Origin of the sequence: Streptomyces sp. NPDC005722 (assembly GCF_040630935.1) — a bacterium.
GTDB lineage: Bacteria > Actinomycetota > Actinomycetes > Streptomycetales > Streptomycetaceae > Actinacidiphila.
The window spans coordinates 220,669-276,621 of the sequence record NZ_JBEXYN010000006.1; the positions used below are offsets into that span (position 1 = coordinate 220,669).

53 protein-coding genes (2 of these 53 cut by a window edge) are annotated in these 55,953 nt (G+C 72.6%); 25 read left to right on the top strand and 28 right to left on the bottom strand.

The annotated features are described in order from the left end of the window. A protein-coding gene (dacB, locus tag ABZ479_RS10575; RefSeq protein ID WP_500461169.1) for a D-alanyl-D-alanine carboxypeptidase/D-alanyl-D-alanine endopeptidase crosses the window boundary here: on the bottom strand, positions 1–580 show its 5' portion. Its footprint begins 830 nt before the window's first position; 580 of the gene's 1,410 nt are visible here — the first part of the coding sequence; it begins with the start codon at positions 578–580; its stop codon lies beyond the left edge, outside the window. Between the two features lie 142 nt (positions 581–722). On the opposite strand from dacB, the gene ABZ479_RS10580 reads away from it, so the two are divergent. After that, positions 723–1,217: an inorganic diphosphatase gene (locus tag ABZ479_RS10580; protein WP_431959297.1), complete on the top strand. Its 495-nt coding sequence runs from the start codon at positions 723–725 to the stop codon at positions 1,215–1,217. Positions 1,218–1,292: 75 nt separating this feature from the next. On the opposite strand, the gene ABZ479_RS10585 is transcribed toward ABZ479_RS10580, so the two are convergent. From ABZ479_RS10585 to ABZ479_RS10595, 3 genes are all read right to left on the bottom strand, one after another. Next, positions 1,293–2,714, bottom strand: a complete 1,422-nt coding sequence (locus ABZ479_RS10585; protein WP_500461170.1) for a wax ester/triacylglycerol synthase family O-acyltransferase — start codon at positions 2,712–2,714, stop codon at positions 1,293–1,295. Between the two features lie 163 nt (positions 2,715–2,877). Next, entirely contained in the window at positions 2,878–4,485 is a 1,608-nt protein-coding gene (locus ABZ479_RS10590; RefSeq protein WP_500461171.1) for a threonine/serine exporter family protein, read from the bottom strand. Positions 4,486–4,604: 119 nt separating this feature from the next. Next, entirely contained in the window at positions 4,605–5,348 is a 744-nt protein-coding gene (locus tag ABZ479_RS10595) for a DedA family protein (RefSeq protein ID WP_500461173.1), read from the bottom strand. 139 nt (positions 5,349–5,487) lie between these two features. Here ABZ479_RS10595 and ABZ479_RS10600 point away from each other — a divergent pair, with 139 nt between their 5' ends. Both ABZ479_RS10600 and ABZ479_RS10605 read left to right on the top strand, forming a co-directional pair. Continuing rightward, a complete protein-coding gene (locus ABZ479_RS10600) occupies positions 5,488–6,834 on the top strand; it encodes an ABC transporter ATP-binding protein (protein ID WP_500461174.1) in 1,347 nt (448 codons plus the stop codon). A 38-nt stretch (positions 6,835–6,872) separates the two neighbouring features. Then, complete coding sequence (locus ABZ479_RS10605) at positions 6,873–7,244, top strand: YbjQ family protein (protein ID WP_499599758.1); 372 nt, start codon at positions 6,873–6,875, stop codon at positions 7,242–7,244. On the opposite strand, the gene ABZ479_RS10610 is transcribed toward ABZ479_RS10605, so the two are convergent. Continuing rightward, positions 7,225–7,998 (bottom strand): MerR family transcriptional regulator, encoded by a 774-nt coding sequence (locus ABZ479_RS10610; protein ID WP_500461175.1) that lies wholly within the window; start codon positions 7,996–7,998, stop codon positions 7,225–7,227. The genes ABZ479_RS10605 and ABZ479_RS10610 overlap by 20 nt on opposite strands. Positions 7,999–8,052: 54 nt before the next feature. On the opposite strand from ABZ479_RS10610, the gene leuE reads away from it, so the two are divergent. The 3 genes from leuE to ABZ479_RS10625 all read left to right on the top strand — a co-directional run bounded on the left by leuE (position 8,053) and on the right by ABZ479_RS10625 (position 11,289). Further along, positions 8,053–8,712, top strand: coding sequence for a leucine efflux protein LeuE (leuE, locus tag ABZ479_RS10615; protein ID WP_500461176.1), 660 nt, complete (start codon positions 8,053–8,055; stop codon positions 8,710–8,712). Positions 8,713–8,807: 95 nt separating this feature from the next. Continuing rightward, the gene (gene gad, locus ABZ479_RS10620) at positions 8,808–10,262 is read left to right on the top strand and encodes a glutamate decarboxylase (protein ID WP_500461178.1); all 1,455 of its coding nucleotides are present in this window, start codon (positions 8,808–8,810) and stop codon (positions 10,260–10,262) included. 28 nt (positions 10,263–10,290) lie between these two features. After that, positions 10,291–11,289 (top strand): cation diffusion facilitator family transporter, encoded by a 999-nt coding sequence (locus tag ABZ479_RS10625; protein WP_500461180.1) that lies wholly within the window; start codon positions 10,291–10,293, stop codon positions 11,287–11,289. A gap of 4 nt (positions 11,290–11,293) precedes the next feature. On the opposite strand, the gene ABZ479_RS10630 is transcribed toward ABZ479_RS10625, so the two are convergent. Then, a complete protein-coding gene (locus ABZ479_RS10630) occupies positions 11,294–12,352 on the bottom strand; it encodes a M23 family metallopeptidase (RefSeq protein ID WP_500461181.1) in 1,059 nt (352 codons plus the stop codon). A 118-nt stretch (positions 12,353–12,470) separates the two neighbouring features. Here ABZ479_RS10630 and ABZ479_RS10635 point away from each other — a divergent pair, with 118 nt between their 5' ends. Continuing rightward, the gene (locus ABZ479_RS10635) at positions 12,471–14,198 is read left to right on the top strand and encodes a SpoIIE family protein phosphatase (RefSeq protein WP_500461183.1); all 1,728 of its coding nucleotides are present in this window, start codon (positions 12,471–12,473) and stop codon (positions 14,196–14,198) included. Positions 14,199–14,314: 116 nt separating this feature from the next. Beyond that, a complete protein-coding gene (locus ABZ479_RS10640; RefSeq protein ID WP_499599746.1) occupies positions 14,315–15,343 on the top strand; it encodes a rod shape-determining protein in 1,029 nt (342 codons plus the stop codon). 103 nt (positions 15,344–15,446) lie between these two features. On the opposite strand, the gene ABZ479_RS10645 is transcribed toward ABZ479_RS10640, so the two are convergent. Beyond that, positions 15,447–16,346 (bottom strand): alpha/beta fold hydrolase, encoded by a 900-nt coding sequence (locus tag ABZ479_RS10645; RefSeq protein WP_500461185.1) that lies wholly within the window; start codon positions 16,344–16,346, stop codon positions 15,447–15,449. 154 nt (positions 16,347–16,500) lie between these two features. On the opposite strand from ABZ479_RS10645, the gene ABZ479_RS10650 reads away from it, so the two are divergent. The 4 genes from ABZ479_RS10650 (at position 16,501) to ABZ479_RS10665 (ending at position 20,510) form a co-directional block, all read left to right on the top strand. Beyond that, positions 16,501–17,721: an APC family permease gene (locus ABZ479_RS10650; RefSeq protein ID WP_500461187.1), complete on the top strand. Its 1,221-nt coding sequence runs from the start codon at positions 16,501–16,503 to the stop codon at positions 17,719–17,721. A gap of 30 nt (positions 17,722–17,751) precedes the next feature. Then, positions 17,752–18,354, top strand: a complete 603-nt coding sequence (locus tag ABZ479_RS10655) for a DinB family protein (RefSeq protein WP_500461189.1) — start codon at positions 17,752–17,754, stop codon at positions 18,352–18,354. 98 nt (positions 18,355–18,452) lie between these two features. Then, positions 18,453–19,979 (top strand): vWA domain-containing protein, encoded by a 1,527-nt coding sequence (locus tag ABZ479_RS10660; protein ID WP_500461191.1) that lies wholly within the window; start codon positions 18,453–18,455, stop codon positions 19,977–19,979. Between the two features lie 18 nt (positions 19,980–19,997). Further along, positions 19,998–20,510 (top strand): pyridoxamine 5'-phosphate oxidase family protein, encoded by a 513-nt coding sequence (locus tag ABZ479_RS10665; RefSeq protein WP_500461192.1) that lies wholly within the window; start codon positions 19,998–20,000, stop codon positions 20,508–20,510. A 625-nt stretch (positions 20,511–21,135) separates the two neighbouring features. Here the strand turns inward: ABZ479_RS10665 and ABZ479_RS10670 are convergent. Continuing rightward, positions 21,136–22,305, bottom strand: coding sequence for a DUF2786 domain-containing protein (locus ABZ479_RS10670; protein ID WP_500461193.1), 1,170 nt, complete (start codon positions 22,303–22,305; stop codon positions 21,136–21,138). An 81-nt stretch (positions 22,306–22,386) separates the two neighbouring features. On the opposite strand from ABZ479_RS10670, the gene ABZ479_RS10675 reads away from it, so the two are divergent. The 4 genes from ABZ479_RS10675 to ABZ479_RS10690 all read left to right on the top strand — a co-directional run bounded on the left by ABZ479_RS10675 (position 22,387) and on the right by ABZ479_RS10690 (position 27,105). Further along, positions 22,387–23,193 (top strand): alpha/beta fold hydrolase, encoded by an 807-nt coding sequence (locus ABZ479_RS10675; RefSeq protein ID WP_500461195.1) that lies wholly within the window; start codon positions 22,387–22,389, stop codon positions 23,191–23,193. A gap of 162 nt (positions 23,194–23,355) precedes the next feature. Beyond that, positions 23,356–24,669, top strand: a complete 1,314-nt coding sequence (mptB, locus tag ABZ479_RS10680) for a polyprenol phosphomannose-dependent alpha 1,6 mannosyltransferase MptB (protein WP_500461292.1) — start codon at positions 23,356–23,358, stop codon at positions 24,667–24,669. Then, positions 24,666–25,826, top strand: a complete 1,161-nt coding sequence (locus ABZ479_RS10685) for a glycosyltransferase 87 family protein (protein WP_500461197.1) — start codon at positions 24,666–24,668, stop codon at positions 25,824–25,826. Before mptB ends, ABZ479_RS10685 begins: the two co-directional genes overlap by 4 nt. A gap of 46 nt (positions 25,827–25,872) precedes the next feature. Beyond that, on the top strand, positions 25,873–27,105 hold the full coding sequence (locus tag ABZ479_RS10690; RefSeq protein WP_500461199.1) for a S8 family peptidase: 1,233 nt from the start codon (positions 25,873–25,875) through the stop codon (positions 27,103–27,105). Between the two features lie 27 nt (positions 27,106–27,132). Here ABZ479_RS10690 and ABZ479_RS10695 read toward each other — a convergent pair whose 3' ends face one another. Then, positions 27,133–27,567, bottom strand: coding sequence for a GNAT family N-acetyltransferase (locus ABZ479_RS10695; RefSeq protein WP_500461200.1), 435 nt, complete (start codon positions 27,565–27,567; stop codon positions 27,133–27,135). Positions 27,568–27,805: 238 nt separating this feature from the next. Between ABZ479_RS10695 and ABZ479_RS10700 the strand changes: the two genes are divergently transcribed. Continuing rightward, complete coding sequence (locus tag ABZ479_RS10700) at positions 27,806–27,979, top strand: hypothetical protein (RefSeq protein ID WP_500461201.1); 174 nt, start codon at positions 27,806–27,808, stop codon at positions 27,977–27,979. Between the two features lie 48 nt (positions 27,980–28,027). On the opposite strand, the gene ABZ479_RS10705 is transcribed toward ABZ479_RS10700, so the two are convergent. The 6 genes from ABZ479_RS10705 to ABZ479_RS10730 all read right to left on the bottom strand — a co-directional run bounded on the left by ABZ479_RS10705 (position 28,028) and on the right by ABZ479_RS10730 (position 34,035). Further along, complete coding sequence (locus ABZ479_RS10705; RefSeq protein ID WP_500461202.1) at positions 28,028–29,098, bottom strand: terpene synthase family protein; 1,071 nt, start codon at positions 29,096–29,098, stop codon at positions 28,028–28,030. Positions 29,099–29,596: 498 nt separating this feature from the next. Then, on the bottom strand, positions 29,597–31,060 hold the full coding sequence (locus ABZ479_RS10710) for a cytochrome P450 (protein ID WP_500461204.1): 1,464 nt from the start codon (positions 31,058–31,060) through the stop codon (positions 29,597–29,599). Between the two features lie 30 nt (positions 31,061–31,090). Continuing rightward, the gene (locus ABZ479_RS10715; protein WP_499599722.1) at positions 31,091–31,714 is read right to left on the bottom strand and encodes a GTP-binding protein; all 624 of its coding nucleotides are present in this window, start codon (positions 31,712–31,714) and stop codon (positions 31,091–31,093) included. Further along, a complete protein-coding gene (locus ABZ479_RS10720; protein WP_500461206.1) occupies positions 31,695–32,054 on the bottom strand; it encodes a DUF742 domain-containing protein in 360 nt (119 codons plus the stop codon). Before ABZ479_RS10720 ends, ABZ479_RS10715 begins: the two co-directional genes overlap by 20 nt. Then, entirely contained in the window at positions 32,051–32,437 is a 387-nt protein-coding gene (locus ABZ479_RS10725; protein ID WP_500461294.1) for a roadblock/LC7 domain-containing protein, read from the bottom strand. Before ABZ479_RS10725 ends, ABZ479_RS10720 begins: the two co-directional genes overlap by 4 nt. A gap of 23 nt (positions 32,438–32,460) precedes the next feature. Beyond that, positions 32,461–34,035, bottom strand: a complete 1,575-nt coding sequence (locus tag ABZ479_RS10730; protein WP_500461296.1) for an ATP-binding protein — start codon at positions 34,033–34,035, stop codon at positions 32,461–32,463. Positions 34,036–34,827: 792 nt separating this feature from the next. Here ABZ479_RS10730 and ABZ479_RS10735 point away from each other — a divergent pair. Together ABZ479_RS10735 and ABZ479_RS10740 are read left to right on the top strand one after the other, a co-directional pair. Continuing rightward, positions 34,828–35,607, top strand: a complete 780-nt coding sequence (locus ABZ479_RS10735; protein WP_500461208.1) for an SDR family NAD(P)-dependent oxidoreductase — start codon at positions 34,828–34,830, stop codon at positions 35,605–35,607. Between the two features lie 115 nt (positions 35,608–35,722). After that, positions 35,723–38,170: a SpoIIE family protein phosphatase gene (locus tag ABZ479_RS10740; protein WP_500461210.1), complete on the top strand. Its 2,448-nt coding sequence runs from the start codon at positions 35,723–35,725 to the stop codon at positions 38,168–38,170. 45 nt (positions 38,171–38,215) lie between these two features. On the opposite strand, the gene ABZ479_RS10745 is transcribed toward ABZ479_RS10740, so the two are convergent. Further along, positions 38,216–38,620, bottom strand: a complete 405-nt coding sequence (locus ABZ479_RS10745) for a VOC family protein (protein ID WP_500461212.1) — start codon at positions 38,618–38,620, stop codon at positions 38,216–38,218. 94 nt (positions 38,621–38,714) lie between these two features. On the opposite strand from ABZ479_RS10745, the gene ABZ479_RS10750 reads away from it, so the two are divergent. Beyond that, the gene (locus tag ABZ479_RS10750; protein ID WP_500461214.1) at positions 38,715–39,701 is read left to right on the top strand and encodes a sigma-70 family RNA polymerase sigma factor; all 987 of its coding nucleotides are present in this window, start codon (positions 38,715–38,717) and stop codon (positions 39,699–39,701) included. Here the strand turns inward: ABZ479_RS10750 and ABZ479_RS10755 are convergent. From ABZ479_RS10755 to ABZ479_RS10775, 5 genes are all read right to left on the bottom strand, one after another. Then, positions 39,603–39,956 (bottom strand): STAS domain-containing protein, encoded by a 354-nt coding sequence (locus tag ABZ479_RS10755; RefSeq protein WP_500461216.1) that lies wholly within the window; start codon positions 39,954–39,956, stop codon positions 39,603–39,605. The two genes, ABZ479_RS10750 and ABZ479_RS10755, sit on opposite strands and share 99 nt — an antisense overlap. A 158-nt stretch (positions 39,957–40,114) precedes the next feature. Beyond that, positions 40,115–40,780, bottom strand: coding sequence for a histone deacetylase (locus ABZ479_RS10760; protein WP_499599710.1), 666 nt, complete (start codon positions 40,778–40,780; stop codon positions 40,115–40,117). A 26-nt stretch (positions 40,781–40,806) separates the two neighbouring features. Next, entirely contained in the window at positions 40,807–41,946 is a 1,140-nt protein-coding gene (rho, locus tag ABZ479_RS10765) for a transcription termination factor Rho (protein ID WP_500461218.1), read from the bottom strand. Positions 41,947–43,198: 1,252 nt separating this feature from the next. Then, a complete protein-coding gene (locus ABZ479_RS10770; protein WP_500461220.1) occupies positions 43,199–44,029 on the bottom strand; it encodes a hypothetical protein in 831 nt (276 codons plus the stop codon). Between the two features lie 80 nt (positions 44,030–44,109). Further along, positions 44,110–44,628 (bottom strand): SigE family RNA polymerase sigma factor, encoded by a 519-nt coding sequence (locus ABZ479_RS10775; protein WP_500461221.1) that lies wholly within the window; start codon positions 44,626–44,628, stop codon positions 44,110–44,112. Between the two features lie 224 nt (positions 44,629–44,852). On the opposite strand from ABZ479_RS10775, the gene ABZ479_RS10780 reads away from it, so the two are divergent. Further along, the gene (locus ABZ479_RS10780; protein ID WP_500461222.1) at positions 44,853–45,383 is read left to right on the top strand and encodes a TerD family protein; all 531 of its coding nucleotides are present in this window, start codon (positions 44,853–44,855) and stop codon (positions 45,381–45,383) included. Between the two features lie 84 nt (positions 45,384–45,467). On the opposite strand, the gene gdhA is transcribed toward ABZ479_RS10780, so the two are convergent. From gdhA to ABZ479_RS10805, 5 genes are all read right to left on the bottom strand, one after another. After that, entirely contained in the window at positions 45,468–46,814 is a 1,347-nt protein-coding gene (gdhA, locus tag ABZ479_RS10785) for an NADP-specific glutamate dehydrogenase (protein WP_500461223.1), read from the bottom strand. 237 nt (positions 46,815–47,051) lie between these two features. Then, positions 47,052–47,564, bottom strand: coding sequence for a hypothetical protein (locus tag ABZ479_RS10790; protein ID WP_500461224.1), 513 nt, complete (start codon positions 47,562–47,564; stop codon positions 47,052–47,054). After that, positions 47,561–48,103: an RNA polymerase sigma factor gene (locus ABZ479_RS10795; RefSeq protein WP_500461225.1), complete on the bottom strand. Its 543-nt coding sequence runs from the start codon at positions 48,101–48,103 to the stop codon at positions 47,561–47,563. Before ABZ479_RS10795 ends, ABZ479_RS10790 begins: the two co-directional genes overlap by 4 nt. A gap of 127 nt (positions 48,104–48,230) precedes the next feature. Then, on the bottom strand, positions 48,231–49,073 hold the full coding sequence (locus ABZ479_RS10800; RefSeq protein ID WP_500461227.1) for a class I SAM-dependent methyltransferase: 843 nt from the start codon (positions 49,071–49,073) through the stop codon (positions 48,231–48,233). A 57-nt stretch (positions 49,074–49,130) separates the two neighbouring features. Beyond that, on the bottom strand, positions 49,131–49,868 hold the full coding sequence (locus tag ABZ479_RS10805; RefSeq protein ID WP_500461228.1) for an SDR family NAD(P)-dependent oxidoreductase: 738 nt from the start codon (positions 49,866–49,868) through the stop codon (positions 49,131–49,133). Between the two features lie 130 nt (positions 49,869–49,998). On the opposite strand from ABZ479_RS10805, the gene ABZ479_RS10810 reads away from it, so the two are divergent. Then, on the top strand, positions 49,999–50,469 hold the full coding sequence (locus ABZ479_RS10810; protein WP_500461230.1) for a GNAT family N-acetyltransferase: 471 nt from the start codon (positions 49,999–50,001) through the stop codon (positions 50,467–50,469). 218 nt (positions 50,470–50,687) lie between these two features. On the opposite strand, the gene ABZ479_RS10815 is transcribed toward ABZ479_RS10810, so the two are convergent. After that, positions 50,688–51,125, bottom strand: coding sequence for an HIT family protein (locus ABZ479_RS10815; RefSeq protein WP_500461232.1), 438 nt, complete (start codon positions 51,123–51,125; stop codon positions 50,688–50,690). Between the two features lie 541 nt (positions 51,126–51,666). Here ABZ479_RS10815 and ABZ479_RS10820 point away from each other — a divergent pair. The 3 genes from ABZ479_RS10820 (at position 51,667) to ABZ479_RS10830 (ending at position 54,225) form a co-directional block, all read left to right on the top strand. Next, entirely contained in the window at positions 51,667–52,137 is a 471-nt protein-coding gene (locus tag ABZ479_RS10820; RefSeq protein WP_500461233.1) for a hypothetical protein, read from the top strand. Positions 52,138–52,276: 139 nt separating this feature from the next. Further along, positions 52,277–52,534: a DUF6221 family protein gene (locus tag ABZ479_RS10825; protein ID WP_500461234.1), complete on the top strand. Its 258-nt coding sequence runs from the start codon at positions 52,277–52,279 to the stop codon at positions 52,532–52,534. Between the two features lie 1,349 nt (positions 52,535–53,883). After that, on the top strand, positions 53,884–54,225 hold the full coding sequence (locus tag ABZ479_RS10830) for a hypothetical protein (RefSeq protein ID WP_500461236.1): 342 nt from the start codon (positions 53,884–53,886) through the stop codon (positions 54,223–54,225). Positions 54,226–54,538: 313 nt separating this feature from the next. On the opposite strand, the gene ABZ479_RS10835 is transcribed toward ABZ479_RS10830, so the two are convergent. Further along, positions 54,539–55,953 carry the 3' portion of a caspase family protein gene (locus tag ABZ479_RS10835; protein WP_500461237.1) on the bottom strand. 94 nt of this gene lie beyond the right edge of the window, so only the last 1,415 of its 1,509 coding nucleotides appear in the window; its start codon lies beyond the right edge, outside the window; it ends in the stop codon at positions 54,539–54,541.

The following is a 55,953-nucleotide window of genomic DNA, read 5'->3' on the forward strand; positions in this document are numbered from 1 at the left end:
GGACGCCCTTGGCGCGCAGCGCGCGGGCGGTGTCGGAGGCGAGGGTGCGCAGGGAGGCCGCGGTCCAGCCGCCGCCGGGCTCGGCGCGGGCGGTGAGGGTGGGGTCGCCGCCGCCGACGAGCACGACGCGGTCCTTGCCGGCGGCGACCACGGAGGTGGTGAGCCGGTGGTCGGGCCCGAGGAGCGAGAGTGCCGCGACGGCCGTGGCGACCTTGGTGGTGGAGGCGGGGACGGCCGCCGTGCCGGGGCCCTGCCCCCAGACCTTCCGGCCCGAGACGGCGTCGACGACGGCACCCGTCGTCAGGGTGCCGAGCGCACGGTCGTGCAGCAACGGGCCGAGCCGCCCGGCCAGTCCGGAGGTGGTGGGCAGCGGCGCCCCCTGCGTCCCGGACACGGCGCTGAGCACCTCCGGGGCGGCGGGCGGCACCGGCGCGACCGCCCGCTTGTGGCCTCCCGCGCCCCCCTTCTTGTGGGGACGCGCCTGCTTCCCCTGGCCCTCCCGGGAGGCGGCGATCGCCCGTTCGGCCGTACGCTGACCTGACTCCCACGGTCCCGCTGCGGCCACGGCCGTCAGCGCCACGGCAAATCCTGCGGCAGCCGACCCTGCCACCACCTGCCAGTTCTTCGGAACGGGCACCCCGGACCAGCCCCTTTCGCGACCACACACAAGCGTGGGAGACACTTAATCACCAGAAGTATGTGCTGATCATGGAGGACAGGCTGTGCTCGAGTTCGACGTAACGATCGAGATCCCGAAGGGTTCCCGCAACAAGTACGAGGTGGACCACGAGACCGGTCGTATCCGCCTGGACCGGCACCTGTTCACCTCGACGGTCTACCCGGCCGACTACGGCTTCGTGGAGAACACCCTGGGCGAGGACGGCGACCCGCTGGACGCCCTGGTGCTGCTCGACGAGCCGACCTTCCCCGGCGTCATCGTGCGCTGCCGCGCGATCGGCATGTTCCGCATGACGGACGAGGCCGGCGGCGACGACAAGCTGCTGTGCGTGCCCGCCTCGGACCCGCGGGTCGAGCACCTGCGTGACATTCACCACGTCTCCGAGTTCGACCGCCTGGAGATCCAGCACTTCTTCGAGGTCTACAAGGACCTGGAGCCCGGCAAGTCCGTCGAGGGCGCCAACTGGGTGGGCCGCGCCGAGGCCGAGGCCGAGATCGAGGCGTCCTACAAGCGCCTGAAGGAGCACGGCGGTCACTGACCCGCCGGCTCCCGCCGCAGTGAGGGCGGCGCGCTCCCTGCCGGGGCGCGCCGCCCTCACGCGTCCGCGGCGGCCTCATCCGCAGGCGTCGAGGAGCTCGGCCAGCGCGCCGTGCAGGGCGGCGGCGAGCGTGTCGGCGTCCGGCAGCGACCGCGCGTCCGCGAGCAGCCCGATGTGGACCCGGCGGCGGTACGTGGAGCAGGCGACCGCGAGGGACTGGCCGCGGGCGAGCGGGGCGATCGGGTAGAGCTCCGTCATGCGGCAGCCGTCCAGGGTGAGCGGCACGTCGAGCATCGGCACGTTGGTGACCAGCACGTCGAACAGCAGTCGCGCCGAGGCGGCGAGCAGCGGGGCGGCGAAGCGGTGCGCGAGCGGCGGCACGCTGTCGGCCAGCAGGGCGACGGCACCCGGGCCGGTGTCGGGGCCGGCGTCCTTGTTGCGGTCCATGCCCGCGCGCACGTCGCGCAGCCGGGCGAGCGGGTCGGGCTCGCCGACCGGCAGCCGCAGCAGGTAGCCGGAGATGCGGTTGCCCCGGCCGCCGCGCACACCCCGGCGGCGGCGCCGCGCCACGGGGATCAGGGCGCGCGGCCCCGGGCCCGCCGGGTCGTCGCCGCGGGCCTCCATCCAGCGCCGCAGCGCGCCGGCCACGACGGCCATGACGACGTCGTTGACGGTGCCGCCGCTGGTCTTGCGGACCTGGTGCAGGTCGTCGACGTCGAGGGAGGCGGTGGCGAAGCGGCGTTCGGCGCCGCCGGGCGTCCAGACCGCGCCCAGCGCGGCGGGACCGCCGGGGTCGAGGGAGGCGCGCAGCACGGCCGAGCCGATGCCCAGGGCGCGCCCGGCCTCGCGCACCCGGTCCGGCAGGGAGGCGACGACCTGCCGGGGATCGGGCAGCGGCAGCGCGGGCAGGTGGATGCCGGGCCCCCGGACCTGGGCCGGTACGGCGGCCGCGGCGTCGGCCTCGACGGCGGAGCGCTGCGGCGCGGCCGCGGGAGCGGCGGCGCCGGCCCGGGCCGGCGCGGCCGCCGGGGTGCGGGCCCCCTGGTCGAGCAGCGCGGCGCCGAACTCCACGGCGCGCAGCCCGTCGGCGAGGGCGTGGTGCAGCTTGACCAGGACGGAGAAGGGCGCGTCGGGGGCGCCCTCGATGACGTAGACCTCCCACGGCGGCCGGTGGCGGTCCATGGGCCGGGACATCAGCTCGGCGACGGCGGCCGTGGCGTCGGCACGACGTACGGCGTGGACGTGGTGCCGCGCGTCGAAGTGCTCGTCGACCGCCCAGGCGGCGCCCCCGACCCCGTACCAGACGTCCTTCACGCGCTGCCGCATCCGCGGTACGGCCTCGGCACGGGCGGTGAGCAGCGCGGCGAGCCCGTCGGCGTCGACCGGGCGCTCCGGGTCGCGGTCGAAGACGGCCACCGCGCCCAGGTGCATGGGGTGGCCCGGCGAGTCCAGGTTCCAGAACGCGAGGTCCAGCGGGCTCAGGTGCTCGTCAGCCAAGGCTCCATGCCTCCGAAAGGTCGGGGTTTGCCCCGGAACGGACTCCAGTTGGTGAAGTGAAACCCCTAAAACCGATTACAGTCAACTACGACCACGATACGGACAGTTAACATCAGGTTGCCCGTACGACCGCCCGACGGCGAGGCGGCGGGGTCCGGAAGGCTCAGAAACCGCGGGTGCGCTTGGCCGCCGCGCGGCGTCGTGCCTGGTCGGCGCCACCGGGCAGCTTGATGAACAACCGCGCGATCTCGCCTCCCAGGTTCACCCCGATGGCCACGGCCAGCGCCAGCGCCGCCGCCTTCGTCAGCGAGGCGAATCCCTGGTCCAGGTGACCGCGGGTCAGCCCGAGGAGCCCGAAGTACGTCGCGGAGCCCGGCAGCAGCGGGCCGATGGCCGCCGTGACGTACGGCAGCGCGGAGGCGTGCCGGTAGCGGGCGAGCACCTGGCCGAAGAGGCCCACCAGGCCGGCGGCGACGGCGGTGGCCGCGACCGGCGACATGCCGACGCCGATGCCCTCCTGGTGCAGCGCCGCGTAGACCGTCCAGGCGACCCCGCCGTTGAGGGCGGCGACCACCAGCACGCCGCGCTCGCACTGCAGCAGCACGGCGAAGGCGAGGCTCAGCACCATCGCCGCGACCAGTTGCACCGGCGGGTTCTCGTACGCCCGGAAGGCCTGGTCGGGGTCGAGCACGGCACCCAGGCTGACCCCCGCGTAGAGGATCAGCGTCACGCCGACGACGATGCCGGTGAAGAGGTACATCACCTCCAGCAGGCGCGCGGAGGCGGTGATGTAGAAGCCCGTCAGGCCGTCCTGGACGGCCGCGACCAGGGCCCGTCCCGGGATCAGGGCGAAGAGGCCACCGGTGATGACCGCCGAGGCCTGCAGGGTGCTCGTACCGGGCAGGTGCTGGCCGAACCGGGCGACCAGCACCCCCATCACGGCGGCCGGCATCGCCGCGGCGACGAACTGGTAGAACTCCGGCAGCCCGCGCCCGGCGCAGAGCCAGGCCAGCCGGTCGCCCAGCATGGCGCCGAGCGCGGCGATCGCGAAGACCAGCGGACCGCCGCCGCCGACCAGCATGCTCGCCGCGCCCGCGAGGAGCCCGGCCGCCACGGTGAGCAGCCAGCCCGGGTACGGGTGCCGGTTGCGGCGGATCTCGGCGAGCCGCCGGTAGGCGTCCTCCAGGGTGAGGTCGGCCGCGGTGATGTCGTTGATCAGCCGGAAGACGGCCGCGAGGCGGGTGTAGTCGGTGGCCCGGCGGCGCACCGTGCGGTTGGCGGTGACCGGGGCGTCCACCAGCGAGGGCTGGTAGGAGATGCCCAGCAGCGTGAACGTCACGGTCGGCTCGACCCGGCCCAGACCGTAGGCGTGGGCCACGCCGAGCATCGCGGCCTCCACGTCCTCGGCGCCCTCGCCGCCGGCGAGCAGCAGCTCACCGATGCGCAGCGTCAGGTCCAGCACGCGCGGCACCGGCGGGCCGGCCTCCGCCTCCGGCCGCCGGGCGGGCTGCTCGGGGGCCGGGCGCTCCCCGACGGGCATGCGCAGCATCGTGCGCATCCGGTCGGGCCAGGGGGTCTCCTTGGAGAGGCTGACGACCGGGATGCCCTCGGGGGGCGTGAAGGCCGGGTGGGACAGCTGCGGGGAGGTCCGCGTCCCGGGGCGGGAGAAGGCGGAGCCCTGCGGTTCCGGCCTGGGCAGCTCGACGCCCAGCGGCGGCGTGAACTCCGAACCGCCGGGCTGCTGCTGCTCGGGCTCCTTGGGATGCGCCACGGGATCCTCCTTTCGGCGCGTGATCGCTACGGGTGCCGGGTGGTGGTGCGCCGAGGGGGGAGGGTGCGGACACCCTCCCCCCTCGGCACAGCGGGACGACTGCCCACTCCCTCCGTCGGCTAACGGCGGTTCGCGCGGTGGCGCCCGCCGTTGCCGCGCTGGAGCGGCGGCTGGCCGGCGTCGCCCTCGGCCTCCGCGGCCCCGGCGTCGTACACGTCCACCCCGGGCAGCGGCGCCGCCTTCCGGGAGGCCGAGCGGGCCCGCAGGAACTCGATGGCGATCGGGACGACCGAGAGCAGCACGATCGCGATGAGGATCAGCTCGATGTGCTCGTGGACGAAGGCGATCTGGCCCAGCCAGTAGCCGAGCAGCGTGACACCGACACCCCACAGCAGGCCGCCGATGACGTTGTACGTCACGAAGACGCGGTAGTTCATGCGGCTGACGCCGGCGATGACCGGCGTGAAGGTCCGCACGATCGGGACGAAGCGGGCGAGCACGATCGACTTGGCGCCGTGCCGCTCGAAGAAGTCGTGGGCCTTCTCGACGTTCTCCTGCTTGAAGAGCCGGGAGTCCGGGCGCCGGAAGAGCGAGGGACCGACCTTGCGGCCGAAGAGGTAGCCCACCTGGTCGCCGGCGACGGCCGCGATCCAGACCAGCACGCAGACCAGCCAGATCGGATAGTCGAGCTTGCCGCCCGCGACCAGCAGGCCGCCGGTGAAGAGCAGGGAGTCACCCGGCAGGAAGAAGCCGATGAGCAGACCCGACTCGGCGAAGACGATCGCCAGCAGGCCGATCAGGCCCGCTGACGAGATGAGGTAATCGGGGTCGAGCCATTGCGGGCCCAGGGCGATAGTCGTCACGCGCCAAAAGTATCAACGCGGTCGCGACCGAACCGTTCCCAGCCCGGGAACGCTCGGCTACGTTCCTCCCAAGCGTTTCACCGTGCAACACCGCAAGTCGCCCGTCACTCCTGAATCATCATGATCCGGCGGAACCCACATGACTCGCGCCATCTCACTGCACGACGTCTCGAAGACCTACGCCCGCGGCGTGCGCGCCGTGGACCGCTTCTCCCTGGACATCGCCCCCGGCGAGTTCCTGGTGCTGCTCGGCCCCTCGGGCTGCGGCAAGTCCACGGTGCTGCGCATGATCGCGGGGCTGGAGGACATCACCTCAGGTGAGCTGCTGCTGGACGGCGAGTACGCCAACGACCTGGGGCCGGGCGAACGGCGGATGGCCATGGTCTTCCAGAACTTCGCCCTGTACCCGAGCATGACCAGCCGGGAGAACATCGGCTTCCCGCTGCGCTTCGAGATGCCCGGGCAGGACACCGGGCCCCGGGTCGCCGAGACCGCGCGGACGCTCGGCATCGAGGACATCCTCGACCGCTACCCGGGGCAGCTGTCCGGCGGCGAGCGGCAGCGGGTCGCCATGGGCCGGGCCATCTCGCGGCACCCGTCCGTCTTCCTGATGGACGAGCCGCTGTCCAACCTCGACGCCAAGCTCCGCTCGCACCTGCGCGCCGAGATCGCCCGGCTGACCCGCGGCATGGGCGTGACGACGGTGTACGTCACGCACGACCAGGCCGAGGCGATGTCGCTGGGCGACCGCGTGGCGATCATGCGCAGCGGGGTGCTGCAGCAGGTGAGCACCCCGCGGGAGGCGTACCACCTGCCGCAGAACGTCTTCGTCGCCGCCTTCATCGGCACCCCGCGGATCAACCTCATGGAGGCGACCGTGGTCGCCGCGCTGGACGGCGGGATGTGGATCGACCTGGGGCGGCAGCGCCTCGTCCTCCCCCAGCCGCTGAGCCGGGACCACCAGATGCTCCGCATCCAGCAGGGCCGGCCGGTCATCGTCGGCCTGCGCTCGGAGGCCGTGCGCATCGACCGGCCGAGCGGCGCCCGGCCCGGGGAGGTGGTGCTCAGCGGCGTCGTTGAGCACGTGGAGTACCAGGGCCACGAGTCGCTGGTGCACCTGGACACCGGCGCACGGCCGGCCGTCGTGCCCGAGCTGGAGTCCGCACGGCCGGGCGGCGCGCGGCAGCGCTCCCGGGCGGCGTCCCGGCAGGGCGGCACGGCCGGCCTCGGCCGGCTGGTGCAGAAGGCCGCCGCGCGGGTCTCGGGCCAGGGACGGACGGCCGTGCTGGACCGTCCGGCACCGCGCCCGGAGACCGGGTCCGCCACCGGGGGCGGGGACCTGGTGGTGCGCACCGGGCCCGACCTGCGGCTGCGCGCCGGACAGCACGTGCCGCTGCTGGTCGACCTGGCGCACCTGTACGTCTTCGACCACGCGGGCCACCGGATCTGCCCCGCCCCCGAGCGGGCACCGCACCTGGAGTACTGAACCGCGCGGGACGGCGGCGGCGGGACGACGATGCCGGTATGGGTATCGACGAGTACGGCGGCGGACAGTCGCCCCGGTCCGCCGTCCTGGTGGTCACCACGAACGACGTGCCGGGCTACCGGATCGAGCGGGTGATCGGTGAGGTCTTCGGCCTCACCGTGCGCTCCCGCCACCTGGGCAGCCAGATCGGCGCGGGCCTGAAGTCCCTGATCGGCGGCGAGCTGAAGGGACTCACCAAGACCCTGGCCCAGACCCGCACCGAGGCGATGGAGCGGCTGGTGGAGCAGGCGCAGTCGCGCGGCGCCAACGCGGTGCTGATGATGCGCTTCGACGTCAGCGAGGCCGCCGACGTCGGCACCGAGGTGTGCGCCTACGGCACCGCTGCGGTGATCACGCCCCGGCACGCCTAGCGTTGGCCATGATCGCGTCGTGGACGTACCGGGCGGTGCCCGGCGCGATCGCCTCGTAGAAGGCGTTGAAGCGCGGGTCGTCCAGGTACATCCGGGCGAGCCCGGTGTGGATCTCGTAACCGCAGTCGTAGTAGTGGTCCACGATGAACTGCCGGTGCTCCTCGGCCAGGTCCATCGCGGCCTCGCCGTCGGCCGGGGCGCCGGACCCGCGGAGCGCGACCAGCCGGGCGCCCCAGTCCTCCTGCTCGGCCTTGATCCGCAGCCAGTCCTCCTTGCTGTAGGAGGCGGCCCGGCGCTGCGACTGCTCGTACGCCTCGGTGTTGCCCCAGCGCTGCCGGGTCTCCTCGGCGTGCTGCTCGGGGTCGTACTCCCCGAAGACCTCGAACTTCTCCTCGGGCGTGAGGTTGATGCCCATCGTGCGTGCCTCCATGGCTCGTTGGACGGCGTCGGCCATCTCCGTCAGCTTCCCGATCCGCGCCATCAGCAGTTCGTACTGGCGCCGCAGGTGCTCCCGCGGGTCCGCGTCCGGGTCGTCGAGGAGGGCCGCCACCTGCTCCAGGGGGAAGCCGAGCTCCCGGTAGAAGAGGATCTGCTGCAACCGGTCGAGGTCGGCGTCGCTGTAGCGCCGGTGGCCCGCGTGGCTGCGGGCGCTGGGCGAGAGCAGTCCGATCTCGTCGTAGTGGTGCAGCGTCCGGACGGTCACGCCGGCGAAGCCCGCCACCTGCCCGACCGGGTAGCCCGTGCTCGTGTTCATGACCACACCCTCCGGCCTCACGCCACGTGAGGTGCAAGTGCCATATTGGTGCGCATGCTGGGAATCACCGACCTGTCGACGTACGTGCTGGGCACCGTACTGATCGTGCTGCTGCCCGGGCCGAACTCGCTGTACACGCTCTCCGTCGCGGCGCGCCGCGGCGTCCGGACGGCGTACCGCGCGGCCCTGGGCGTCTTCCTCGGCGACACCGTGCTGATGACCGCCTCGGCGGCGGGCGTGGCCGGGCTGCTCAAGGCCAACGCCGTGCTCTTCGGCATCGTCAAGTACGCGGGCGCCGGCTACCTGGCGTGGATCGCCTTCGGCATGGCGCGGGCCGCCTGGGGCATGTGGCGGTCCCGGAGCGTGGAGCCGGCGGCGGTGGCCGCCGCGGCCGAGGAGGTGGCGGACGCCGAACAGCCCTTCCGGCGCGCGCTGGTGATAAGCCTGCTCAACCCCAAGGCGATCCTCTTCTTCATCTCCTTCTTCGTGCAGTTCGTGGACCCGGGCTACGCCCACCCCGCGCTGTCCTTCCTGGCGCTGGGCACCATCGCCCAGGTCTTCAGCTTCTGCTACCTGACGCTGCTGATCTTCGGCGGCACCTACCTGGCCGCCCAGTTCCGCCGCCGCAAGCGCCTGACGGCGGGGCTGACCTCGGGTGCCGCGGCGCTCTTCCTGGGCTTCGCGGCGAAGTTGTCGCTGTCCTCGGCCGGCTGACCGGCGCCCCGGCAGGAGCCGGCGGTCCGGGCTCCCCGGGCCGGGCCGCCCGTCGCCGACCTGCCGGTGACCGATTTCACCCTTATCGTTACGGTATGTCGCTCCACAAAGGCGCCGAGGGCCTGCCGAAGCTCGCCGTGAACCCCTTCTACGCGGGGGCCGACCCGGTCGCCGGGATGCGCGCGGCACCACCGAAGCACCGGCTGCCCGACGGCCCGATGGCGCCCGCCACGGCGTACCAGCTCGTCCACGACGAGCTGATGCTCGACGGCAACGCCCGGCTCAACCTGGCCACCTTCGTCACCACCTGGATGGAGCCCGAGGCCGGGGTGCTGATGGGCGAGTGCCTCGACAAGAACATGATCGACAAGGACGAGTACCCGCGCACCGCCGAACTGGAGCGGCGCTGCGTGGCGATGCTCGCCGACCTGTGGCACGCCCCCGACCCGGAGAGCGCCATCGGCTGCTCGACCACCGGCTCCTCCGAGGCCTGCATGCTCGCCGGGATGGCCTTCAAGCGCCGCTGGACCAAGCGCGCCGCCGACCGCTCCGGCGGCGCGTCCGGCAAGCGCCGCTGGCCGAGGCGGTCCGGCGACCGCCACCCGGACGGCGCCCGGCCCAACCTGGTCATGGGCGCCAACGTCCAGGTCTGCTGGGAGAAGTTCTGCAACTTCTGGGAGGTCGAGCCGCGCCTGGTGCCGATGGAGGGCGACCGGCTGCACCTGGAGCCGGACACCGCCGTCGCGATGTGCGACGAGAACACCATCGGGGTCGTGGCCGTCCTCGGCTCGACCTTCGACGGGTCCTACGAGCCGGTGGCCGAGATCTGCGCCGCCCTCGACGCCCTGCAGGAACGGACCGGGCTCGACATTCCCGTCCACGTCGACGGGGCCTCCGGGGGCATGATCGCCCCCTTCCTCGACGAGGACCTGGTCTGGGACTTCCGGCTGCCCCGGGTGGCCTCGATCAACACCTCCGGCCACAAGTACGGGCTGGTCTACCCCGGCGTCGGCTGGGCGCTGTGGCGGGACCTCGAGGCGCTGCCCGAGGAACTGGTCTTCCGGGTCAACTACCTCGGCGGCGACATGCCGACCTTCGCACTCAACTTCTCCCGGCCGGGCGCCCAGGTCGTCGCGCAGTACTACACGTTCCTGCGGCTGGGCCGGGACGGCTACCGCACCGTCCAGCAGACCGCCCGTGACGTGGCCACCTACCTGGCCTCGCGGATCGAGGAGTGCGGTGACTTCCGGCTGATCACCCGCGGCGACCAGCTCCCCGTCTTCGCCTTCACCACCGCCGACCACGTCACCGCGTACGACGTCTTCGACGTCTCCCGGCGGATGCGCGAGCGCGGCTGGCTGGTGCCCGCGTACACCTACCCGGCGGACCGCGAGGACCTGGCGGTGCTGCGCATCGTCGTCCGCAACGGCTTCTCCGAGGACCTCGCCGACCTCTTCCTCGCCGACCTGGAGCGCTACCTCCCGCAGCTGCGCGCCCAGGACCACCCGCTCCACCCGCCCGGCGAGGCACCCACCGCCTTCCACCACTGAGCGGCGCGTCGCGGGGCACACGCTCCCCATGGGGAAGGACAAGCAGACCAAGGCGACCGTCTTCGTGGCCCTCGCCGCGAACCTGGTGATCGCCGTGGCGAAGGCGGTCGGCGGGCTGCTGACCACGTCACCGGCGCTGCTCTCGGAGGCGGCGCACTCGGTGGCCGACACGCTCAACGAGGTGTTCCTGCTGGCCGCACTACGCCGCAGCCGGCGCAGTCCGGACGCACGGCACCCCTTCGGCTACGGCAAGGAGCGCTGGTTCTGGTCGCTGCTCGCCGCCGTGGGGATCTTCGTGATGGGCGGCTGCTTCTCCTTCTACCAGGGGGTGAACGCGTTCCACGAGAGCGAGCCGCACACCACCCGGGCCTTCCTGATCGCGGCGGCCGTCCTGGTCGTCTCCCTGCTCGCCGAGGGGACCTCCCTGGTCAGGGCACTTCTGCAGGTGCGGTCCGGGGCCCGCGAGCACGACCGCCCCTTCCGCACCGAACTGCGCGAGGGCGAGGACCCCACCCTGCGCACCGTGCTCGCCGAGGACAGCGCCGCGGTGTTCGGCGTGCTGCTCGCCCTCGCCGGCGTCGTGCTGCACTGGACCACCGGCGACCGGACCTGGGAGGCGTACGCGTCCCTGGCGATCGCCGCCCTGCTGATGTACGTCGCCTACCGGCTCGGCAAGGACTGCCGGGACACCCTCATCGGCGAGGCCGCCGACCCCAGGCTGCGGCAGCGGGCGCACGAACTGCTGATCCGGCAGCCCGAGATCGACACCGTCACCGCACTGCTGACGATGCGCCTCGGCATCGACTCGGTGCTGCTGGCCGCCCGGGTCGACCTGACCGAGGGCATCGACAGCGAGACGGTGGAGGAGGCCGCGGTCCGCATCAAGCGCTCGCTGGCCGGGGAGTTCCCCGAACTGGACCAGATCTTCCTGGACGTCACCGACGCCTCCGACGAGGACCGCCGCGCCGCCCACCGGCTGCGGCAGGCGCTGCGCGCCGAGGCGGGCGAGCGCGAGGGCGGGGGCTGACCGCTCAGCGGCCGATGGGCACGCCGTGCCGCGCCAGCCAGGGCAGCGGGGGGACGGCGGAGCCCATCTGCGGCGTGACACGGACCTCGAAGTGCAGGTGCGGTCCGGTGGAGTTGCCGGAGTTGCCGGACAGGCCGATCCGCTCGCCCGCCCGCACCCGCCGGCCGGGGACCACCTCCAGGACGGACAGGTGGGCGTAGTGCGTGCAGTAGCCGTCGTCGTGCCGGACGACGATCTGGTTGCCGAAGCCGTCGCCGCACGCGGCCACCACCACCGTGCCGTCGCCCACCGCCCGGACCGGGGTGCCCGGCGGCACCGCGAAGTCCTGGCCGGTGTGGCGGTGCGCCCAGTGCGCCCCGGCGGCGGCGTAGCCGGCGGTGAGCGTGTAGTGCGCGACCGGGCGCACCCAGTGCGGGGCACCGTGGCGGCGGGACGCGGCCGACGACCGGGGCGGGGCCGGGGGAACGTCGCGGGGGCAGTCCGCCGAGAGCCCCTCGTGCGCCATGAGCGCCAGGTCGCGGGCGGAGAGCCGGGCCCGGGCACGCAGCAGCCGCTCCTCGATGTCCCGGCGCAGCGCGTCCTTGCGGCGGGCCTCGCGGGCCAGCACCCTCAGCGTCCGGTCGACGGCCTCGGTGTCGGCCGCCAGCCGCCGCTCGGCGAGCATCCGCTCCGCCAGCAGCGCCGCCTGCGCGTGGTCGCCCTGCCGGGCCAGCGTCGCGCCCTCCAGCAGCCGGTCGGGCCGCCCGGTCAGCAGCAGCCGCGCGGACGGTCCCAGCCCCCCGTTGCGGTACTCGCTGCGCGCCATCGCCCCGATCCGGTCCCGCAGCACGTCCAGCCGGCGCCGCTCCACCGCCGCCGCGCGGTGCAGCAACCGCAGGTCGGCGCGCTTGCGGCGGACCGCCCGCTCCGCGTCCTCGTGCGCCCGCACCGCGCGGGCCGCCTCCGCGTACAGCCGCTCCACCCGGGCCGGCGGGCCGGGGCGCGGTTCGGGGCGCTCGCCGGCCACCGCCGGCGAGGCGGTCAGCAGCAGGCAGAGGGCCGCGGCCGCCGTCCTCCATCGCATCGCCCGATCCTTTCGGGCCCGGTCACCGCGGTGCCCGGACGACACGCCCCCGCCGGTTGCGGGCCACCCGGCGGGGTGACCGCATCCGGGCGTGCGCCCGGTGGAGGACCGCCCGATCATGGGAACGGGCACACTCGGCGGACAGGAGGGTGACCGGGTGAGCGGTGACGGTGAGCCCGGCGGCTGGTCACCGCCGGACCACACGGTCCTGCGGCAGGTGCTGGACGGCACCCCGGCGGGCGTGGGCATCTACGACCCGCAACTGCGCTACGTCTACGTCAATCCCGCCCTCGCCCGGATGAACGGCCTGCCCGCCAAGGAGCACCTGGGCCGCCGGATCACCGAGGTCCTGCCGGACCTGGACGACGCCGGCGAGGAGGCGCTGCGCCAGGTCCTGTCCGACGGCAAGTCCCGCGAGGTGCCCTCCAGCGGCCGCACCCACGCCGGGTCCGACGCGGGCCGGCGCTACTGGCAGGGCGCGTACCACCGGCTGGACGCGGCGGACGGCACGGTGCTGGGCCTGGTCGGGATCGTGCTGGAGGTCAGCGCCTCCCGCCAGCACCAGCGGGAACTGGAACGCGCCCGGGAGCGGCTGGCCATCCTGGACCGCGCCGCCACCTCCATCGGCACCACCCTGGAGATGGACGAGACCTGCGCGGAACTCGCCGGGTTCCTCGTGCCGCTGCTCGCCGACATCGCCACCGTCGAGGTCTTCCCCACCGAGCGCGCCACCCCCTACAACCGCGGTGTGCTGCGGCTGCGCCGGGCCGCCATGGCGGCGCTGCCGAACCTGCGCGAGCAGGTCAAGGCCTTCGGTGAGCCGGGGGAGTACGTCGAGTACCCGTCGGGCACGACCATCCCGCGCTGCCTGCAGTCCGGCAGCCCGGTGGTGCAGAACCTCTTCGACGACGACGCCCTGGGCCGCGGCGGGTCGGCCCGCGAACGGATGGCCGCCTTCCGGTCGGTGGGCATCCACTCGGCGCTCGTCGTGCCGCTCGCGGCGCGCGGCGAGCCCATCGGCACGGTGACCCTGGTCCGCTGCGGCGAGTCCCCGGGCTTCACCGAACGGGACACCGAGACCGTCCAGGACATCGTCCGGCGGGCCGCAATCTACCTCGACAACGCCCGCCGCTACACCCACGAGCACGGCATCGCCCTGGAGTTGCAGCGCGCCCTGATGTCCGAGCCGGGCTCCCCGCACCCCTCCGTGGAGGCCGCGTTCCGCTACCAGCCGGCCGGCAGCACGGCGCTGGTGGGCGGCGACTGGTACGACGCCGTACGGCTGTCCTACGGGCGCACCCTGCTGGCCATGGGCGACGTGATGGGGCACGGGGTCGAGGCCTCGGTGGACATGAGCCAGTACCGCTCGATGCTGCGCTTCGTGGCGGCGGCCGACCTGCCGCCGCACCGCATCCTGCGCCGGCTGGACACCCTCATCTCCCAGACGGAGTCGGGCCGTCCGGCGAGCTGCCTGCTGGCCCTCGTCGACCCGGCGCGCGACAAGTGCACGTTCTCCAGCGCCGGACACCTGCCGCCTGCCGTCATCCGGGCGGACGGCACGGTGCGCATCGTCGACGTGCCGGTCGGCCCGCCGCTGGGCACCGGCCACGGGGGCTACGAGGCCGTCCCGGCCCCCTGCCGGCCCGGTGACGTCCTGCTGCTGTACACCGACGGCCTCGTGGAACGGCGCGGGGAGGACATCGACGCCTCGCTCGACCGGCTCGCCGGGTTGCGTCTGCACCCCGACGGTGATCTGGGCGGACTGGTCGACCGGGTCCTGTCCCTGCTGGTCGTGGAACCGGCGGACGACGACATCGCGGTCCTCGCGGCACGGGTCGTGCGATAAGCGGATCAACCGCTCGGAGTACCACAACAGGCGGATCTCGACTTGCGCCCGCACGATGATCAGACGGGCCGCCGCAGGGGCGGTCCCGGGAACCGGCCCCTCGGGGAGGATCTGCCGTGACCGTCAGTCTGGCGCATCTGCGTCGTTGCTCCGTTGCCGTCGACCTCGGGGCGTCGCGCACCCGTGTCTACCTCAAGCACCAGGGACTCGTCGTGGACGAGCCGAGCGTGGCCGCCGTCAACGCGCACAGCGGTGCCCTCATCGCGGTCGGCTCGCTGGCCGAGAAGATGACCGGCCGCACGCCCGAGCACATCCGCGTGGTCCGCCCCATCCAGGCCGGGATGGTCGTCGACATCGAGATGGCCCAGCGCATGCTCCGTCACCTGCTGGGCGGTCAGCTGCGCAAGGCCTGGCGGCGCAAGCCGATGCTCCGGGCCGCCGTCTGCACCCCCCACGGCAGCGGTCCGCTGGCCCAGCGGGCGGCCGTCGAGACGATGTACGGCCTCGGTTCACGCCGGGTCGAACTCGTGGACTCCGTCGTCGCGGCCGCCATCGGGTGCGGGCTCCCGGTCGAGGAGCCCGAGGCGACGATGATCATGCTCGCCGGGGCCGGCACCACGCAGATCGCCGTCATGTCGATGGGCTCGATCGTCGCCGCGGAGACCATCGGGGTCGGTGGCGAGGCGATCGACCACGCCGTCGTCCAGCACCTGCGCAACACGCACGAACTGCTGCTGCCCAGCCAGTCGGTGCGGTCGCTGCACGAGACCCTCTCCGCGCCCGGGCCCGTCGCGCCCAGCGCCGAGGTCCAGGGGCGCGACGTCGCCAGCGGGATCGCCCGCACGGTCCGCGTCGACACCGAGGCGGTACGGCAGGCGATCCGGATGCCCATGGCGACGCTGGTCGACGGCATCGGCCAGGTGCTCCGGCGGTGCCCGCCGGACCTGGTCGCCGACCTCACCGACCGCGGCGTCATGCTGGCGGGCGGCAGCGCGCTACTGCCCGGCCTGGACATGATGCTCCGTCAGGCCACCGGGATGCCGGTCACCATCGCGGAACGGCCCGACGTCTGCGCCGTCCTCGGGCTGGGCGCCATGATGGAGGGCCACCCCGTCCCGACGCCGCTCGACCCGCTGTCGGTGTAGGGACCCGGCCGGGTTCACGCGTCCAGGACGAGCCGGGACGGGGAGCACCTCCCCGTCCCGGCCGAGCCGCACGTCGGCACCGGCGCCGGGCGCGGGGCGGGGATCAGCGCGGGCGGACCGCCTTCTCGGTGCGCTCGACGAGGCGGGCGGCGTGCCCGGCGACGAGGTCCGGGCGGTGGGAGGGCAGCCAGTGGCCCCCGTCCACGTGGTGGACCTCGGCCCGGGGCGCCCAGTCGGTGATCTCCGTCTGCCAGGGCGGCAGGACGAACACGTCCCTGGACGGGGCCAGCACGACCGCGGGCAGCGCGGCGTGCCGTGCGCGGGGGCGGAGCACGCGGGGCAGCACGTTGGCGCGGTAGAGCTTGAGCCCGGCGCGGTTGCGCGCGGCGAGCCCCGGGCCGTAGCCGGCGGGGGCCTCGCCCGTCTCCAGGCGCCGCAGGGTCGCGATGACGCCGTCCAGGAAGCCGCTGCGGCAGGCGAGCTCGGCGATGCCGGGCAGGTGGAAGAAGCCGACGTACTGCGAGGCCAGCGCCTGTCTGGCGAGCTTCAGCAGGCGGGCCGGGGAGGGGCGGCGCAGCTGGGCCCGGTACCAGCGGCCGGTGTGGTCCAGGTCGGGGCCGGAGATCGAGGTGATCGAGGCGTAGCGGTGGGCGAGTTCCGGCGTGCTGACGGTGTGCCAGCTCTGCACCGACCCCCAGTCGTGGGTGAGCAGGTGGACCGGGGCGCCCGGGCTGACCGCGTCCGCGACGGCGGTGGTGTCGGCGGCGAGCCGCGGCAGCCGGTAGGCCCGGGTGCGGCGCGGGGCGTCCGAGGCGCCCGAGCCGCGCACGTCGTACGACACGACGTGGAAGCCGCGGGCCGCCAGGAGCCCGGCGACGCCGTCCCACACGCCGTGGTCGTCGGGGAAGCCGTGCACGCACAGCACCGTGGGCCCGGCCGGGTCCCCCTGCTCGTACACCGCCAGCCGCACCCCGTCGGAGACCGTGACCCAGCGCTGCGTCATGTCCGCCGTCCTCCGCCTTCGCGTCGCCGCGTCACCGCGGCGTCGCATGACCGTCGCCGTGGCTTCGCACCGTCGTTCCGTCGCCGTTCCCGGGCGCCACGATGGCAGCTTGTTGACGCCGTGTCTAGCAGCGGGACGGTATACCTTTGCCGCCGTGACCGGTGGGAACGCGATACTGCAGCGACGGCTCGGCGTCTTCGACGCCACCGTCGTCGGACTCGGCTCGATGATCGGCGCCGGGGTCTTCGCCGCGTTCGCCCCGGCCGCCCGCGCCGCCGGGTCCGGGCTGCTCCTCGGGCTCGCGGCGGCGGCCGTCGTCGCCTACTGCAACGCCATGTCCTCGGCCAGGCTCGCCGCGCTGTACCCCGCCTCGGGCGGGACCTACGTCTACGGGCGCGAGCGGCTCGGGCCCTTCTGGGGCCACCTCGCGGGCTGGTCCTTCGTCGTCGGCAAGACCGCCTCCTGCGGCGCGATGGCCCTGACGATCGGCGCGTACGTCTGGCCGGAGCAGCAGCGCGCCGTCGGCGTCGCCGCGGTCGTGGCGCTCACCGCCGTCAACTACGCCGGCGTGCAGAAGGCCGCCTGGCTCACCCGGGGCATCGTCGCGGTCGTCCTCGCGGTCCTCGCGGCGTTCGTCGTCGCCGCGTTCACCGGCGGCGACGCCGACGCCGCCCGGCTGGACATCGGGGCCGACGCGAGCGTGGGCGGCGTGCTCCAGGCGGCCGGCCTGCTGTTCTTCGCCTTCGCCGGGTACGCCAGGATCGCCACGCTCGGCGAGGAGGTCAGGGACCCGGCGCGCACCATCCCCCGCGCGATCCCGCTCGCCCTCGGCATCACCCTGGTCGTCTACGCCGCCGTCGCGGTCGCCCTCCTCGCGGTGCTCGGCCCGCAGGCGCTCGCCGGTTCGGCGGCGCCCCTGGCCGACGCCGCGGGCGGCCTCGCGCCGCTGACGCGGGCGGGCGCAGCCGTCGCCGCCGTCGGCTCCCTGCTCGCGCTGATCCTCGGGGTCTCCCGCACCACCCTGGCCATGGCCCGCGACGGCCACCTGCCCCGCACCCTGGCCGCGGTGCACCCCAGGACCGGGGTGCCGCACCACGCCGAACTCGCCGTCGGCGCCGTCGTCGCCCTGCTCGCCGCCACCGCCGACCTGCGCGGGGCGATCGGCTTCTCCTCCTTCGGCGTCCTGGCGTACTACGCCGTCGCCAACGCCTCCGCCTGGACCCTGGGCCCCGGCGCCCGGCGCGCCGTCCCCGCCCTCGGCCTGCTCGGCTGCCTCGTCCTGGCCTTCGCCCTGCCCTGGACGTCCGTCGCCGCGGGCGCGGCGGTCCTGGCCGCGGGGGCGGGCCTCTACGCCGTACGCACCCGCCGCGCCTGACCCGGCCCGCCCGGGCCTACGCTGAGGCGCATGGACTCCGCAGCACCGGACTGGAACGTCCTGCTCGTCGACCAGCTGGACTGGCACTGGCGGAACCAGCTGCGCCCGCGCCTGGACGGCCTCACCGACGACGAGTACCTCTGGGAACCCGTCCCGGACTGCTGGAGCGTCCGCCCGCGCGGCAGCGGCCGGGCCCCGATCGAGGCCGGCACCGGCGAGTTCCGGCTCGACCTCGCCTGGCCGCCCCCGGACCCCGGGCCCGTGACGACGATCGCGTGGCGCCTGGGCCACGTCATCACCGGCGTCCTGGGCGCCCGCACCGCCTCCCACTTCGGCGGCCCGCCGGTCGACCTCGCCGGCAGGGACTTCCCGTTCTCCGGCACCGCCGACGGCGCGCTCGCGCAGTTGGACGCCGCCTACGCGGCATGGCGCGACGGCGTGCGCGGTCTGGGCGCCGAGGGCCTGGCCCGGCCGTGCGGTCCGAAGGAGGGCCCCTACGCGAAGGAACCGCTGGCCGCGCTCGTGCTCCACATCAACCGCGAGGTCATCCACCACGGAGCCGAGACCGCCCTGCTGCGCGACCTCTACCGCGCCCGGCACGTCGCACCGGGCGGAGGGACGTTGCCCGACTGAGATCCATCCGCAACGGCCCCGATGCCACCGGCCCGCGGCTTCCTGCGTCACAGTCGCAGAAGGCGCAGGGGGCGCCTCCGGGGGAGGTGGTGACGGTGATGCGGCGGATCACGGCGGCGGTACTGGCGACGCTGACGGCCGGGGCGGTGCTCACGGGCTGCAGCGCGAACACGGACCGGGGCAGCGGCGACCACGCGCAGCGCCCCGGGCCCGTGCAGGGCGCGGACGACGCCCCCCAGTGGAACGGCGGAGAGCCCGACGAGGACCGGGGTGAGGGCCGGGCGCCCGACGCGTCCCTGCTGTCGACCTTCGCGCTGGACGTCGACACCGCCTCGTACGGCTACGCCAAGCGGCGGCTCGACCAGGGCTCGCTGCCCTCCCCCTCCCAAGTGCGCCCCGAGGAGTTCGTCAACAGCTTCCGCCAGGACTACCCCGCGCCCAGGGGCGACGGCTTCTCCGTCACCGTCGACGGCGCCCGCATAGGCGACGAGGAGGGCTGGTCGCTGCTGCGGGTGGGACTCGCCACACGCCCCGCGGACGAGGGGAGCAGGCCCCCGGCCGTGCTCACCTTCGTCGTGGACGTCTCCGGCTCCATGGGCGAACCCGGCCGTCTCGACCTCGTCCAGAAGGCGCTGCGCGCCGCGGTCGGCGAACTGCGGGACGACGACTCCCTCGCCGTCGTGACCTTCAGCGACCGCGCCCGGGTCGCCCTGCCGGCCACCCGGCTCGGCGCGGGCGGCGCCCGCGATCACGCGCTGTCCGTCGTCGACCGCCTCGCGCCCGAGGACTCCACCAACCTGGAGGCGGGGCTGCGCACCGGCTACGACGTGGCCCTGGAGAGCGCCCGGCGCGGGGCCACCAACCGGGTCGTCCTGCTCTCCGACGCCCTCGCCAACACCGGGGAGACCGAACCCGACGCCCTCCTGGACCGGATCGACCGGGCCCGCTCACGGCACGGCATCGCGCTCTTCGGGGTCGGCGTCGGCAGCGAGTACGGCGACGAGCTGATGGAGCGGCTGGTCGACAAGGGCGACGGCCACACCTCGTACGTCTCCACCCCGGCCGAGGCCCGCGCGCTGTTCGTGGACCAGCTGCCCGTCAACATCGGCCTGCGCGCCCGCGACGCCAAGGCACAGGTCTCCTTCGACCCGCACACCGTCGAGCGCTACCGCCTGATCGGCTTCGAGAACCGTGCCGTCGCCGACGAGGACTTCCGCGACGACCGGGTCGACGGCGGCGAGGTCGGCCCCGGCCACACCGTCACCGCGCTCTACGCCGTCCGCCTGAAGGCGGGCGCCCGGGGCCACGTCGCCACGGCCACCGTACGCTGGCTCGACCCGCACGACCGCTCCCCGCACGAGGCCGCAGGCGCCGTCGAGGCGGACCGGCTCGCCGGCCGGCTGTGGGACTCCGGCACCTCGCCGAGGCTCCGCGTGGACGCGGTCGCCGCGTACTTCGCCGACGCCCTGCGCACCTACGACACCGGCGACGAGCAACTGCCCGGCGCCCCCGGCCTCGCCGTACTCGGCGACCGCGCGCACGCCCTGGCCGCGACCACCGAGGACCCGGCGGTACGCGACCTGGCGGAAGCCGTCGACAGCGCGTACGCGCTGCGCGCGGGCTGATGGAGTATCAGTGGAGGCATGGCAGAAGAGAAGGAACCCGAGCCCGAGCTCGACGCCCGCTACAGCAGCACCGGCGCGACCCCCACGACCTGGCACGACGCCCGCGAACACCTGGCGGGCGCCGAGATCTACTGGCTGACCACCGTCCGCCGGGACGGCCGCCCCCACGTCACCCCGCTCATCGGGGTCTGGCTCGACGACGCCCTGCACTTCTGCACCGGCGCCGACGAGCGCAAGGCCAGGAACCTCGACCACAACCGCCGGATCGTCGTCACGACCGGCAACAACGCGCTCGACGAGGGCCTGGACATCGTGCTCGAGGGCAAGGCGGCCCGCGTGCGCAGCGACAAGCAGCTGCACCGGATCGCCGAGGCGTACGAGGGCAAGTACGGCTCCGAGTGGCGGTTCGACGTACGCGACCAGGTCTTCGTCGGCGACGGCCACGAGGCCCTGGTCTACCAGGTGGAACCCACCACCGCCTTCGCCTACGCCCGCGGCACCACCTACAGCCAGACCCGCTGGTTGTTCTAGGTGACCGGCGGCGGTCGGGCCGGTGGGTGGGTGCGGGTTCGTCTCGCGCCCTTCGGGCGCAAAGCGGCTGGCTGCGGAGGGGAGGGTGGGGGCGCTCCAACTCGGCAGTGTGCGGCCCGGTGGTCGGCGGGGGTTCAGGCGCCGGAGCGGGGTGCCTTTCCGGCGGTGTCGGTCTCGTTGCCGTCCGCGGGTATAGATGGCCGCTTCCACGCCATCCGTGGGTGGTGGGCGCGCCCGCCGTAACCCGCGACTGCGGGTGCTTCGAGGTGCTGTCGGGGGTCGGCGAGATCGGGCCCGCTTTCGACGGTATGGACGTCGAAACAGAGCCCGATGTCGGATCGGGGAAGCACCCGCAGACGCCGGTTACGGCGAGCGCGCCACCCACGAACGGTGGGCGTGGTCACCGGCCATCTGCACCCGCGGACGGCAACGAGACCCGAGCCGGACGAACAACCCACCCCGCTCCGGCGCCTGAACCCCAACCGACCACCGAGCCGCACACTGCACACAAGGCAGGCCCCCACCCTCCCACCCGCAGCCCGCATCTTTGCGCCCGCAGGGCGCGAGACGGCGCAACAGCCGAACAACCACGGCAGTCCGCGTAACGGCCGGCGCCTCGGCGCCATCACTCACGCAGGCGCCTGGACGGGCCGGCCGGACCGTGGAAGGCGGCACGGTCGGCGGCGGCGGTGCCGCGGGCCCAGCCTTCGTGGTCGCGGCCCCGGAGGCGCTGGGTGCGGGTGTCGGGGAACATCGCGTCGGCGGCGCGGCCGACGGCGACCTCACGGGCGGCCAGGACCGGGAGGACCTCCGTGGCGCCGGTGGCCCGCGCGGCCTCCTCCGTCGCGTCGCGGGACGCGGCGGCCAGGCGTTCGCCGACCCGGCCCGCGTAGGCGATGAGGAAGGACTCGCGGAAGTCCCGCGACAGGTCGCCGCCCCCACCGCCCCTGCCGCCCTTGCGACGCGGGCGACGCGCCGCCGGTCCCGGGGCGCCGCCGCCGCGCATGGCCGCCTCGGCCTGCACCAGCAGGGAGGTGTAGAGCACCTCCACGGCCTCCAGGTCGGCCTCCCAGCCCACCACCGTCGAGAAGCCGAACTCGGCCGACCACACGGCGCGGCAGCGGTTCGCCGCCGCGACCGCGTCGAGCAGCAGCGCCTTCGGCGCCTCGTACGGCCGGTCCACGCCGATCCGCCGCGCGCCGGGCCCGCCGCCGCCCGCAGCGGTGCCCGCGACCAGTGCCTCGTCCACGCTGTGCCGTGCCATGAGGTGCTGGGCCTTCGCGCTCAGCGCCTCCGCCTCCTCCGGGAAGGCCGTGGACTCCGCCTTCGCCAGCAGCGCCCTGATCCGCCGCAGCATCGGATGGCCCGTGGCGCCGGACGCCGCCTCGGGCGCGGCCGCCGGGGTGATCCCGGGCAGCCGCCCCAGCAGGCGGACGAGTTCCAGCACGGTCGTCGCGACGGTGAAGCGGTCCAGCCGCTCGGCCGCCCCGTACGCGCTCAGGAGGCCCGCCGGGTCACCGCCGTCCTCGGTGAGGCGGCCGGCGAGCCGCACGTGCTCGGGGCGCAGTTCACGGCGCACCATGCGCAGCAGGTCCGCGTCCTCCCAGCCGCGGGCCCGGCAGCCCCGCAGCAGCCCGCCCACCGCGGTCGCCACCGCCCGGCCGACCTCGTCCCAGCCGGCCTCCGCCGCCGCCATGGCCGACGCACCGGCGTCCAGCGCCGTCTCGACGTCCCCCTCCGGCGCACCCATGGCACCGGCGAACGCCGTCTCGACCACCGTCATCGCATCTCGCACGCGGTTCAGGATCGCACCGACACGCCACGGACGGAGCACGGTGCCCACGCGGCCGGGCGGACCGGGCCAGGGTGTGGAGCCGTGAGCACCGACAGCGGGCGCGAGGGCTGGGACATCCGCACGGCCGGACCGCCCGACGCCGCACGACGGGCCCTGCTGCTGCCGGGCGCCCTGTGCACGGCCGAGTTCTACGCCGACGTCATGGCCGAACCCGCGCCCGCGGACGCCGGACTCGGCCTGGTGGCCGTCACCCTGCCGGGCCACGGGCGCAGCCCCGCCCCCGAGGACCTGTCCATCGGGAACTACGCCCGCCTCATGGCCCGGCTCGCCGCCGACACCGGCTGCGACGTCGTGGTCGGGCACAGCCTGGGCGCCAACGTCGCCATCGAGATGGCCGCCCTCGGCGAGTTCTCCGGGCCCCTCGTGCTGCTCTCGCCCGTCTTCTCGCGCGGCGACGAGGCGAGGGAACTCGCCCTGCTCGACCGGCTCGCCCACGTGCCGGTACTGGGCCTGGCGGCCTGGGCCGTGGCGCTGAAGACCCTGCCCCGCGGTGTCCGCGACAGCCTGCCGCCCACGCGCCGCGACACCCTCGCCTCGATCATGGGCGACAACGACCCGGCCTTCTGCCGCGCCGCGCTCCGGCAGTACTTCGCCCACCTCGACGAGCACGGCTCCCTCGTCACCCGGCTGTGCACCAGCGGTGCCCGGGCGGTCGTCGTGCGCGGCAGCGCGGACGACATCGGCCTCACCGACGAGGAACGGCACGACCTCGACACCTGCCCGACGCTGACCCTCGTCACGGTGCCCCGCGCCGGGCACGGGGTCCTCTTCGAACAGCCCGGCCGGGTCGCCGAGATCATCGTGGCCGCCGCCGACGGGACCAGCTGACCCCACCCCGCCCCTCACCTGCGCTGCAGGCTCCCGAGGGGGGTGAACCCGCCCGCACCGCGACGAACCGGCCATCGCGCCTCCGGGCCGGTCATCCGCCGGTCGCCCGCTGGTCGTCCGGCGGACATCCGGTGATGGGAGCGTGCGGGCGTGACTCGCACGATGGCTCTCGGACTGGCCGGTACCACCGCGCTGGCGGTCGGCGGCAGGGCCGCGGGGGCGCTTCCGGTACGGGACGGGATCGCGCTGCCCCACGGGGAGGCGGCGGCCGGGCTGCTGGTGGCGTACTTCGGCCTCGGCCTGCTCGTCGCGGCGTGGTGGCAGCTCGGCCGGATCGTGCGCGGGCCGCGGCCGCCGACGATCCGCGCCCTGCTGACGACCTTCGCCGTGTGGGCGGCCCCCCTGCTGCTGGCACCGCCGCTGTTCAGCCGGGACGTCTACAGCTACCTGGCGCAGGGCGCGATGGTGAACGCGGGCATCGACGCCTACACGCACGGCCCGAGCGTGCTCGGGGGCACGGCGGCCGCCGAGGTGCCCGCGATCTGGCGGAACAGCCCCGCGCCGTACGGCCCCGCGTTCCTGGCGCTCGCCCGTTACGGGGCACACGCCGGGGTCACCGGGATGCGGGCGCTGGCGCTGCTGGGCGTGGCCCTGCTGGCGACCCTGCTGCCGCGGCTCGCCCGCCGCTGCGGCGCGGACCCGGCCGCGGCCGTGTGGCTCGGGGCGCTCAACCCCCTCGTACTGCTGCACCTGGTGGCGGGGGCGCACAACGACGCCGTCATGCTCGGCCTGCTCGGCGCCGGCCTGGGCGCGGCGCTGGCCCGCCACCCGGTGCCGGCCGCCGCGCTGGTGACCCTGGCCGCGCTGGTCAAGGCCCCCGCCGCCCTCGGACTGCTGGTCGTGGCGAGCCTGTGGGCCGAACAACTGGAGGGCCGCTGGCGCCTGGCGCGCGCCGGGGCGGCCACGGCGGCGGTCGCCGGCGCGGCCACCGTGGCCGTCACCGCCGTCACCGGCGTCGGCTACGGCTGGATCGGCGCGCTCACCACGCCCGCCTCCGCCTCCAACTGGTCGCTGGTCAACGTCCTGGGCCGGTTCATCGGCACCCCCGACGTCTGGCGGCTGCTTGGCATGGCCGCCGCCGCGCTCGTCATAGCCGCCGTGTGGCTGTTCCGCGAGCGGCTCGGGCCGGTCTACGCCCTCGGCATCAGCCTGCTCGCGGTGGCGCTGCTGGGGCCGGCGATCCGTCCCTGGTACCTGCTGTGGGGGCTCGTACCGCTCGCGGTGGCCGCCCCCGACGGCCGGGTGCGGCGGCTCGCCGCGCTCGCCAGCGCCGCGTTGGCGCTCGCGGTGCTGCCCAGCGGGTTCGCCGCGACACCCCATCAGATCGCCCTGGCGGCCACGGGGGCGGCCCTCGCGCTGCTGCCGCTCGCCGCCGTGCGGCTGTTCCGGCTCGTCCGTCCCGCGCTCGCCTCATGAAGCGGATCGTGACGGCGGCCGCCGCCGTGGCCGCGACCGCGCTGTTCCTGGCGACCGTGCCGCTGCACCGGCACTGGTTCGACCTCGGCGTGTACTGGGGCACCGTCAACGCCTGGGTGTACGACGGCGTCGGCGTCTACGACTACCTCAGCCCCGGCACCACGTACGGCTTCACCTACCCGCCGTTCGCCGCCCTGTGCATGCTTCCGCTGACGCTGCTGAACTGGCCCTCGGCCGTCGTCCTCGCCGCCGCGGTCAACATCTGCGCGGCGGGCGCCGTCCTGTGGTGGACGGTCCGGCCGATCGTGCGCCGCCAGGGCTGGACCCCCTGGTACGCGATGGTGCTGGCCGGGTGCCTGATGGCGCTCCTGGAGCCGGTCCACGACACCTTCACCTTCGGGCAGGTCAACCTCGTCCTGCTCACCCTGGTGCTCGCCGACGCCGAACTGCTGCGCCGGGGCAGCCGCTGGGCCGGGTGCGCCATCGGCCTCGCCGCCGCCGTGAAGCTGACGCCCGCGCTGTTCATCGGATGGCTGCTGCTCGCCGGGCACCGCCGCGCCGGGCTCGCCGCGGCCGCCACCGCCCTCGGCGCGACCCTGCTCGCGGCGGCCGTCGCCCCTGGCGCGTCCCGCGACTTCTGGACCCGGGCGATGTGGGACACCGACCGCGTCGGCTCGCTGTCGTACGCCTCCAACCAGTCGCTGCGCGGCACCTTCGCCCGGCTCGACGCCCCCACGTGGGTGTGGGCGGTGGCCGTCGTCGCGGTGCTGGCGGTGTGGGCGTACAAGGTGCGCAGGACCGACGTCGCGACGGGTGCCGCCCTCACGGGTGTGACGGCCTGCCTGATCAGCCCGGTCACCTGGGTGCACCACCTGGTGTGGCTGATCCCGGCGCTGGCCGCGCTGGCCGCCGAGGCGCTGCGGTCGCGGAACCGCGGCACGGTGACCGCCGCGATCGGCAGTTACGTCCTGCTCTGCAGCAGCGTCGTGTGGCTGTGGCGGGGCGACCCGGGCACCGGCGGCGTGGGCGCCCTCGTGGGCGGCAGCGCCTACGTCTGGATCGGCCTGGGGCTGCTCGTCGCGCCCCGTCCCGGATGGCGTACCAGGGCGCGCCCGCGTCCGATCCTGGCTGACAGGGTGGGGGAGAGGGCCGGCTGACGGCCCGTCGGCCGTGCTGTCCGCCGAGCCCCGAGGAGATCGACGCATGCGTGTGTCCCTGCGCCGGACGTTCACCGCGCTGCTGATGACCGCCGTCCCCGCCCTGGCCGCCCTCCCCGCGACGTCCCCCGCGCAGGCGCACTCCCCCGCCCTGGCACCCCTGCTCGGGGCGGGAGCGCCCCACTCCATCCCCGGCCGCTACATCGTCACCCTGGCCCCGGGCAGCGACCCCTCCTCCGTCGCGAAGGCCGCCGGGATCACCCCGGCCCACGTCTACGACAGCGTGATGCGGGGCTTCGCCGCCCCGCTCACCGGACGGCAACTGGCGCGCGTACGGGCCCTGCCCGCGGTACGCGGCGTCGAACAGGACACCACCGTCGCCCTGCCCGCGGAGGACCGCGTCCCGGTGTCGACCAGCCACCGCCTGCCGGGCGGCACACCAGCCCCGCCCGGCGGCACCGGACGGTTCTGGGGCCTGGAGCGCGTGAACAACCGGACCCCGGCCACGCACGGCTACACGGTCCGGGCGACCGGCGCCAAGGTCACCGCGTACATCATCGACAGCGGGATCGACTTCACCCACCCCGAGTTCGGCGGCCGCGCCCGGGCCGGCATCGACGAGATGGAGGACGACGACCGCAACGCCGCGGACTGCGCTGGCCACGGCACCCACGTCGCCGGCACGGTCGGCGGCGAGAACACCGGCATCGCCCGGGGGGTCTCGCTGGTCTCCGTGCGCGTGCTGGACTGCGATGCGCGCGGCCCGAACTCCGGGATCATCGCGGGCATCAACTGGGTCGCCCGGCACGCGGTGAGACCCGCCGTCGCCAACATCTCGCTGGGCGGGCTCTACTCCCCGACGATGAACGAGAGCCTGGACGCGCTGGCCCGCTCCGGGGTCTTCCCGGTCGTCGCGGCCGGCAACGACGACGTCAGCTCCTGCGTCATCTCCCCGGCGAGCGCCACGGAGGCGTTCACCGTCGCCGCGACCGACCGGACCGACCACCGGGCGCCGTTCAGCAACTTCGGCAGCTGCGTCAACCTGAACGCGCCCGGCGTCGACATCGCATCCGCCTTCCCCGGCGGGCTCTACGCGGTCATGAGCGGCACCTCGATGGCGGCGCCCCACGTCACCGGCATCGCCGCGCTCTACAAGGACACCTACGGGGACGCCGGCTTCGAGGCGCTGAAGAAGTGGCTGCTCGACCACGCCACCCGGACCACGACCCCCGAACCCACCGGCACCCCCAAGCTGGTGGCGTTCACCGGCGACCTCTGAGCGTTCCGGGCACGGCGGACGGGTGCGTCAGGTGAGCTCCCGCGCGAAGTGCAGTCCAGTGATCGCCATGCGCCGGGCGTGGTAGAAGCGGTGCGCCCCGTGGTTGGCGACGCCCGCGTCGAGTTCCAGCCGCTCGCAGCCCGCCGCCCGGGCCCTGGCCTCCGCCTCCGCCAGCAACCGCGTGCCCACCCCGGCGCCGCGCGCGTCCAGCGCCGTGACCATGTCGCCGACGAGCAGCGTCCGCCCCCTGCTGGTGGTCAGCACCCGGTGCGTGGCCACCCCCAGGTATCGCTCCCGCTCGTCCAGCGCCACCGTGAAGACCACACCCTGACCGTGCGCCTCCGCGGCGAACGCCGCGAACCCGTCGGCGGTCATCGCCGGCCTCAACGCCCTGATCAGGGGTCCGACTTCGGCGGTCATGGCCGGTTCACCAGGCTTCACGTCCACGAACGTCAGTTCCATGGCGTGATCCTAGGAGGCGTCGGCGCCCACCGCCTGCCGGTACGGATCAACTTGCCGCGACGTTCACCGGAGTCGGGCAGCCGCACGCCGAAGAACGCGGCACGCTAGCCGATTGGGCCGGCCGTCGCGCGGGAATCCTCAACGCCACGGCGGCGAATGTCCTGGTCTGGTAAGAAACGACCGTGGATCATCGCGTCTCGAGCGATGGTCCCGGGCTCACACGCTGGGAGAGATCGACATGCTGAAGCCCACCTGCTCCTGCGACAAGCACCCGGTCGGCGGGGAACCCCCGGCCGGCACGACCCCCGGCCCCCACGCGGCCGACGGCCCGGGCTCCGACGGCCCGGCCGGCTCCCTCCTCGACGACGCCTTCGCGCCCGGAAACGGCGGCGCCCTCGTGCCGTCCCACTGACGGACGGAACGAGGGCACCGGAACCACGGGCGGGGCCCGCGGGGAAGGTCAGCCCTCCAGTTGCCGCCACCACCAGGAGATCGCCGGAAGGTCCACGGGGGCGTCACTGCCGGGCATCGGCGCCGGCGCCCAGGTGGTCGGCAGGTAGGCCGGGTCCTCGGGGTTGAGGTAGCGCTCGCAGGTCGTCCCCCACTCGAGGTTCGCCCGGACCCAGTGCCCGAGCGAGGTCACGTACCTCCGCAGCTCGGGCGAGGCGACGCGGTGGACCTGCGCGCTCAGCGTCGTGAACAGGACCATGATCTGGTCGCGGAGGAACATCGCCTCGGAGACCATGCCGGGGACGGGCTTGCCGGCGGCGTGCGCGATGACGTCGAGCAGGTTCTGGTTGTCGCCGTCACGCACGTGCTCCTTGCGGTACGACAGGATGTCGTTGTCCCACCCGGCCAGCAGGCAGGTCGCCTCCGTCAGCGCACGGACGTCCGGGCGCTCCAACTGCTCCGGCGGCAGTTCGTAGCCCTCCGCGATGTCGAGCATCATGACGCTGACCTTCATCGCGCCGTTGTGGATGCGCAGCAGGGCGTACGTGTCGAGATCGGGCGTGACGCGCTCGACCCGGTTGGCGGCCTCCCAGACCTGGCTGAAGAAGTACATGCGCATGGCATCGGTCCAGCGGCCCAACTGGACGGGGGTCGCCACCCGGCCCAAGCGCAGCCGCAGGTCCAGGAAGGCGGCCTCGAAGGAGTGGTAGGGACTGTCCGGGGACAGCGGGGGTTCAGGGGCCTCCAGGATGCGCAGCAGCCGGATCAGCACCCGGCTCAGCTCACCGGGATCGTGCCCGAGCCGCCCCTCGTCGCAGTGCGCGTCGTCGAAGGCGAACAGCCACATGCCGATGTCGGACGATATCTGCGTCACCTCCTGGGTCCCGAAGGGCGAGGTGAGGGCGGCGAGACGGCCCGCACCGACGTGCTCCAGGCGCTCGCGCTGGGACTCGTCCTCGTAGAGACCGAAACGACGGAGCCACTCGTTGGTGTTCCGGTCGAACAAATCCGCCAGGGGGTGGCTGGCGGGTGCGATCGGGCAGTAGAAGGGAGCCAGTTGGAGAGCAGGCACAGTGGTCACGGACGTGCTCCTTCGAGCTTGGGGGAGGGCAGGCCGGCACCGGCCACCTTCCGCACAGCCTTGCCATGAACGCGCCAAATCACAAAGAGCGGCACCCGGCCTCACCGCTGACGGGCTCCGGACGGGCGACGGGGGGATGCCGCAGCGGAACGACGGACCCGGGCTCCACCGGCGATCACCTCTCAACTGTCAGCTGTCACAACCGTTCCACCTGTGACGCTCCGCACGGGTGGCGGAAATCGAACACAAGTGGATCTTTCAACTGACCATTACTCCGGCATATGGCGGAGCAGTCAAGAGACCAAAACGCGTCACAGGAGCGACAGTTGACGCGCATCCCGGTTGCGTTCATGAGCGAGACGTGTGCGCCTGATGCTCGACCTTGGCCGAACCGGCCACGATGGCCTTACGGCATGGAGGGCGCACGAAAGGGCGCACGGGCGCATTCGCCCGTGCGCCCGTCATGAACCGGTCACACAGTGAGACACGGTGCGGGAGTTACCGCCCCAGAAGTCGCTCGGTGAGCGCGCGCCACCAGGAACGGCGGGGCGGCGGAACCGCGGCCGCGGGCCACGGGGCGGCGGACTCAGGCCGAGCCGCCGGCGGCAGTTCCGCGCCCACCGTGGACGTCTCCTGCGACGGCCGCGGCCGCGGCGGCGTCTGCGGAACCCGGGGCTCCTCGTGCACCTGCATCTCAGCGGGCGCGGCCTCCTGGTCGCCGAGAGGCTTGCCCGGGCTGAACTCCGCCGGCAGCGCGACCAGGTGGCGCGTCATCCACGCGGAACTCGCCTCGAGCTCGTCCTCCGGCACGGCCAGCCGCAGGTCGGGCAGGCGCATCAGCAGCGTGTCGATGCCCGTGTCCACGATGGCGCGGGCGATGTCCCGCCCGGGGCACTCGTGCGGACCGCTGCTGAAGGAGAGGTGCGAACGGTTGCCGAACACCGGCGTGCTCAGGTCCGGGCGGACGCGCGGGTCGACGTTCCCCGCCGCGATGCCCAGCATGATCATGTCGCCTTCCTTGATCTTCTGCCCGCCCAGCTCGGTGTCCCCGGCGGCCCAGCGACCGGGGAAGGCCGCCATCGGCGGCTCGTCCCACAGCACCTGCTCCAGGGCGTCGGGCAGCGTCATGTGCCCACCGGACAAGTGCGCCCGGAACCGGGGGTCGGTCAGAACCATCTTCAGCGCACTGGTGATGAAGTTGACCGTGGGCTCGTTGGCGGCCACGAGGAGCAGCCGCAGGTGCTCCGCGATCTCGTCATCGGTGAGCTCGGCGTCGTCGCGCACCAGCCACGAGGTCAGGTCGCCACCCGGGTCCGAGCGCTTGCGCTGCACGAGCTGCCGGCAGGTCGCGAGGACGTAGTCATTGCTGGCGAGGGCCGTCTCGGTACCACGCATCAGGTCACGGGCCGCCTCCACCAGCCTCGGCCCGTACTCCTCGGGCATGCCCAGCAGCTGGGTCATGACCAGCACCGGCAGCTGCTCGGCGAACTGCGTCACCAGCTCCGCTTCCCCGGACCGGCAGAACTCGTCGACCAGTTGGTTGGAGAAACGGATGATGTGCTGGCGGATGCCACGGCGGTTGAGGCGCCCCATGCTGGTGGTGACCGCACCGCGCAACCGCTCGTGCTCCGCCCCGTCGGCGAAGACGCACAGCGGCTGCCAGGCGACCATCGGCAGCAGCGGCGAGTCCATGGCGACGTTGCCGTCGCGGAAGTGCTGCCAGATGCGGGAGTCACGGGAGAACCGCGAGGGATTCCGCATGGCCTCGAGGTTCTCGTGGTGCCCCAGGATGATCCAGGCGTTCAGGTCGCCGTGCACGAGGATGGGAGCGACCGGCCCGTATTCGGCACGGAGCTTCTCGTACAGGGCCATGGGGTCGGCTTCGGCCTCGGGGCCGTACAGCCGCCGAAGGGCGCCCGGGCCGAGGCCGTGGGCGGGGCATTCGGGGGGTGGGGTGGTCACGGGACGCTCCTGATCACGGGCGGGGAGGGATCACAGGGCCGATGCGGCGGCGAGGGACTGGAGATGGCGCATGAGCGTCATCAGCACGTCACGGACGGAACTGCGGGACCGGGCGTCGCACTCCACCAGGGGAACGTGATCCGGCAGGTCCAGGGCGGACCGCAGCTCGTCGAGCGGATGGTGCGGCGACTCCGGGAAGGAGTTGACGGCGACGACGAAGGGCGTACCGCGCTCCTCCAGCCGCCCTATCACGTCGAAGCTGACCTCGAGACGCCGTGTGTCGACCAGCACCACCGCGCCCAGCGCACCCTCGAAGAGCCCGTTCCACAGGAACCAGAAGCGCTGCTGGCCCGGTGTGCCGAACAGGTAGAGGACCAGTTCCTCGTTGATGCTGATGCGGCCGAAGTCCATGGCCACCGTGGTGGCCGTCTTGCGTTCCACGCCGACGATGTCGTCGACGCCCACGCCGGCCTGGGTCATCGTCTCCTCGGTCGAGAGCGGCCGGATCTCACTGACCGATCCGACCAGGGTCGTCTTGCCGACCCCGAAGCCCCCGACAATCACTATCTTGACCGCGGCGGTTGCCGATTCCGGCAGAGCGTCCTCGCTCCGCGGCCCCCTGACGCCGATCGCGTCAGAGCCTTTCAAGTCCATGCATCACCGCCTCAATCAGTGCAGCGTCGGGAAGAAGTGCGGATGGGATGGGCGGTCGTGCCTCCACCCGCTTGTCGGCCAGCAGATCCGCGAGAAGTACGGTCACCACGCTGACCGGGAGGTTCAGGTACGCGGATATCTCGGCGACGGACAGGGGAGAGGTGCACAACCGCAGGATCGCGGCCTGTTCGGGCGCCATGCCCGGGGGTGGCCCCGAGCGGGCCCGTACCAGGGTGACCAGGTCGATGGCGGTCCCGTCCGAGGAACCGCTGCGCCCTCCCGTCACCACGTAGAGCCGCTCGGGGCTTGCGTTGTCCCACTCCGGAGGTCCGTCGCTCATACGGCCTGCCCGTCCCGGCGCGGAGGACTGGTCAGGTGTGCGCCGATCCGCGCGACCAGGTCCCGCATCCGATTGCCCATGAGCCCGGCGTCGACGCCCTCGTCGGCGAGGACCGCGAGGTACGCACCCGCGCCGGCCGCCATGAGGTAGAAGAAGCCGCCGTCCACCTCGATGACGACCAGCCGCATCCGTCCGTCGCCGTGCGGGAACTCACTTGCGATGGCCGCGGCCAGGCTCTGCAGGCCCGCGCAGGCCGCGGCCAGGCGGTCGGCCGCGTCCGTGTCGCCGCCGTACTGGGCCATGCGCAGGCCGTCCGAGGACAACACCACGACGTGCCGGGTCTCCGGGACGCCCGTCGCCAGGTCCTTGAGCATCCAGTCCATGTTGGCCCGCTGCTGAATCACGGCTACTCACCCTTATCTAACGTTTCGTCGCTGTTGCTGTCAGAGGAGGTGGCAGTGCTCTCACCGGACACGGCGCTGGTGAAGGCAGCCAGCCACATGCCCGGTTGCACGGACTCCTTGCCCGGCATCGGGTCCGACGCGGCAGTGACCGAGCCGTCGGCGGGCATGGCGCCCGTCCGTGCACCGGGGGCGGGACTCGGGGCCGGAGCACGTCGCCGCCGCTGGGGAAGTCCGTTCACGGTCCTCTCGTGCACGAGCGGCACGTCGTCCTCCGCCCACGAGGGGGAGGCGGCGGGCAGGGAGGGCCGGGGACCCGGAGCGACGGCCGGCGCGGGCGCCGGTGCCGTCCGGGGGTCGGAAGCGCGCTGGTCCGGGACCACGGGCCGGGGACCCGAGACGGAACCGATGCCGTGCGCCAGGCCCGTGGCGTTCGCCGCCGTCGTGATGACGTCCTGCGGGACGATCACCACGGCGCGCACCCCGCCGTAGGCGGAGGAGCGCAGCGACACCTGGAAGTTCCAGGTCGCCGCGAGGCGTCCGACGACGGCGAGGCCGAGACGGGGCGTCTCGCCCAGGTCGCCCAGGTCGAATCCGGCCTGGGCCTCCGCCAGGGCGCGCTCGGCGCGGGCCCGGGACTCCTCGCTGAGGCCGACGCCGCCGTCCTCGATCTCGATGGCGATGCCGGACTGCACCTCGACGGCGGTGAGGTGGACCCTCGTGTGCGGCGGCGAGTAGCGGGTGGCGTTGTCGAGCAGTTCGGCGACCGCGTGGATCAGCGGCTCGACCGCGGGTCCGACGACGGCCACCTCCGTCACGGAGTGCAGCTCCACGCGGGTGTAGTCGGTGATGCGCGACATCGCGCCGCGCAGCACGCTGAAGAGGGGTACGGCCCGGCGCCACTGGCGTCCGGGGCGGGCGCCGCCGAGGACCGCGATGCTGTCCGCGAGCCGGCCGATGAGGGCGGTCCCGTGGTCGAGCTTGAGCAGGTCGCCGAAGACCTCGGGTGTGCGGCCGTGCCGGTCCTCCATCTCCCGCAGGTCACTGGCCTGCTGGTGGACGATGGCCTGCACGCGGCGGGCGATGTTGACGAAGGCGCGCTGCGAGGACTCGCGGACGTCCTCCTCCGCGGAGACCGCCTCCAGCACCGAGTGCAGCATCCGCTGGTGGGCCTGCTGGAATCCGGGCGTGAGGCCCTCGGAGTCCTCGTCGATGTCCTTGAGCACGTCGGCGACGAACTCACCGCGCTGCAGCCGGGCCACCGCGTTCGGCAGCTGCTCCCGGGCGAGCCTTTCGGTCTCCGCCTCCTGGCGGGCGAGCCGGAACTGCAGTTCTTCCTCACGGCGTACGAGTTGCTCGCGCAACGCCCGTACGGCGGTGCCCCTGCGGGCGGTCTCGGCCCCGAGGACGGCCACGGCCACCGTGGCGGTCACGCCGCACCACAGCACCGCCTCCCGGGCGGCCGACGGGACGGTCCATACGGCGACGGCGGTGACCGCCGCGACTATGCCGACCGGCAATAACCACGCGGACGTGGCGGTGGGCCGGCGGTCTCCGGGGGACGATCCAGCACGAACCATCAGCATCCTCAGGTGATCGCTAGACATGGAACGAACACAGCACGAGCAGGCGGAGTGCGGCCTCAGCGACCTGGGCAATCGGCGACCGGTCGGCGAGGTGTGCCTGACCTGGCGTAATTGCTACAACACGCTGAGCCGCAAGTAGCATAGCCGCTTCCATTCGGTGGCTGATGCCGCCTCATGATGCCTTTGGCACATGCCGGTTGACGTATGGTTATCGGTTCTCGAGCGTCGACGCAAACCCCTCCCGGGCACTCCCGCACCATCTGTGCGGCCACGAATCGATCATGAGCAATGACCGATATAAACTGTTTGACCAGGGATGGCTTGGTCGATTCCGACGCCGGTCCCCGTGCCCCGGGAGGCCCCCATGAGCGAGCAGGAACCCGCCGGGCGGGACGCCCACGCGAGGGCCCCGGGAGACCGCTTGCGCACGTCACATGCCCCACGCGGGGCAGGCTGCGGCCCGGGTGGGAGGGGGCGGCGGACGGCACGGGCGGGGGCCGTGCGAAGGCACGCGGTGGAACCGGAGGGGCCGGCTCCCCAGGGTCCGCGCGGGCGGTACGGCCGGGCCCCGGGGTACGGGGCGGGACGGCCCCGGCGGGCACCGTCCGGCCGTACGCGACGCGCCCGGCACGCGGGGCCCGTGGGGGGCGCAGAAATTGGCTTCACCCTTAAGAGTGATGGGTACTTGCGCCCGGCCCGTTCAGGGAGCAGTGTCACGCGCGCGGGGAACACGGACACCCGCGCCGGGGACGTCCCAACCGTGCCCATCCGCACCGGGGACGCCCGATGACGGCCCGGGAACTGCAGGGGCTCGCCGCGATCGTCACCGGCGGCGCCACCGGGATCGGGCTCGCCACGGCGGAGACGCTGTCGGCGCGCGGCGCACGCGTCGCCGTACTGGACCACGCCCCCGGCCGCGCACCGGGGCACCTGCACGCGCTCGCCGCCGACCTGGCCGACGACGCGTCCGTGCGGTGGGCGGTCGACCGGGCCGTGGAGGACCTGGGCGGCCTGGACATCCTGGTCAACAACACGGGGACCGGCGCCGTCGGCACCGTGGAGGAGAACCCGGACGGCGAGTGGCGCCGGGTGCTGGAGCTCAACCTCCTCGGCGTGGTCCGGGCGAGCCGGGCCGCACTGCCGCACCTGCGCCGCTCCTCCTACGCGTCGATCGTCAACATCTCGTCGGTCACCGCCACCGCCGGACTCCCCCGCCAGGCGCTGTACGCGGCCAGCGAAGGCGCCGTACTCGCCCTCACCCTGGCGATGGCCGCCGACCACCTGCCGGAGGGGGTCCGGGTCAACTGCGTCACCCCCGGCACCGTCGACACGCCCTGGGTGGAACGGCTGATCGCGACCGCCCCCGACCCGGCGGCCGAGCGGGCCGCGCTCCAGGCCCGCCAGCCCAGCGGGCGCCTGGTCACCGTCCAGCAGGTCGCCGACGCCGTCGCCTACCTGGCCGGGCCCTCCGCCGCCGCCGTCACCGGCACCGCGCTCCCCGTGGACGGCGGCCTGCACGCGCTGCGGCCCGCGCCCACGCCCCCACCCCCGGAACCCCTGCCCTGAGACCCCCGGGGCCCCGGCCGGCCACGCCGCCCCGCGGCCGCTCCGGCGCGGGCGCCCCCGCCGACGGGACGTCCTAGCATGGGAGACACGTATCCGCGGACAGGGGACACCCCGCATGGTCACGCCGGAGGGAAGCGCGGCGGCGCCGGCGAAGGCGCCGTTCGACTTGGCCTACGCGGCGTCGGCGCTGATCGACGGCGCGGGGACGATCGTCGGCTGGACGGCCGCCGCGGAGCACCTGCTGGGCTACTCGCCCGCGGAGGCGCTGCACAGGTCCGCGACGCTACTGCTGGCCGCGCCCGAGCAGGCGTCCAAGGCCACCGAGATGGCCGCCCAGTGGCGCGACCAGGACATCTGGGGCGGTCTGGTGGCCGCCCGGCACCGCGACGGGCGGCGGATCGAGGTGGGACTGCGGGTGTCCGCCCTGATGACGCCCGACGGGCAGCGACGCTGGCTGGTGTCCGCGATCGACCTCGCCAGGACCCCGTCCTGGGCGGTGAGCAGCGCCATCCTGGAGGGCTTCCTCACCCGGTCCCCGATCGGCATGGCCGTGCTCAGCCCCGACCTGCGGTACGTGTGGCTCAACGACACCCTGGAACACTTCGGCGGCGTGCCGCGCGACCGCCGCATCGGGATGCACCTGGCCGACGCCCTGCCCGGGATGGACACCGAGGCGCTGGAGGCCGTCATGCGCGAGGTGCTGCTGACCGGTGAGCCGGCGATCGACCACGAGTTCCAGGGCTGGACGCTCGCCTCCCCCTACCGCGAGCGCTCCTTCTCCATCTCCTTCTACCGCATGGACGACGCCGAGGGCCGGCCGATGGGCGTCTGCTACATGGCGATGGACGTCACCGACCGGTGGCGCGCCCGGGCCAGGCTCGCGCTGCTCAACGAGGCCGGGGCGTGCATCGGCAGCACCCTGGACGTCACCCGCACCGCCCAGGAGCTGGCCGACGTGTCGGTCCCGCGGCTCGCCGACTTCGTCACCGTCGACCTGCTGGAACCGGTGCTGCGCGGTGGCGAACCGCCCTCCGGCGGCGGACTGGGCAGGGTGCCGCTGCGCCGTGCCGCGATGCGCTCGGTGCACCCGGGCACCCCGGAGTCGGTCGTCGCGTCCGGCGAGCGGATCAACGCCGGGGAGACCTCGCCGCACGTGCGCTGCATGACCTCCGGCCGCTCCGAGGTGGAGGGCGACATCGCCGTCGACCGGGCGTCGTGGCTCACCGACGACCCGGCACGGGCGGCCAAGATCCGCGAGTTCGGGATGCGGTCGGTGATGTGGGTGCCGCTGCGGGCCCGGGGCACCGTCCTCGGCGTGGTGACCTTCATCCGGCACCGCCGGCCCAACCCGTTCGAGCCCGACGACCTGCTGCTCGCCGAGGAACTCGTGGCCCGCGCCGCGGTGTGCGTGGACAACGCCCGGCGCTGGACCCGCGAGCACGAGGCGGCCCTCACCCTGCAGCGCAGCCTGCTGCCGCAGACGCTGGCCGGCGGCGCGGCGCTGGAGGTCGCCTTCCGCTACCTGCCCACCGACATCCAGGACGGCGTGGGCGGCGACTGGTTCGACGTCATCCCGCTGTCCGGGGCGCGCGTCGCGCTGGTGGTCGGGGACGTCGTCGGGCACGGGCTGACCGCCGCGGCGACGATGGGGCGGCTGCGCACCGCCGTCCACACCCTCGCCGACATGGACCTGCCGCCCGACGAGCTGCTGGCGCACCTGGACGACCTCGTCATGCGGCTCAGCGAGGAGGAGAGCGCCGACGGGTCCGTGGCCGCCACCCTCACCGGCGCCACCTGCCTCTACGCGATCTACGACCCGGTGACCCGGCGGCTGACGATGGCCCGCGCCGGACATCCGCCGCCGGCCGTCGTCGACCCCGGCGGCCGCGTCACCTTCGCCGAGCTGCCCGCGGGACCGCCGCTCGGCCTGGGCGCCATGCCCTTCGAAGCCGCCGCGCTCGAACTGGCCGAGGGCAGCGTCGTCGCCCTCTACACCGACGGCCTGATCGAGACCTTCGGCGAGGACGTGGACGCCGGCCTCGCCCGGCTCGCGCGCGCCCTGGCCCGTCCGGAGCTGCCGCTGCAGGACCTGTGCTCGGCCGTGCTGGAGCACCTGCCGCCCGGTCCGCCCGCCGACGACGTGGCGCTGCTCGTCGCCCGTACGCACGCGCTCACCCCGGACCGCTACGTCGCCTGGGACCTGCCGGCGGACCCGGCGGTCGTCGGCGAGGCCCGGGCCCTGGCCGGGCGCCGGCTGGCCGAGTGGGGCCTCGACGAGCTGCGGACGACCACCGAGCTCGTCGTCAGCGAACTCGTCACCAACGCCATCCGGCACGCCTCGGGACCGATCCGGCTGCGGCTGATCCGGCAGTCGGTGCTCATCTGCGAGGTGTACGACGCCGGCAACACCGTGCCCCGGCTGCGGCACGCCAGGACCACCGACGAGGGCGGCCGCGGGCTCTTCCTCGTCGCCCAGCTCACCCGCCGGTGGGGCACCCGCTACACCGCGGACGGCAAGCTGATCTGGGCCGAGCAGGAGATCCCGGACGCCGCCGCGGGGTGATCCCGGCCTCCCCGCGGGGTGATCGCCCCGCCCGGGGGCCCGCGGTCAGTCCTGCGGCGCCGCGAGGTCCATGAAGACGACCTCCCAAAGGTGCCCGTCCGGGTCCTGGAAGCTGCGGCCGTACATCGGACCCTGCTCCATGGTCTCGTTCGAGGGCGACCCTCCGGTGGCCAGGGCCGTGTCCACCAGCTCGTCCACGCGTCCCCTCGACTCGACGCCCAGGCAGACGATGGCCTCCGTGGTCTTCGTGGCGTCGGCGACCTCCTTCCCGGTGAACCGCCGGAAGAAGGGCTCGACGAGCAGCATCGCGAAGATGCCCTCGCCGATCACCACGCACGCGGCGTTGTCGTCGCTGAACGCGGGGTCGAAGGAGAAGCCGAGGCCGCCGAAGAACGCCCGCGACCTGGGCAGGTCCCGCACGGGGAGGTTCACGAAGATCTGGGTCGGCATGGTCGCCTCGTTCCGTTCCGGGCCCACTGTCAGTGGGCTGTGCTGAAGTAGACCGGTGGGCGCTCCGGAACTCATCGGAAGGCGGAGGAGAACCATGGCCGATCTCGCTGCACCCCCGGACGTGGCGCAGGAGTTGGAGCAGTACCGCGCGGAGCTGACCGGTTACTGCTACCGGATGCTGGGCTCGGCCTTCGAGGCGGAGGACGCCGTCCAGGACACGATGGTGCGGGCCTGGCGCGCGTACGACCGCTTCGAGGGGCGCTCCAGCCTCCGCTCCTGGCTGTACCGCATCGCCACCAACGCCTGCCTGGACATCCTGGGCGGCACCGGGCGCCGCGCCCGCCCGATGGACCTGTCCTCGGCCGGCTCCGCCGACGGCCCGCTGCCCGGCACCCTGCCGGAGACGACCTGGGTCTCCCCCGCCCCCGACGGCCGCGTGCTGCCCTCGACGGGCGACCCGGCCGACCTCGCGGACCAGCGCGAGAGCGTGCGCCTGGCGTTCGTCGCCGCGCTGCAGCACCTCGCGCCGCGCCAGCGGGCCGTGCTCATCCTGCGGGAGGTGCTCGCCTGGAAGGCCGCCGAGGTCGCCGAACTGCTCGACACGACCGTCGCCTCGGTCAACAGCGCCCTGCAGCGGGCCCGCGCCACCCTCGCCACCGCCGCCCCCGCCATGACGGACCCGGCCCGGCCGCTCGACGAGGAGCAGCGGGCCCTGCTCGGTCGCTACGTCGCGGCCTTCGAGTCCTACGACCTCGACGCCCTCACCTCGCTGCTCCACGAGGACGCCACGCTGTCCATGCCGCCCTTCGGCCTGTGGCTGCGCGGTCCCGCGGACATCAGGGCCTGGATGCTCGGGATCGGCGCCGGCTGCCGCGGTTCACGGCTGGTCCCCGTCACGGCCAACGGCACCCCGGGCTTCGGGCAGTACCGGCCCGCCCCCGACGGGGGTCACGAACCGTGGGCGCTCCAGGTCATCGAGATATCAGACGGCCGCATCACCGGGCTCAACTCCTTCCTGGACACCGAACGGCTCTTCCCGCTGTTCGGTCTCCCCGCACGGCTCGAACCCGAGGCCCACTGACCCGTCCAGCCCGGTGAGCGCCAGCAGTTCCCGCAGCGCGCCCCCGGCGCCCCGCAGCCGGATCCGGCTGCCGTGGCGCCGGGCGGTGAGCTGCAGCCGGGCGAGGGCGTCGAGCAGCACGGCGTCGGGTGCCCCGTCGAGCCCGCCGACGTCGCACAGCACCGTGCCGCCGCCCCGCTCCGCCAGCAGGAGCCGCAGCCGTTCCAACAGCGGCGGGATCCCGGCGCGGTCGAGCCTGCCGGTTAGGACGAGCACGACGGGCCCACCGCCCGGTCGGGACGCGGGCGGGGGCGGCGCGGGCCGGGCCATGGGCGACCTCCTGGGACGGGTTCCGGGCGTGGGCCCACGGTTCCCCGTACGCCCCCGTACATACCTAGGACCGGCGGCGCGGCCGTAATCCATCGGAGCCCGCGTCACCGTCCGAGCAGCGCCGTGATCTCCCGGGCGTCCCAGGCCCCGTCCGCGCACTCCGCGAGGTAGGCGGCGATGCCGGGCAGGTCCCAGGCGCCCGTCTCGGCCAGGCCCTCGACGATGTGCCGCAGGTAGTTCCCGGACGGCCTGACGTGCTCGGCCCCGGCGGAGCCCCAGGGCGCGGTGAAGGTGAGCACCGGGTGCCCGTCGACGTCCCCGGGGTACAGCAGCGTCTCGTACCGTCCGTCGCCCAGCCGGGCCCTGCCGTGCCGCAGCACCTCGCCGAGGTCGAGGTCGGCACCCGGCGAGCGGTACATCTCCTGGGCCGCGATGTCCGAGAACTGGCCGACCGTCAGCAGATGGGCCCGGGCGCGCACCCCGCCGGCCGGCACGTCGCCGTCGTAGAAGGCCCGCCCGCCCGACCAGACCGGCGACCGCGTCGCGAAGTACATCCGCCCCGGCAGTTCCAGCGGCACCGACCGCAACGGCGGCCGCGCGTCCCGGCAGCCCGGGTACTCCCGGCCGCCCCCGGGCGGCACCCCGCCGGCCAGGTAGCTGTTGAGGCGCACCAGGTGGGTGTTGGAGCCGTACGCCGCGTACCAGACGAATCCGGGCGGCCGGTCCCGCCGGCCGGCACCCCGGGGCCCCACGCTCTGCGGTGTGGTCACCGCTCCATGATGCGGCCGCCGCGGGGTCAGGCGGCCGGCACCGTGCCGCGGATCTGCCGCAGGAAGGCGGCGTTGTCCGGGGTCGCCCGCAGCCGCTCCAGCAGCGTCTCGAAGCTCCCCGCTCCGCGCAGGGCCCGGCGCAGCCCGCGGGCGGCGGTCAGCTCGGCGGGGCTGAGCAGCAGTTCCTCGCGCCGGGTCCCCGAGGGGGCCACGTCCACGGCCGGGAACACCCGGCGGTCGGCGAGCCCGCGGTCCAGGCGCAACTCCATGTTGCCGGTGCTCTTCAGCTCCTCGAAGAAGTAGTCGTCGGCCCGGGAGCCCGTGTCGACCAGCGCGGTGGCCAGGATGGTCAGGGAACCGCCCTCCTCCGCGAGCCGCGCCGACCCGAACAGCCGCTTCGGGCCGAGCAGCGCCGCCGCGTCGACACCGCCGGACAGCGTCCGGCCGCCCGAGGACGCCGCGTTGTTGTGCGCCCGGCACAGCCGCGTGAGGGAGTCCAGCAGCACGACCACGTCCCGGCCCGTCTCCACGAGCCGCTTGGCCCGCTCGACGGCCAGTTCTGCCACGGCGATGTGCTCCTTGGGCGTCCGGTCGAAGGTCGAGGCGACGACCTCGCCGCGCACCGACCGCCGCATGTCGGTGACCTCCTCGGGCCGTTCGTCCAGGAGCACCACCATCAGATGGCACTCGGGGTGGTTGTCCGCGACGGCGTCCGCCAGCCGGCGCAGCAGCATGGTCTTCCCGGCCTTCGGCGGCGCCACGATCAGCCCGCGCTGGCCCTTGCCGACGGGGGCCAACAGGTCGACGACCCGGGTCGCCAGGCCGCCCCTCGGGCACTCCAGGCGCAGCCGCTCGGACGGGTGCAGCGGGGTCAGGTCCGCGAAGTGCCGCCGTGCGCGGGCCTGTTCGACGGGACGCCCACCGATCTGTTCGGCCCGCACGAGGGCACCCGAACGGCCGGGCGTGGCCACGCCTTCGACTGCGTCGCCCTTGCGCAGCCCGTGCCGCCGGATCACCTCCGGCGGCACCGTGACGTCCCGCGGCCCCGGCGCGTAACCGGCGGTCCGCAGGGAGCCGCGGCCGCCCTCGATGTCGAGGACACCGGCGACGGCGACGAGTCGTTCTCGGGTGGGGGTGGGGGCGGGGGTGCTGAGGGTTGTGGACATACGGGGTCCTCGGAGGAAGGGCGCGCACGGCGGCGAAACAGCCGGCCGGCGAAACGCGCGGCAGAAGAGGCTTGGGCCTCGGGAGAGTTCGCGGGCGCGAGGCGCGGGCGAACGGGAACATCGACCGCAGCGGGCTGCGGGAGCGGACCGTTGAGCGGTCACGCGGAGGCACCGGCGCCAAACGTGGCGCACAGTCGTGCCCTTGCAATGTAACACCCGGGCCCGCGTTTGTGCCCCCGGGGTTGTCGCGTGCGGCGCCGCGGTGGTTGCGGTTGGGTTTCTCCCCCACCCTCCCGCCTTCCCCCAGCCTTCGGCCGGGGGTGCCCCCAACTCCCCCACCCCCTCCGTATCGACAGCGACCAACGTCTCGCGCCCTGCGGGCGCACAGCGCCGGCTGCGGATGGGAGGGCGGGGGGCCGGGGCCGGTCGGCAGTCTGCGGCCCGGTGGTCGGCTGGGGTTCAGGCGCCGGAGCGGGGCCGGTTGTTCGTCCGGCTCGGGTCTCGTTGCCGTCCGCAGGTATAGATGGCCGGTGACCACGCCCACCGTTCGTGGGTGGCGCGCCCGCCGTAACCCGCGTCTGCGGGTGATTCCCCGACCCGACAACGGGCCCTGTTCCAACGGCTATGACGCTGAAAGTGGGCCCGATCTCCCGCCGACCGCCCGACCGCGCCCCCGAAGCACCCGCAGTCGCGGGGCTGGGTGGTCAGAAGTCAGTCCGGGGGCACCGCACGTGTCCGATGCATCCCTCACCGGCTGTCATCGCCCACGCGAGAACGGCGCCGCCCAACGGGAGGGACGGCACCCGACGCAGACGTGGGCGACAACCCCGTACTGCCTACGTTCCCCCCGCCACCGGCCGTAATGCGGCCACACCGGCCGGAGGGGAGAGGAGCGGTGGGATTCGGTGCCGAATGATGTGGGCTTGAACCGTAGGGCCGTAGGGGGTCACGGGGCGGTTCGGGGCGCCCCGGACTGCCCTCATACCCCCACCGGCCGTTGTGCGCGCAAACCGGCAGGAGGGGGTGTGTCGGGGTGCGCCCGGAAACGACGAGCGGCGCACGCGGCGCCCAAGAATGTTGGCGTAAACCGCGAGCGTTGAGGACGTGCGCCGGCGCGGCGCCGACCCCACAACGACGTGCGAGACCCGCACCAATCGCGCCGGGCAATCGGGCGGGAGGGCGGGCGAACAGCCCGCCGCAGGCGCAAACAACCCGCACGCAACAACCGGGCAGCCCGGCGCAGCCAGACGCACTAGCGAGCCGGCGCCGCGTAACTCGCCCCCCGCAAACTCGCGACGACCGCATCCACCGCGCCCTTCGTCGGACGGCTGAAGCACGCCCTGACCATGAGCCCGACGGAGGACGTGGCGTCCGGGTCCTCCCCCCACGCCGTCAGCTCGTTCCGCCCGCCGAGCGCCCGGCACCCCCCGCTCGCCTCCGTCAGCCCCTTCACCACGAACCGCCCCGGCCCGAACTTGCCGCCCGCGGGCTCCTCCATCTGCCGGAAGGCGATCAGCACCCCGCCCTCGGCGACCGCGTCCACAGGCGGGCAGGCCGAGTACGCGACCATCTCCGGCTTGGTGCACCCGCCCCGCTCCCGCAGCGGCTGCGCGCCGACGAAGCCGACCACCAGACCGTCCGGGGCAGCGGTCACGAGCGACCTCCAGCCCGTGCCGGGCAGCTTGAGCCCCAGCCCGGACAGGGCGTCCAGGGTGACGTACGCGTACACCGAGTCGGTACCCCCCGCCGCCGCACCCCCCGCCGCACCCGCGTCAGGCGCCCGCGTCGGCGTCGGCGCCCACGTCGGGCCCGGGGCCGAACGGGTGGGCGACGCGGCGGGGAGGATGCGCTGCCCCCGGGGCGCCACCGGATCCGCGGGCCCCAGCAGCGCGGCGGCCACCACCGCCGCCGCGGTGGCACCCCCGAGCACGGCGACCGCCCCCGCGGCGACCCGGCGCCTCCTGCGCCGCCGCACGCGCCGCCTGATCTGCGTCATCCGGTCCTGGGGTGCGGGTGTCTGCGGCACGACGCGCTCCAGCAGCACGCTGAGCTCCCACTCCTCCTCCGACTCGGGCTCACGCACAAACTCGGGCTCGGGCTCACGCCCCCGCGACCGCTCACGTCTCCGCCCGCCCCCGGGCTCACGCTCCGCGTTCACACCGCTCACCGCTCACCGCCCCTCGCCAGGCTCGGCACGGCCGCGAGCTGCCCCCGCAGCATGGTCAGCGCCTTGGCCGCCTGGCTCTTCACCGTGCCGGGCCGGCAGCCGAGCACCTCGGCGGTCTCGTCGACGCTCAGGTCCTCGAAGTAGCGCAGCACGACCACCGCCCGCTGCCGCGCCGGCAGCCGGCGTATCAGCACCGCGAGCGACTGCTCCAGGTCGACCGAGGCGAAGGGGTCCTCCGCCGCCGTCGCCACCGTGTCCGGCACCTCGCCGTGCGGCAGCTCGCCGCGCCAGCGGCGCTGCCACCAGGAGGAGGCCGTGTTCACCAGGGCCCTGCGCACGTACGCCTCCGGGTTCTCCCCGGATATGTTCCGCCACCTCGGCCAGACCTTGGCCAGGACGGTCTGCAGCAGGTCCTCCGCCAGGTGCGTGTCGCCGGTCAGCAGCCAGGCGACCCGCAGCAACCGCGGCCCGCGCGCGGCGACGAACTCCTCGAAGTCCGTCTCCGCATCCCTCACCGTGGTGTCCTTGCCATCGCGTCCCTGTCCGTGCTCCGAGCAGCCTCACATCCGCTCGAACCGGGTGGGACACCGGTTCGGTTGCCAGGAATCCGGGATCGCCCTCGTTCGTTGCCGCCTCGGACGGGCGCGCGGCGCGCGGTCGTCCCCCAACTGACCCCAGACGAAAGGGCGTTCTCCGTGACAGCCGCACCCGACCAGCCGGAAGCAAGGGGAGCCAGCCTGTGAGCAGCGTCACCAAGGGCATCGCCAAGGTCGAGGTCCGGCTCAAATGGGACCCCAGTCCCGCCGGCGCGCCCGCCAGCGACCTGGACATAGTCGCGGCGACCTACAGCTCCGCCGACCCGCAGGGCGCCCCGGTGTACCTCGTCCACTTCGACAGCCGCTCCCCGGACGGCACCATCACGCTCAACCGCGACAGCAAGACGGGCAAGGGGCTGGGCTTCGACGAGGTCATGACCCTGGAGCTGGACCGCCTCAGCGCCGCCTACCAGCGGGTCGTCGTCGGCGTGGTGGTGCAGCAGCGCGACGGCCGGATGACCTTCGGCGACATCGCGGGGACGGGCGTGCGCGTGGTCGAGGGCCACACCGACCTCGCCGCCTCCGACCTCGGCGAGGTCGCCGCCGCGACGGCGGCCACCGTCGGGGAGTTCCGCCGCGGTGACACCGGCGAGTGGCGCTTCAGGCCCGGCGTCCACGGCTACGACACCGACCCGGCGGCCTTCGCCCGTGTGATGGGCGGCGGCGCCTCCTGATCACCACCCCCGGGCACGCCGGTGCCCTCCCGCATGGCGCGCGGGAGGGCACCGGCGCGTGGAGGGCGCGGCCTGGGGCAAGCCCTAGACGACGCCCTGCGCCGTCATCGCCTCCGCCACGCGCAGGAAGCCGGTGACGTTGGCGCCGAGGACGTAGTCGTCCGGCGTGCCGCCGTACGCCGCGGCGGTGGCCCGGCAGTGGGTGTGGACGTCGCGCATGACCTGCGCGAGGCGGGCCTCGGTCTCCTCGAAGGTCCACCGCTCACGGGACGCGTTCTGCTGCATCTCCAGCGCCGAGGTCGCCACGCCGCCCGCGTTGGCGGCCTTGCCCGGACCGAAGAGGACGCCCGCCTCCCGGAACACCTCGATCGCCTCCGGGGTGCACGGCATGTTCGCGCCCTCGGCGACGGCCAGCACGCCGTTCTTCACCAGCGTCCCGGCGTCCTGCCCGTCCAGTTCGTTCTGCGTGGCGCAGGGCAGCGCGACGTCGCAGGGCACGTCGAAGACCGAGCCGCGCTCGGAGTACCGCGCCGAGGGCTTGGCCTCCGCGTACGCCGACAGCCGCGCCCGGCGCACCTCCTTGATCTCCTTGAGCAGTTCGAGGTCGATGCCGTCCTCGTCGACGACGTAGCCGCCGGAGTCCGAGCAGGCCACCACCGAGCCGCCCAGCGCGTGCACCTTCTCGATCGCGTAGACGGCGACGTTGCCCGAGCCGGAGACCACCGCCCGGCGCCCTTCGAAGCCCTGCCCGCGGGTGGCCAGCATCTCGGCGGCGAAGTACACCGCGCCGTAGCCCGTCGCCTCGGTACGGGCGTGGGAGCCGCCCCAGGCGACGCCCTTGCCGGTCAGGACCCCCGCCTCGAAGCGGTTGGTGATCCGCTTGTACTGGCCGAAGAGGTAGCCGATCTCCCGGCCGCCCACGCCGATGTCCCCGGCCGGCACGTCGGTGTGCTCGCCGAGGTGCCGGTGCAGCTCGGTCATGAACGACTGGCAGAAACGCATGACCTCGCCGTCGGAGCGGCCCTTGGGGTCGAAGTCGGAGCCGCCCTTGCCGCCGCCGATGGCGAGGCCGGTCAGCGCGTTCTTGAAGATCTGCTCGAAGCCGAGGAACTTCACGATGCCGAGGTCGACGCTCGGGTGGAAGCGCAGACCCCCCTTGTACGGGCCGAGCGCGCTGCTGAACTCCACCCGGAAGCCCCGGTTGACCCGCACGCGGCCCTGGTCGTCCACCCACGGCACCCGGAAGATCACCTGCCGTTCCGGCTCGCACATCCGCTCCGCGATCCGGGTGTCCAGGTACTCCGGGTGCCGCTCCAGCGCCGGCGCCAGTGAGCGCAGCACCTCCCCCACCGCCTGGTGGAACTCCGTCTCGCCGGCGTCGCGCCGGCAGACGTCCGCGTAGACGGCCTCGATGTGAGCACTGACGTTCATGCGCGCCTTCCCTCGTCTCCTGAGTCCCGGACGCGGCGCCGTGGCGCCGCGTCCGGCCGTTGCCGTGTCAACGAGTACGGATGGGAAGAGGCGATGTGTCAGCAGAGGGACGAATGTCCGCGACATCCGGAAAAACATCCGGAGCACTCCCGGAGCGACTCCCGGCGACTCACCGTCGTCGCTTTCCCGGCTCCCGGGCCACGGAGTGCGAGGGGGCTCCGCGGCAACCGCCGCGGGCTATCCCGCGGGGATGGGCCGGGCCCCGATGCGGGCGCAGGCCTGGTCCTGGCCGAGGCCGTCGGCGGGCCAGACGACCTTGCCGGCGCCGCCGGGGTAGTAGCAGGCGGCGAAGGACGTGGGGACGGGCTCGGACGGCCCCCACATCTCCTTCCAGCGCCCGGCGCACACCGCGCCCGGGTCCTTCGGGTCGAACTCCTTGACCGCGTCCGACGGCAGACCGGAGAGGTCGGCGCCACGCGCCAGCGTCCGGGCGCACATCATCTTCCCGCCGGCGTCCTCACCCCACGGCATCCCCCCGGCGACGGCCACGACACCGCCCCCGGCCAGCGCGACCACGGCCGCGCCGCCGGCCACGGCGACCCGCAGCGACCGCCGTCCCGTGGCCCGCGGAGTCGCCGCCTGGTCCAGCACGGAGCGCAGCGTCTCCCGTCCGGCCTCCGACCTCGTCCAGCCCTCGGCCCCCTGCGGACGCAACTCCCGGACGGCGTCCAGGACAGGGTCGTTCGTCATGCGTGTACCTCCGAATCGAGCGGGGTGAAGGGTGCGGGACGACGCTCCAGGGCCGCGCGGAACCTCTTGCGGGCCCGGTGGAGCCGCAGCGTGTACGCCGCCCTGGTGCAGCCCAGGGCCTTGGCCGCCTGCTGCGCGCTCAGGTCGTACCAGCCGGTGAGCAGCAGCACTTCGCGATCGGCCTCGGACAGCGCCATCAGCACCCGGAACACGTGCTCGCGGTCGCCTATGCGGTCCTCGAAGACCTCCTGCGGAGCACGGTCCATCACCGCGGATATCCGCTCCGCGAGCGCCTGCCGCCGTACGTCCGACCGCACCCGGTTGGCGAGCAGCCGGCGTGCCGCCGCCAGCAGCCAGGGCAACGCGTCGTCCGGTACGGACCGCTGCTTGCGCCAGGCCAGCAGGAAGGTCTCGGAGAGCACGTCCTGCGCGGTCTCGCGATCCGTGCGGTGCATCAGGTAGCCCATCACCCGGTCGGCGTGGGCCTCGTACCACTCTTCCACCATCTCGCGCCCTCGCGGACCCTCACGTGCCGTCATGCGCACCCTTCCCTCCCTGAACAGGCTTTCACTGGGGAATGTCCGGCCGGGCGCGGACGATTACAGGCCCGGGCCGGGGATGGGTGCGACGAGGCGGAGGTCACACCGCCAGGGGGCCGGCGGCGGCTCAGGGGCGCTCCGCGGTCACGAGCCAGAGGCGGGCGGTCAGCACGACCGCGCCGTCCGCGGTCGTGAAGCCGCGGAAGGCGTCCAGCGCGGCGTCCCGGGCACGGGAGCGGGCCGCCTCGTCGGCCCCGCCCTCGCGGAGCCAGTACTGCACGGGCCCCCAGCCCATGAGGAAGTCGGCCGCGTCCTCGGCGTCCCTCCCCCAGACCTGCGGGACGTCCACCGCCGTCGAGGTCACCCCGGCGAAGCCCGCCCCGGTCAGGACCTTCTCGGTGTGCCGGGGGTCGGCGAAGGAGGCCGGCCCGGTGTCACCGGCGAAGTCGGGCACGGGCACCACGGTCCCGATCGCCCGGTAGATCTTCGTCTGGTCCATGGCCTGGTGGCCGCGCGAGGCCACGAAGGCCAGCCGCCCGCCGGGACGCAGCGCACGCCGGAGGTTGGCGAACGCGGCGACGGGGTCGGCGAAGAACATCACCCCGAAGCGGCTCACGACCGCGTCGAAGCCCTCCGGGGGGAACGGGTGCACCTGTGCGTCGCCCCGGACGAAGGCGACGCCGGCCAGGCCCTCCCGCTCCGCGGCGGCGACCGCCTCGCGCAGCATCGGCTCCGACAGGTCCACGCCGAGCGCCGTGGCGCCGCGACGGCCGGCGAGCCGCGCCACGCGCCCGGTCCCGCAGCCCACGTCCAGCACCCGGCTGCCCGCCACGACCGGGAGGTCGTCGAGCAGGTGGTCGTTCACCGCGTCGTTGAGCGCGTCGTACCGCTCGGGGTACGTCGCCCAGTGGCGGCCCTCGTACCCGTTCCACGCGTCGGACTGGTCCAGGTTCACGATCGGGTTGCCCATGGGACGAACGTACTGCGCGCGACGGCCGTCCGGGCGGGCCGTCCCAGGGGTGCGGCCCTACCAGGGGGCGGGGCCGTCCTCACTGAAGTAGCCGCCGCTGGGTCCGTCGTCCGGGAGCGTGGCCAGCTCCACGATGATCGCGGCCCCCTGCTCGACCGTCCGGGAGCCGGCGTTGTGCGTGAGGTCGGTGGCGGTCAGCCCGGGCGAGGCCGAGTTGATCTTCACGTGCGCGTACGCCGGCTCCCGCCGGAACGCCTGGGCGTACTGGACGGTGAGCATGTTCAGCGCGGCCTTCGAGGACGCGTAGGGCAGGATGTGGTCGGCGTCGGCGTAGAGGGTGCCCGGCTCACTGGTCACCGTCAGCGACGCGGTGGTGCTGGAGACGTTGACGACGCGCGCGGCGGCCGAAGCGGCCAGCAGCGGCAGCATCGCGTGCGTGACCGTGACCACGCCGAAGACATTGGTCTCGTAGGTGGCCCGCAGGTCCGCCGCCGTGGTGCTCAGCGCGGGGGACTCGACGATCCCGCCGGCGTTGTTCACCAGGATGTCGAGCCGCCCGAACTCCTCACGTATGCGTGCGGCGACCCGCTCGACGCCGTCCACGTCGGTGACGTCCAGCTGGACGGGGAGGACCCGCAGGCCCCCGGCGGCCAGTTCGGCGGCGGCGGCCTCGCCCCGCCGGAGGTCGCGACTGCCCAGCAGGACGGTCGCCCCCGCGGCGGCGAGCCGGCGGGCGGTCTCCCGGCCCAGCCCCTTGTTGGCACCGGTGACCAGGGCCGTCGGATTGTCGATCATCGCGCTCCTCCTACGTACGGGAATTTAAGCGGACCCATGGGTCCGATTGCCGTCAACCGTAACCGGACCCGTGGGTCCGGTCAAAGCGCGGACGGAGTCACCGGGGCGCCCGCGGGGCAGGATGGGCGCCATGGTGGAGATCGGCTTCCTGACCGCGTCGGACCGCACCCGCTGGGAGGCACTGGCCCGCGGCAAGGACACGTACTTCGGGGTCGAAAGGGACGACGACAGCTACGAACGCACCTGGCGGCGCCTGATCGACGACGAGCGGATACGCGGGATCGCGGCCCGGCTGGACGGCGAGCTGGTCGGCATCGCGCACTACCTGTTCCACGCCAGCGTCTGGTACGCCGGGAAGTGCTACCTGGCTGACCTGTTCGTGGACCCGGACGTCCGGCGGCGCGGTGTCGCCACGGCGCTGATCGAGTGGGTCGCGCGGGACGCCGAACAGCACCACTCACCCGGCCTCTACTGGAACACCCTTGAGGACGCCCCGGCCCGCGCGCTGTACGACAAACTCGGCAGGTTCCACCCGGGCTTCGTCCTCTACACCTACCGCCGCGACACGAACCGGACCCCTCACCAGGCCCGCGACACGTGAACGGACGCAGCGACCGGACGCCCGGCAACACCGCGCGGGCAACGGGCCTGAGGCGTGCGGGCGTTGGCAGCCCTTCGCTGCGGAGCCGCCCAAGGGAATCGAACTCTTGACCTACGCATTTTCATCGTCTGTGCAGGTCATCGGGTACAGGCACAGTCGAGGCATGAAAGCGGGGGCCGGCTCCTGGGCGCCGCGGTCCCGCCGCGCCGCCCGCGAATTCACCGTTCTGATCCGGTGTCCCGAGCCTGTTCATAACCGAGATCAAGCAAGGCGACGCGGAGCTTTACCGCAGCTTCATCCAGAGCTGATTGATCTTCTTCCGGCCTTACCTTGCCGAACTCGAAGTCGGACATGTCCCACACGGGAGCGACATGTATGTGCAGATGAGGCACATCGAATCCCGCAATGATCAACCCTGCTCGCGGAGCATTCCAGGCCCGCCGCACCCCTTGCCCAATGGCCTGGGCCACCTCGAAACAACGAGCCAGGAGAGCCCCGTCGACATCTGTCCACCGGTCGACCTCACGACGGGGCACAACAAGAGTGTGTCCAGGCCGCAATGGTGCGATGGTGAGGAACGCGGTGATTTCTGGATCTTGCCAGACGAAGCGTCCAGGTAGCTCACCGGCGATGATGCGCGAGAACAAGGTGGCCATAGAAAGTATTTTGTCACATGAGGTGCATTTCGACCGGAAAGCCGTTCGAAGACGGACTTCGCCGGCCTCACACCGCGTCAAGTGCACAGCGCCTGCGCCTGAGTGCTCCGCGCAGAGGCGGCGGCCCCCTCCGGGTGCCGTACACACCCTGCCGGGCCGCGGGCTGGATAAGCCGATCAAGGAAATGAGAAAAGGCCAGGTCAGAGACGCTGACCTGGCCCTTCTCCGTTGAGCCGCCTAAGGGAATCGAACCCTTGACCTACGCATTACGAGTTGTCCGACCTTGGTCTGGAGGCGTCCACGGGTGTCCGTCACGAAGGCTGCATCCCCGGTCAGCCCCCCTGTCGGATGGCGGTGGACAGATGCGAACCGCCCCGGAACTGGCGTCGACTGAGACTCCAACTGAGACCAGGACCGACCCCTCATGCCGAGTTGCGATGGTCCATCGTCGGCCGGCCCCTAAGTAGCTATGAGGTCATCGGTAGGGTGCGTGCTACCTGCTCTGGAGATTCCGCCGCAGGTCACGAGGGGTGGGAAGCACATGAGAAAGCTGTGGGTCTGCGGCCTGGCACTTGGCATGGCGGGGCTCGTCGGGTGCTCCGGCACAGGCGAGGACTCGAAGGAAGCGGCGCCCAGTGCCACGCCATCCGCCGTGACTCTCGCCATCAGCGGGAGGGTGAAGGTCGAACTGTCCACCGACGGCAAGGGTCCCGACATCGGCAAGCCGTGTACACCTCCGCCCGGCTCCAAGGTCAAGGCCGGGGCCGAGGTCCGTGTGACGGATGGCGATGGTGAGATTCTCGGCACCTCCCGGCTCAAGCCGGCCTATACCTACGGGATCGAAGACAGCCTCAAGACGTGCGAACTCGACTTCCTCTTCAAGGTGCCTGGCGCGTCCGAGAACTACGTGATGACCGTGGAAGGCTTCCCGCCGATGCCGTACACCCGTGAGGACATTCGACGCGGCCTCTCCCTGTGGGAGACGGATCAGGGCACGCTGTCTCAGGGGTAGCCCGCGCAGCGGCACTTCGAGCCCTCTTGAGGTGCACGATCACCGGCTCCGCCGCCGTCCACGGTCGGCGGAGCCGACGTCAAGGGGTTCTGCGCGCGACGCTTGACCGCCGAAGCACCTTGCCCGCGAGGATGGCCACATGGACGATCTTGTGGGGTTCCTCGTCGCACGCATCATGGACGACAACCATGCCTACGCCTACGTGGCCGGCACCCTGGGCGGCGAGGCTCTTCTCGACAGCCACCTCCCCATGCTCGATCTGATCGAGCAACTGGCGAACGACTACAAAGCCATGGGCCCCCGGGACTCCCGCTCGGCCGGCCTGGCATACGCGCTGCGAGTCCTTGGCCAGTCATACGCCGAACACCCCGCCTACCAGCAGGAATGGCGCCCATAGCGTTTCAAGGAGACAGTCCCTAACCCTCGCCTTACAAGTTCATTCCGCCGCGTGGGCGCGCTCCCCAGTAGGCCCTACGGGGCCGCAGTTCAATCCTCTACGAACCACCGAGATGCCTGTAGATGCAGCACTGTTGCCGTCACCTTCTGCCGTCAGCATCCGCTCCACCAGCCGGCGGATTCAGGTCGGCAGCCGACCATCCTCCGGTCAAGTGCTAGAGCACCACCCGAGACTCGGGCAGTTGCAAGCCGGTCATCCGCCTCGTTTTGCCGAGGGTTGGTGAGATGCCTGCTCCGGAGCGGAAACTCCGGACCGGTGGCCGGCTCGGCGGGTTCTTACCGACCGCCACCGTGCCGACCACCAGGCCGGACGCCAGATCTGCCACCATCGGGGCAGGTACCAGAGATCTTCCTGGCATGCCTCGACGTAGGCCTCTACATGCCCCCAGAACTCTTCAGCGTTCGCTGTGTTGACACGCGCCCTGGGTCCGCGCCTGATGTCCACCGCCACCACCGCCAAGGCGGCTTCGAAACCGGCCCGACGCGGCTTGTCGTTGCCAACTAGCATCAGCTCGGCCAGAGCGTCCTGCATCGCCGCATGCGCATCAAGTGCGCGATCCGCAGATTTACGTTGTGATGCATAGAAGAGCGGTGTATACCGCAGATACGCCCATTCACAATGCCGATACGTCGCCACGAAGGCATTGATCACACAACTCTGGAAGTGGGCGTACACCGCCCTTCGCTCTTCCCGCCCGCCAAGTCGCGTCCGCCCGTTGGCCACGAAGGCCTTCCCCAACGCCGTGCCAGCAGCGCGCCCAAGACCCGACGCCGCCGCGCCAATCGGTTCAACCATGCCAGACATCACACACGTAATAATTCGCCAGTATCGCGCTGAACGGTGAACTGGGACAAGATAGTGACATTTACTCCCTGAAGCAGTTCCCCGGCACAAACCCTCAAGCCGATCCTGAGGTGGCTCGAGGCAGCAACTCGCCATCAGCGACGACCCCAACCCGGAGGCATCACACGCTGTCTGGCCCGCGTGCCGGACCGTTCGATGTCACGCCGCCAAGGACTTCACCTGTCCGCGCAAAGGGGGGAAGATCACGCTTCATGGACCCTGCCGTAGCAGCAACTCTCATATCCAGCCCCGTCGCACTGCTAGCGGCCGCGGCCGCATACGGTGCTGGTCGTATCCAAGGTCGAGGGGCCTACAGCGGCCCCGTTGACGCGGTACGACGCCAACACCAACGGGACGCCTACGCCGCCCTTCTCGCAGAAGCCAACAGCTATGCTCGCCGCGCTAACTGGGGGACTTGCGTGCTACAAGCCTGCGACCAGTTAGGCGTGTCCAGACTGTCCGGAGCAAGGAGAGAGGAAGTCGACGAACGCGCCTTAAGCATCCGCGCCGAACTATCTACGGAGCCCCTGCGCCTAGCGGCGGCCGTTGTCAACCTCGAAGGCCCCGAACACATCTCAGAGATCGCACAGCTAATCGAGAACCACGCCCACAACGTATATGTCGGGGCCCTCCGCGGCGAGATTCCCGACACCATCTTCGACGTAATTGAAGGGCGCCCCCTTCACGGGCATCACAATGCACATCTAGACCTAGTAAATGAGATCTCTGCGTTCACCGTCGCCGCACGTTCCCACCTCAACGACAGCACGAAGCCAAGGCGGAGCTGAGCCTCCAAACAGAAGCACAGGCGTCAGCTCACCGGAGTCTGCCCGGCCATCCCGTCCCCGCTCTAGCGATGCCGCGCCTAGCTAGGCCGGCTAGTACCTCTTCCGTATAACCCCGGCGCTTTCAGCAGAACGGGATGCGCTCGCCGATGCTCATGTGGTGTCGCCTCCAGCTGGCGAGTAGGGGCGCCTCTCACGGTAGCCATCTGCCAGGAACCGGTAATAGCCACACTAACTGCCGCCCGTCCACTGTGGTCCACCAATGCCAGCACCGGAAGGCACCTCCGGCCCTGGCCCTTGCCGGGATGCGGTCTGATTAGGCAGTCATGAGGCAATGATGGGGAGCAGACAGCGCGGCAGCTTCAGATCGATTGCGCAATAGGCAACGAACTTGACTAACACCGTTCAGCGAGAAGGTCGGCGACGGAGAATCGCCATCGCCGTGACGCCTCACTTCTTGAAAGACGTCAAGCACGTTGAGGTGGGGCGCAGCTCCCGGAATTCCTGCCTTCAGCGTCGCCAGCAGCTTTCTGGTGAACAAACTATGGTCACCCTCGATAACTGAGTGTTCAAGTCTACCAGTTCCACTGAGGACACTACAGTTACGCACAGAAGTAAAGGAATCAGTGAGCCTACCCCCCATACACACGTCCGCAATAATAACGTGCTCACGGGCACGTGATCTCTCGACAATGCGAGCTATGAGCGACGCCGAAATGGCGGTAGAAGCAAGGCGATTCAGTCGGGTATTGCGCGTACAGAACTCCAAGGTCCCCTCTTCGGAGAGAGCAGTGCGACCCGAGTAGTAGATGATGAGGATGTCTTCGGCTTCTCCAGCCGCGTCCTCAAGCGGCTCCAGAAGGTCAGACGGAGTCGCCGGGTCAATAACCAAAGAGCAATGTTCAGATTCAAATCCAAAGATTTCTGCGTCAAGTAAAATTTCGCGAAACTTATGGGCGTCATTTCGACACGCGGGCTGCTGTTGCAATTCCTCGCTTTCATACTCGGCACAGCCAACCACGACAGCACGGGAGCGACTGAAGTCCAAATTAAGCAATGGGGACTCAATGATCGCAAATGAGTGTGATTTGTTACGGACAAGCGGGAAGGAGCCGGCGTCCTTTTTGTTGCATTGCTCAGGCAAAGGAAATGAAGTCGATCTCATCCGACTACGCACTTCACCGTAAAGGTCACTCATTCGCAGAACGGGGCCGACGCTAGGGATGCCTTCCTTCATAGCAGCCAGCAGATGGCCCGTGAAGGCGCTGTACTCATCGCCTACAGGCGCCTTCGAGCGTTTTGTTTCCGGGGCGGAAGTAAGACAGTACAAACCCTCAACAGCCAACTGATTCTTGACTAGTTGCGCCTGATCCCCCATGAGATCGGCGTGAGCTCGGCCACTGTAACAGCAATCCAAAATTACAATCTTAGCGGCGGCGCGAGCTTGTTTGACCACACCTGCCAGATAGGAGAAAGGGAGACTAGTCCACGGCGCATCCGGTTCGCTACCTGTAAGGCTGAGGTGCAAATCACTGTTATCGCCCGCGAGGAGGCCATGGCCGCTGTAATAGACGAGCAAGACGTCCTGTGCTTCACCTGCCGCCGTAGCGATGGGTCGCATGATGTCTTCGGGACTGCGCGGGTCCCCTACGACGGTCACATCCTGTTGTGCGAATCCGCTCAGTTCTGGGTCAGTGAGTATGTCTCTAAGACTACGAATATTTCTTAAAG

Coding starts and splice junctions, on each gene's coding strand:
- ABZ479_RS10600 (WP_500461174.1), top strand. CDS start 5,488: ATGACTCGCGCCATCTCACTGCACGACGTCTCGAAGACCTACGCCCGC.
- ABZ479_RS10605 (WP_499599758.1), top strand. CDS start 6,873: ATGGGTATCGACGAGTACGGCGGCGGACAGTCGCCCCGGTCCGCCGTC.
- ABZ479_RS10610 (WP_500461175.1), bottom strand. CDS start 7,998: ATGAACACGAGCACGGGCTACCCGGTCGGGCAGGTGGCGGGCTTCGCC.
- leuE (WP_500461176.1), top strand. CDS start 8,053: ATGCTGGGAATCACCGACCTGTCGACGTACGTGCTGGGCACCGTACTG.
- gad (WP_500461178.1), top strand. CDS start 8,808: ATGTCGCTCCACAAAGGCGCCGAGGGCCTGCCGAAGCTCGCCGTGAAC.
- ABZ479_RS10625 (WP_500461180.1), top strand. CDS start 10,291: ATGGGGAAGGACAAGCAGACCAAGGCGACCGTCTTCGTGGCCCTCGCC.
- ABZ479_RS10630 (WP_500461181.1), bottom strand. CDS start 12,352: ATGCGATGGAGGACGGCGGCCGCGGCCCTCTGCCTGCTGCTGACCGCC.
- ABZ479_RS10635 (WP_500461183.1), top strand. CDS start 12,471: ATGGGAACGGGCACACTCGGCGGACAGGAGGGTGACCGGGTGAGCGGT.
- ABZ479_RS10645 (WP_500461185.1), bottom strand. CDS start 16,346: ATGACGCAGCGCTGGGTCACGGTCTCCGACGGGGTGCGGCTGGCGGTG.
- ABZ479_RS10655 (WP_500461189.1), top strand. CDS start 17,752: ATGGACTCCGCAGCACCGGACTGGAACGTCCTGCTCGTCGACCAGCTG.
- ABZ479_RS10660 (WP_500461191.1), top strand. CDS start 18,453: ATGCGGCGGATCACGGCGGCGGTACTGGCGACGCTGACGGCCGGGGCG.
- ABZ479_RS10665 (WP_500461192.1), top strand. CDS start 19,998: ATGGCAGAAGAGAAGGAACCCGAGCCCGAGCTCGACGCCCGCTACAGC.
- mptB (WP_500461292.1), top strand. CDS start 23,356: ATGGCTCTCGGACTGGCCGGTACCACCGCGCTGGCGGTCGGCGGCAGG.
- ABZ479_RS10685 (WP_500461197.1), top strand. CDS start 24,666: ATGAAGCGGATCGTGACGGCGGCCGCCGCCGTGGCCGCGACCGCGCTG.
- ABZ479_RS10690 (WP_500461199.1), top strand. CDS start 25,873: ATGCGTGTGTCCCTGCGCCGGACGTTCACCGCGCTGCTGATGACCGCC.
- ABZ479_RS10695 (WP_500461200.1), bottom strand. CDS start 27,567: ATGGAACTGACGTTCGTGGACGTGAAGCCTGGTGAACCGGCCATGACC.
- ABZ479_RS10700 (WP_500461201.1), top strand. CDS start 27,806: ATGCTGAAGCCCACCTGCTCCTGCGACAAGCACCCGGTCGGCGGGGAA.
- ABZ479_RS10715 (WP_499599722.1), bottom strand. CDS start 31,714: ATGGACTTGAAAGGCTCTGACGCGATCGGCGTCAGGGGGCCGCGGAGC.
- ABZ479_RS10720 (WP_500461206.1), bottom strand. CDS start 32,054: ATGAGCGACGGACCTCCGGAGTGGGACAACGCAAGCCCCGAGCGGCTC.
- ABZ479_RS10725 (WP_500461294.1), bottom strand. CDS start 32,437: ATGGACTGGATGCTCAAGGACCTGGCGACGGGCGTCCCGGAGACCCGG.
- ABZ479_RS10730 (WP_500461296.1), bottom strand. CDS start 34,035: ATGGTTCGTGCTGGATCGTCCCCCGGAGACCGCCGGCCCACCGCCACG.
- ABZ479_RS10735 (WP_500461208.1), top strand. CDS start 34,828: ATGACGGCCCGGGAACTGCAGGGGCTCGCCGCGATCGTCACCGGCGGC.
- ABZ479_RS10740 (WP_500461210.1), top strand. CDS start 35,723: ATGGTCACGCCGGAGGGAAGCGCGGCGGCGCCGGCGAAGGCGCCGTTC.
- ABZ479_RS10745 (WP_500461212.1), bottom strand. CDS start 38,620: ATGCCGACCCAGATCTTCGTGAACCTCCCCGTGCGGGACCTGCCCAGG.
- ABZ479_RS10750 (WP_500461214.1), top strand. CDS start 38,715: ATGGCCGATCTCGCTGCACCCCCGGACGTGGCGCAGGAGTTGGAGCAG.
- rho (WP_500461218.1), bottom strand. CDS start 41,946: ATGTCCACAACCCTCAGCACCCCCGCCCCCACCCCCACCCGAGAACGA.
- gdhA (WP_500461223.1), bottom strand. CDS start 46,814: ATGAACGTCAGTGCTCACATCGAGGCCGTCTACGCGGACGTCTGCCGG.
- ABZ479_RS10790 (WP_500461224.1), bottom strand. CDS start 47,564: ATGACGAACGACCCTGTCCTGGACGCCGTCCGGGAGTTGCGTCCGCAG.
- ABZ479_RS10795 (WP_500461225.1), bottom strand. CDS start 48,103: ATGACGGCACGTGAGGGTCCGCGAGGGCGCGAGATGGTGGAAGAGTGG.
- ABZ479_RS10800 (WP_500461227.1), bottom strand. CDS start 49,073: ATGGGCAACCCGATCGTGAACCTGGACCAGTCCGACGCGTGGAACGGG.
- ABZ479_RS10805 (WP_500461228.1), bottom strand. CDS start 49,868: ATGATCGACAATCCGACGGCCCTGGTCACCGGTGCCAACAAGGGGCTG.
- ABZ479_RS10810 (WP_500461230.1), top strand. CDS start 49,999: ATGGTGGAGATCGGCTTCCTGACCGCGTCGGACCGCACCCGCTGGGAG.
- ABZ479_RS10815 (WP_500461232.1), bottom strand. CDS start 51,125: ATGGCCACCTTGTTCTCGCGCATCATCGCCGGTGAGCTACCTGGACGC.
- ABZ479_RS10820 (WP_500461233.1), top strand. CDS start 51,667: ATGAGAAAGCTGTGGGTCTGCGGCCTGGCACTTGGCATGGCGGGGCTC.
- ABZ479_RS10825 (WP_500461234.1), top strand. CDS start 52,277: ATGGACGATCTTGTGGGGTTCCTCGTCGCACGCATCATGGACGACAAC.